The sequence below is a fragment of the Serpentinicella sp. ANB-PHB4 genome (genome assembly GCF_031432315.1).
GTDB lineage: Bacteria > Bacillota > Clostridia > Peptostreptococcales > Natronincolaceae > Serpentinicella.
Genome location: NZ_JAVKGO010000014.1, coordinates 1 through 44,893, shown reverse-complemented (window position 1 = coordinate 44,893; position 44,893 = coordinate 1). Strand labels below are relative to the sequence as shown.

At 34.1% G+C, this 44,893-nt stretch carries 44 protein-coding genes, 9 tRNA genes and 1 rRNA gene; 5 read left to right on the top strand and 49 right to left on the bottom strand.

Annotated features, from left to right (window positions below; genetic code table 11):
• Positions 1 to 89: 89 nt before the first annotated feature.
• The 9 genes from RH915_RS10210 to RH915_RS10170 form a co-directional block, all read right to left on the bottom strand.
• On the bottom strand, positions 90 to 359 hold the full coding sequence (locus RH915_RS10210) for a hypothetical protein (RefSeq protein ID WP_310479837.1): 270 nt from the start codon (positions 357 to 359) through the stop codon (positions 90 to 92).
• 44 nt (positions 360 to 403) lie between these two features.
• Positions 404 to 730 (bottom strand): hypothetical protein, encoded by a 327-nt coding sequence (locus RH915_RS10205; RefSeq protein ID WP_310479835.1) that lies wholly within the window; start codon positions 728 to 730, stop codon positions 404 to 406.
• A gap of 246 nt (positions 731 to 976) precedes the next feature.
• Positions 977 to 1,258 carry a hypothetical protein gene (locus RH915_RS10200; protein ID WP_310479834.1) on the bottom strand — a complete coding sequence of 94 codons (282 nt, stop codon included), beginning with the start codon at positions 1,256 to 1,258 and terminating at the stop codon, positions 977 to 979.
• A 100-nt stretch (positions 1,259 to 1,358) separates the two neighbouring features.
• Positions 1,359 to 3,269: a tetratricopeptide repeat protein gene (locus RH915_RS10195; protein ID WP_310479833.1), complete on the bottom strand. Its 1,911-nt coding sequence runs from the start codon at positions 3,267 to 3,269 to the stop codon at positions 1,359 to 1,361.
• 189 nt (positions 3,270 to 3,458) lie between these two features.
• Positions 3,459 to 3,806: a hypothetical protein gene (locus tag RH915_RS10190; RefSeq protein ID WP_310479832.1), complete on the bottom strand. Its 348-nt coding sequence runs from the start codon at positions 3,804 to 3,806 to the stop codon at positions 3,459 to 3,461.
• A gap of 20 nt (positions 3,807 to 3,826) precedes the next feature.
• On the bottom strand, positions 3,827 to 3,967 hold the full coding sequence (locus tag RH915_RS10185; RefSeq protein ID WP_310479830.1) for a hypothetical protein: 141 nt from the start codon (positions 3,965 to 3,967) through the stop codon (positions 3,827 to 3,829).
• A 42-nt stretch (positions 3,968 to 4,009) separates the two neighbouring features.
• Entirely contained in the window at positions 4,010 to 4,522 is a 513-nt protein-coding gene (locus tag RH915_RS10180; protein WP_310479828.1) for a hypothetical protein, read from the bottom strand.
• 402 nt (positions 4,523 to 4,924) lie between these two features.
• A complete protein-coding gene (locus tag RH915_RS10175; RefSeq protein WP_310479826.1) occupies positions 4,925 to 5,497 on the bottom strand; it encodes a phosphatase PAP2 family protein in 573 nt (190 codons plus the stop codon).
• A 28-nt stretch (positions 5,498 to 5,525) separates the two neighbouring features.
• Positions 5,526 to 6,287: an alpha/beta fold hydrolase gene (locus RH915_RS10170; RefSeq protein ID WP_310479825.1), complete on the bottom strand. Its 762-nt coding sequence runs from the start codon at positions 6,285 to 6,287 to the stop codon at positions 5,526 to 5,528.
• 449 nt (positions 6,288 to 6,736) lie between these two features.
• Here RH915_RS10170 and RH915_RS10165 point away from each other — a divergent pair, with 449 nt between their 5' ends.
• A complete protein-coding gene (locus tag RH915_RS10165; RefSeq protein WP_310479822.1) occupies positions 6,737 to 8,746 on the top strand; it encodes a methyl-accepting chemotaxis protein in 2,010 nt (669 codons plus the stop codon).
• Between the two features lie 124 nt (positions 8,747 to 8,870).
• Here the strand turns inward: RH915_RS10165 and RH915_RS10160 are convergent, their stop codons facing one another.
• The 4 genes from RH915_RS10160 to RH915_RS10145 form a co-directional block, all read right to left on the bottom strand.
• Positions 8,871 to 9,500 carry a flavodoxin family protein gene (locus RH915_RS10160; RefSeq protein WP_310479820.1) on the bottom strand — a complete coding sequence of 210 codons (630 nt, stop codon included), beginning with the start codon at positions 9,498 to 9,500 and terminating at the stop codon, positions 8,871 to 8,873.
• A gap of 43 nt (positions 9,501 to 9,543) precedes the next feature.
• On the bottom strand, positions 9,544 to 10,656 hold the full coding sequence (locus RH915_RS10155) for an RCC1 domain-containing protein (protein WP_310479818.1): 1,113 nt from the start codon (positions 10,654 to 10,656) through the stop codon (positions 9,544 to 9,546).
• A gap of 187 nt (positions 10,657 to 10,843) precedes the next feature.
• Positions 10,844 to 11,545, bottom strand: coding sequence for a phosphatase PAP2 family protein (locus RH915_RS10150; RefSeq protein WP_310479817.1), 702 nt, complete (start codon positions 11,543 to 11,545; stop codon positions 10,844 to 10,846).
• Positions 11,546 to 11,819: 274 nt separating this feature from the next.
• Entirely contained in the window at positions 11,820 to 13,430 is a 1,611-nt protein-coding gene (locus tag RH915_RS10145) for a hypothetical protein (RefSeq protein WP_310479815.1), read from the bottom strand.
• 269 nt (positions 13,431 to 13,699) lie between these two features.
• On the opposite strand from RH915_RS10145, the gene recQ reads away from it, so the two are divergent.
• The gene (recQ, locus tag RH915_RS10140; RefSeq protein ID WP_310479813.1) at positions 13,700 to 15,895 is read left to right on the top strand and encodes a DNA helicase RecQ; all 2,196 of its coding nucleotides are present in this window, start codon (positions 13,700 to 13,702) and stop codon (positions 15,893 to 15,895) included.
• Here the strand turns inward: recQ and RH915_RS10135 are convergent.
• The 4 genes from RH915_RS10135 to RH915_RS10120 form a co-directional block, all read right to left on the bottom strand.
• The gene (locus tag RH915_RS10135; RefSeq protein WP_331618391.1) at positions 15,888 to 16,535 is read right to left on the bottom strand and encodes a cyclase family protein; all 648 of its coding nucleotides are present in this window, start codon (positions 16,533 to 16,535) and stop codon (positions 15,888 to 15,890) included. The two genes, recQ and RH915_RS10135, sit on opposite strands and share 8 nt — an antisense overlap.
• 81 nt (positions 16,536 to 16,616) lie before the next feature.
• Entirely contained in the window at positions 16,617 to 16,982 is a 366-nt protein-coding gene (locus tag RH915_RS10130) for a hypothetical protein (RefSeq protein ID WP_310479809.1), read from the bottom strand.
• Between the two features lie 184 nt (positions 16,983 to 17,166).
• On the bottom strand, positions 17,167 to 17,799 hold the full coding sequence (locus RH915_RS10125) for a hypothetical protein (RefSeq protein ID WP_310479808.1): 633 nt from the start codon (positions 17,797 to 17,799) through the stop codon (positions 17,167 to 17,169).
• A gap of 44 nt (positions 17,800 to 17,843) precedes the next feature.
• Entirely contained in the window at positions 17,844 to 18,551 is a 708-nt protein-coding gene (locus RH915_RS10120) for a DUF3784 domain-containing protein (RefSeq protein WP_310479807.1), read from the bottom strand.
• A 293-nt stretch (positions 18,552 to 18,844) separates the two neighbouring features.
• Between RH915_RS10120 and deoD the strand changes: the two genes are divergently transcribed.
• Positions 18,845 to 19,558, top strand: coding sequence for a purine-nucleoside phosphorylase (gene deoD, locus RH915_RS10115; protein WP_310479806.1), 714 nt, complete (start codon positions 18,845 to 18,847; stop codon positions 19,556 to 19,558).
• Between the two features lie 125 nt (positions 19,559 to 19,683).
• On the opposite strand, the gene RH915_RS10110 is transcribed toward deoD, so the two are convergent.
• From RH915_RS10110 to RH915_RS10020, 19 genes are all read right to left on the bottom strand, one after another.
• A complete protein-coding gene (locus tag RH915_RS10110; RefSeq protein WP_310479804.1) occupies positions 19,684 to 20,634 on the bottom strand; it encodes an ABC transporter ATP-binding protein in 951 nt (316 codons plus the stop codon).
• Between the two features lie 11 nt (positions 20,635 to 20,645).
• Positions 20,646 to 21,629, bottom strand: coding sequence for an ABC transporter ATP-binding protein (locus RH915_RS10105; protein ID WP_310479802.1), 984 nt, complete (start codon positions 21,627 to 21,629; stop codon positions 20,646 to 20,648).
• Between the two features lie 21 nt (positions 21,630 to 21,650).
• Positions 21,651 to 22,559 carry an ABC transporter permease gene (locus RH915_RS10100; RefSeq protein ID WP_310479801.1) on the bottom strand — a complete coding sequence of 303 codons (909 nt, stop codon included), beginning with the start codon at positions 22,557 to 22,559 and terminating at the stop codon, positions 21,651 to 21,653.
• An 11-nt stretch (positions 22,560 to 22,570) separates the two neighbouring features.
• Positions 22,571 to 23,497, bottom strand: a complete 927-nt coding sequence (gene nikB, locus RH915_RS10095; protein ID WP_310479798.1) for a nickel ABC transporter permease — start codon at positions 23,495 to 23,497, stop codon at positions 22,571 to 22,573.
• 105 nt (positions 23,498 to 23,602) lie between these two features.
• On the bottom strand, positions 23,603 to 25,120 hold the full coding sequence (locus tag RH915_RS10090) for an ABC transporter substrate-binding protein (protein ID WP_310479797.1): 1,518 nt from the start codon (positions 25,118 to 25,120) through the stop codon (positions 23,603 to 23,605).
• Between the two features lie 419 nt (positions 25,121 to 25,539).
• Positions 25,540 to 25,767, bottom strand: coding sequence for a thioredoxin family protein (locus RH915_RS10085; protein WP_310479796.1), 228 nt, complete (start codon positions 25,765 to 25,767; stop codon positions 25,540 to 25,542).
• Positions 25,768 to 25,799: 32 nt separating this feature from the next.
• On the bottom strand, positions 25,800 to 26,816 hold the full coding sequence (locus RH915_RS10080) for a permease (RefSeq protein WP_310479794.1): 1,017 nt from the start codon (positions 26,814 to 26,816) through the stop codon (positions 25,800 to 25,802).
• A 164-nt stretch (positions 26,817 to 26,980) separates the two neighbouring features.
• Complete coding sequence (locus RH915_RS10075; protein ID WP_310479792.1) at positions 26,981 to 27,334, bottom strand: ArsR/SmtB family transcription factor; 354 nt, start codon at positions 27,332 to 27,334, stop codon at positions 26,981 to 26,983.
• A 227-nt stretch (positions 27,335 to 27,561) separates the two neighbouring features.
• On the bottom strand, positions 27,562 to 28,065 hold the full coding sequence (locus RH915_RS10070; protein ID WP_310479790.1) for a GNAT family N-acetyltransferase: 504 nt from the start codon (positions 28,063 to 28,065) through the stop codon (positions 27,562 to 27,564).
• Between the two features lie 346 nt (positions 28,066 to 28,411).
• Entirely contained in the window at positions 28,412 to 30,238 is a 1,827-nt protein-coding gene (gene glmS / locus RH915_RS10065; protein WP_310479789.1) for a glutamine--fructose-6-phosphate transaminase (isomerizing), read from the bottom strand.
• A gap of 225 nt (positions 30,239 to 30,463) precedes the next feature.
• The gene (gene nagB, locus RH915_RS10060; protein ID WP_310479787.1) at positions 30,464 to 31,189 is read right to left on the bottom strand and encodes a glucosamine-6-phosphate deaminase; all 726 of its coding nucleotides are present in this window, start codon (positions 31,187 to 31,189) and stop codon (positions 30,464 to 30,466) included.
• Positions 31,190 to 31,580: 391 nt separating this feature from the next.
• Positions 31,581 to 32,924: a phosphoglucosamine mutase gene (gene glmM / locus RH915_RS10055; protein ID WP_310479786.1), complete on the bottom strand. Its 1,344-nt coding sequence runs from the start codon at positions 32,922 to 32,924 to the stop codon at positions 31,581 to 31,583.
• Positions 32,925 to 33,162: 238 nt separating this feature from the next.
• Positions 33,163 to 33,744, bottom strand: coding sequence for a 2-oxoacid:acceptor oxidoreductase family protein (locus RH915_RS10050; protein WP_310479784.1), 582 nt, complete (start codon positions 33,742 to 33,744; stop codon positions 33,163 to 33,165).
• A gap of 1 nt (position 33,745) precedes the next feature.
• On the bottom strand, positions 33,746 to 34,492 hold the full coding sequence (locus RH915_RS10045; protein ID WP_310479782.1) for a thiamine pyrophosphate-dependent enzyme: 747 nt from the start codon (positions 34,490 to 34,492) through the stop codon (positions 33,746 to 33,748).
• A complete protein-coding gene (locus tag RH915_RS10040; protein ID WP_310479780.1) occupies positions 34,492 to 35,553 on the bottom strand; it encodes a 3-methyl-2-oxobutanoate dehydrogenase subunit VorB in 1,062 nt (353 codons plus the stop codon). Before RH915_RS10040 ends, RH915_RS10045 begins: the two co-directional genes overlap by 1 nt.
• A 27-nt stretch (positions 35,554 to 35,580) precedes the next feature.
• Positions 35,581 to 35,823, bottom strand: coding sequence for a 4Fe-4S dicluster domain-containing protein (locus RH915_RS10035; RefSeq protein ID WP_310479779.1), 243 nt, complete (start codon positions 35,821 to 35,823; stop codon positions 35,581 to 35,583).
• Between the two features lie 27 nt (positions 35,824 to 35,850).
• Positions 35,851 to 36,531 (bottom strand): nucleotide-binding protein, encoded by a 681-nt coding sequence (locus tag RH915_RS10030; protein ID WP_310479778.1) that lies wholly within the window; start codon positions 36,529 to 36,531, stop codon positions 35,851 to 35,853.
• Position 36,532: 1 nt separating this feature from the next.
• Positions 36,533 to 37,609 carry a butyrate kinase gene (gene buk, locus RH915_RS10025; RefSeq protein WP_310479776.1) on the bottom strand — a complete coding sequence of 359 codons (1,077 nt, stop codon included), beginning with the start codon at positions 37,607 to 37,609 and terminating at the stop codon, positions 36,533 to 36,535.
• A 22-nt stretch (positions 37,610 to 37,631) separates the two neighbouring features.
• Positions 37,632 to 38,531 carry a bifunctional enoyl-CoA hydratase/phosphate acetyltransferase gene (locus RH915_RS10020; protein WP_310479774.1) on the bottom strand — a complete coding sequence of 300 codons (900 nt, stop codon included), beginning with the start codon at positions 38,529 to 38,531 and terminating at the stop codon, positions 37,632 to 37,634.
• Between the two features lie 700 nt (positions 38,532 to 39,231).
• Between RH915_RS10020 and RH915_RS10015 the strand changes: the two genes are divergently transcribed.
• Positions 39,232 to 39,354 (top strand): hypothetical protein, encoded by a 123-nt coding sequence (locus RH915_RS10015; RefSeq protein ID WP_310479773.1) that lies wholly within the window; start codon positions 39,232 to 39,234, stop codon positions 39,352 to 39,354.
• 64 nt (positions 39,355 to 39,418) lie between these two features.
• Here the strand turns inward: RH915_RS10015 and RH915_RS10010 are convergent, their stop codons facing one another.
• From RH915_RS10010 to RH915_RS10000, 3 genes are all read right to left on the bottom strand, one after another.
• Positions 39,419 to 40,681 carry a CdaR family protein gene (locus RH915_RS10010; protein WP_310479772.1) on the bottom strand — a complete coding sequence of 421 codons (1,263 nt, stop codon included), beginning with the start codon at positions 40,679 to 40,681 and terminating at the stop codon, positions 39,419 to 39,421.
• Positions 40,678 to 41,505: a diadenylate cyclase CdaA gene (gene cdaA, locus RH915_RS10005; RefSeq protein WP_310479771.1), complete on the bottom strand. Its 828-nt coding sequence runs from the start codon at positions 41,503 to 41,505 to the stop codon at positions 40,678 to 40,680. Before cdaA ends, RH915_RS10010 begins: the two co-directional genes overlap by 4 nt.
• Before the next feature lie 308 nt (positions 41,506 to 41,813).
• Complete coding sequence (locus RH915_RS10000; protein WP_310479770.1) at positions 41,814 to 42,272, bottom strand: methylglyoxal synthase; 459 nt, start codon at positions 42,270 to 42,272, stop codon at positions 41,814 to 41,816.
• Positions 42,273 to 42,436: 164 nt separating this feature from the next.
• Here RH915_RS10000 and RH915_RS09995 point away from each other — a divergent pair, with 164 nt between their 5' ends.
• Positions 42,437 to 43,645, top strand: coding sequence for an argininosuccinate synthase (locus RH915_RS09995; RefSeq protein WP_331618389.1), 1,209 nt, complete (start codon positions 42,437 to 42,439; stop codon positions 43,643 to 43,645).
• A 294-nt stretch (positions 43,646 to 43,939) separates the two neighbouring features.
• Here the strand turns inward: RH915_RS09995 and RH915_RS09990 are convergent.
• The 10 genes from RH915_RS09990 to rrf all read right to left on the bottom strand — a co-directional run.
• A tRNA-Leu gene (locus tag RH915_RS09990) sits at positions 43,940 to 44,022 on the bottom strand.
• Between the two features lie 14 nt (positions 44,023 to 44,036).
• Positions 44,037 to 44,121 (bottom strand) — tRNA-Tyr (locus tag RH915_RS09985).
• A gap of 7 nt (positions 44,122 to 44,128) precedes the next feature.
• Positions 44,129 to 44,203: transfer RNA gene (locus RH915_RS09980), tRNA-Thr, on the bottom strand.
• 46 nt (positions 44,204 to 44,249) lie between these two features.
• Positions 44,250 to 44,326, bottom strand: a tRNA-Asp gene (locus tag RH915_RS09975).
• A gap of 54 nt (positions 44,327 to 44,380) precedes the next feature.
• Positions 44,381 to 44,456 (bottom strand) — tRNA-Val (locus tag RH915_RS09970).
• Between the two features lie 6 nt (positions 44,457 to 44,462).
• Positions 44,463 to 44,537 (bottom strand) — tRNA-Glu (locus RH915_RS09965).
• Positions 44,538 to 44,542: 5 nt separating this feature from the next.
• Positions 44,543 to 44,618 (bottom strand) — tRNA-Met (locus RH915_RS09960).
• A gap of 16 nt (positions 44,619 to 44,634) precedes the next feature.
• A tRNA-Leu gene (locus tag RH915_RS09955) sits at positions 44,635 to 44,723 on the bottom strand.
• A gap of 11 nt (positions 44,724 to 44,734) precedes the next feature.
• Positions 44,735 to 44,809: transfer RNA gene (locus RH915_RS09950), tRNA-Asn, on the bottom strand.
• Between the two features lie 7 nt (positions 44,810 to 44,816).
• Positions 44,817 to 44,893, bottom strand: a 5S ribosomal RNA gene (rrf, locus tag RH915_RS09945); the annotation flags it as partial.

Below are 44,893 nucleotides of genomic sequence, written 5' to 3'. Positions count from 1 at the left end.
GCCAGTGATAATTTCATTTTACTGCGAGGTTTCTTTCTTTGCAAAGTTCAAATTTAGTTAATTACAGGAATGCTCCTGTTATATAATTTTTATGAATCTTCTTTAATGCGATAACTTGCAAAGTTAGGAGCCATGTATAAAATCGGAACAATTAAAATAAAGAACACGAAAGGATTTTTTAGACCTGCACCAAGCACAACTGCACCTGCCAATAAAAGTCCCATTATAATTCTAGTCCTAAAATTAACTACGTACTCGGTATTGCAAGAACCACATTTAACCGGTTTATACCCTAATAGTAACGATTTCATTATATCTTCTCTTTTAAATTCATTTGAACATTTTTTACATTTTTTCATTCGAATTTCCTCCCTACTGTATAAAACGATCACTTAATATTAAATTACACTTTCGATTGTTCTTTGCTACTTCCACAACTAGGACACTTATGGGAATTGTAATCAAATCTATAACCACACTCAAAGCATGTAGTTTGAAGTAATTGGCTACCTACTTCGCTGGGTAGACTTACATTTAATTTCTTTTTTAAGTAATCCACATTTTGAATTGTTCTTCCTAAAATTATTAATGCTATGCCATTTACCACGCCAAAAAAGCCTCCGGTTAGGGCTTTTACTGGTTGATCTGCTACATTTATGAGTAATCCTACTATTGCAATACCAATGCCTAATTTTCCTGAGACTTTTAAAAATTGTGCCTTTCTTTCCATTAGTTTCCCTCCGTCTTACATACTCAATATTTATTACTGAGAATCACTTCTTTTTATAATCAGCGCTACTTTTCATTACATTAACTATTCTACAAAGGTATTACTAAACCTTCCAATATAATACATATATTTATTGTATTATAGAGTCTAGCTAATTAGAGAATATAAAATGTTTATGCTTAATTACTTTTGATCATTAAAAAGGACCTCTCGATTTTTGAGAGGTCCTTGTGTGGTAAATATAATTTACAGTTGAAATTGTTTTCTGGTTTTCAACTTATATATTTCTTTTTCGTTCATCTGTTCCTTATGATGTAAAAATTCTATGCCATCTTTGATTTCTTCTAGACTTTCAGTTGTGTCGGTCTTAAATTCTGTTAAATCAATAGCCTGTTCTTTTACCATTACTAACTGTTCTTCAACATTTTCTAGTCTTGTTTCTATCCGGTCTAATCTACTATTTGTTTTATCCTGCCCATCTTTTAAATCTTTTAACTGCCCTAATATTTGTTCTAATATAGCTTCCATACGCTCCCCCTTGCCCGTTACTTATGTTATTAAATTATATCATATTCTCTATATTATTACATGGGGTCATTTTCATATTTAAAGTGTACTTTTACTGACTCTAAATTTCAGATTGAAGCTTTTCAATTGCTCGTTCCCAACCTTGGTCTGCAGACTTTTTATACCATTTTTTTGCTTGTTCTTTATCCATATCTATCCCTGTGCCATATTCATAGCATTGCCCAATATTGTACTGGCCTCTTTTATTTCCAGCATTGGCTGCTTTTTCAAACCACTTAAAGGCTTCTACATAATCTTTTTCAACACCATCTCCAAATTTATAGCACAAGCCTAAGTTGTGTTGTGCATCACTGTCATTTTGATAGGCTGCTTTTTTATACCATTTTACTGCTTGTTCATAATCCCTTTCTACACCTCGCCCTAGGTCATAACAAAGTGCAAGTTCGTATTGGGCTATTACATCATCTTTATTTGCTGCTTTTTCAAAGTATTCAAAAGCTAATTTTTCATTTTTTTCTACGCCATTACCTTTTTTGTAAAATTGCCCTAATCTTCGCTCTGATTTTATATCCCCTTGTTCTGCTGCTTTTGTAAACCATTTAATTGCTGCTTGTATATCTTTTTGTACACCAGTGCCTTTTTTATAACTTAACCCTAAGTTACTTTGGGCTTTTGCCAAACCTTGTTTCGCTGCTTTTTCAAAGTATTTAAAGGATTTTACTAAATCTTTATCTGTTCCTAAACCATTGTAATAGTAATACCCTAGTGCATTTTGGGCTTGGCTATGGGCGCTTTCTGCAGCCTTTTTTATGTATATGTATGCTTCTCCATAATTTTTTAGTTGATTATAGTACATGCCTAGTTGATACTGACTTTCAGGACTTCTCTCTGATAATTCCTCTACTTTTTGTAATGCTTGCTCTTCGTTTTGATTTTCATTTTCGTATAGAATCTTTTCGTATAATAATAAAGCTTTATCTAAATCTTTTGCTGCACCTTGTCCTAATTCATAAGCTTTTGCTAAGGTATACTGGGCTTTTTTATAACCTGTTTTTGCTAAACTCTCTATTCTATTGCGGGCAAGTATGCTTCCTTGTATACTCGCTTTTTCATACCAATACAATGCTTTTTCTTTATCCTGTGGCAAGAGTTTGCCTTCCTCGTATACAATTCCTAACTTAAACTGGGCTGCGGGGTCTTCTTTAGCCGCTTTCATGCTTTGTTTTAATTGTTCTAAGGCTATTATTAATTCTGAAATAGATGTTTCTCCTTGTTCTTTTGCTCTTTCATAGCATCTGATGGACTGCTCTATGTCAGGTTTTACAAAAATGCCCATTCTGAAAAAGTCTCCCAACCGTATAGTTGAGGGGGTATGCCCTTGGGAATCTAGTTCTTTGTGAATTGCATGGGCTTCTTCTAGGTTTCCTTTTTGAACTAAATTTTCTGCTCTGTTATATTCTTGGTCAAAAATTGATATTTCTTTTTTTGTTTTTGTAGTTCCTCCTGTTTCATTTGTGGGGTTTAATATTGTTTGTTCTAAGTCTTCTAATTCTTCAAGTACATCTGATGTGAAAATATTTTCACCAAATACTTGTATAGCGTTATTCAAATCTAAAATAGTTTTACTATTTAGGGATGTTCTATGTAATGGGTTCATTTCTGTGGCATGTCCATAATCATTTCTTGCTATTCTCAGTTGATTTAATAACTTTCTTTCGTTACTGTTCAAATTTAATTTAAATTCACTCTCATACAGTAACACGCTACTGGCAAAGGTGACATCTATGTCATTCTTTGAATAATTACCATTGTTTTTATTTAAAAAGACTTTATATTTCTCATAGTTTTTATCATTGCTATTACTACTGTCTTGTACGTAAGCCTTAATAAAAGGTATTAGATTTTTTTCGAACCATTGGTTTCCATACTTTTCATTAAATTTATACGCTACAACCTCTTGAAAAAACCTATTTAATATAATTAGTATTCTTTCTTGTACTGATGGTTTCATCGTGATCATCCCTTCTACCCATGTTTGTCCTCTTATACTTTTATTTTATCAGACATTTTTAATAAATAGAACAATAATACAAAACAAAAGCACTTATTATGATACCTCCTTAAGCTGAAGTTGAAGGGACGATTAATAAGTGCATGTTATGTTGTTTAATTAATATTGTACTTTTCTTACATTGGCTTATTAAATAAATTGTTGAAGTAAGTTCAAAATCATTGAGATAATAATCCATGTAAATCCTGGTATAATAAATAAAATAAGAATCCATATTTTAATTCTTCTTTTTTTGTTATACGAAACTTCCCAGTCGCCTTTAATTTTTTCCTCAACTTCATCCTTCTCATCTATATCTGTCTCTATTTCTTCTTTATAAACCTTTATTATTTCATGTGCCTTTTCAAGCAATGCTGAAGGCACATATAAATCAATCCCTAAATTAGATCTTCCCATATATATTGACACGTACCCACCGGCACCTCTATGCTTCTTTAAAACAGGAATCTGATGTTGCTGTAGTTGTGATTCGATCATTGCGGCTTCTAAGTCACTACTTACGGATAATAAATGTGCTTCTTTTTATAAACTTTATTATTATCCATCCCCTCTAGCGAAGTAACCAATTCACTATCACACATACTACATGTGACAAATCCTTCTCTATATTCTTCTTTACATTTTGGACACCATGGCATTTTAATCCCCCTAGTACTATTTACTATTCAATTTCAGACAAGTTAAAAGCGATCTAATACAGAAATAATATTATTAAACTCCTCAATTGACAGATTTCTATTTTCTTGCCCTGTTTCTTCTGAATATAAATTTTCTTTAATATATAATATTTTTTCTTTTATTTTTATTAAATCTTCTCTAGTAGAATCTAGGTTTGCACTAAATATCATTTCATCAACTTGATAAGCACCTAGGTTTATTAAGTCAAAAAATCCATCATTTATATTATCTTTTAAAAGTCTATCTGCAGTTCTGAGTGCAACATACACTTTTTTAAACTCTCTAGATAGTTTCGCTAGTTGTTCGTTGCTAACCTCTTCTTGCTCTAACACACTTTCTAGGCGATGACTTAAACTTCTATTTATAAAATAAAATTCATTTAGAAAGCCTTCAAAACCTCTTCGATTGTGGATCTTTTCATTTACTAACATTAAAGATGTAATCGTAAGCGCAATAATTAGAACTATGCATATTATGCTTAGATTATTTTTTGTCCATTTTCTAAATTGTTTCATATTTTATCCCCCTAATATCTAACGGTAGTTATTATTTACTGTGCTGCTCTTTGTTTTATACAAAAACGTGAAAAGAACTACGCTTAATTGCTAATTAGTTCTTTTCACATATATTGTTATTTGGAATTCTATTAGCTGTCACATTATTTATTGCTTTTCATCATTATCACTATTTTCTTTATATATAAACCCCTGACCCCTACTAGTCTCTGCATTAAGTATCATAAAAGACATTATAATAACTATTCTGTGGAAAAATTACAATACCTTTCATTTTGATGTATTTTTATTATTTAAATTACAAAAGGACCAATCAATTTTGATAGATCCTTTTATTGTTTCTGCAACCTCTTTTCAACTGAGTATAAACTAAGTATGTAGTAACAAAATTTCAGTAACTTTTTAAAGAAAAATATTCACTGAAATAATTGTTGCTGTAATACCAATGAAACTTCCAATAATTAAATCGCTTAAGGTATGTCTATTTAGGGTTAATCGTGCCCAAAAAACAACGGGTAGCATGAGTAGACTTAGTAAAATTTTAGGGTTTAAAACCACTGCTAAAAAAGATAATGGTCCTGTTACTCCACAGGCATGACCGCTGGCCTTCTTTTTTACTAAAAAGTTTACTGAACTTAATAGTATGCCTGCAATAAAGTATGTCATAAAAAAAGTTCTCACTCCTAGTGGCGCGTTAAACACAAATGCACCGATTAAACCTACAACTTGACCAAGTACGCCCATTATAAAGGCAAAGTTTCGCTCTCCCTCTCGGCCGTTTTTAAATTTGTCAAATTGATTTTTCAGTCCGTAGGCACTAATTGGTATTAGTACTAAACAGAATAGGGTCCAGACTAACCAAAAACCGCCGCCAAAGAACGCTGGTTGATTCCAGTGAAGAACCAATATTGCTACTAATGCCATAATTGGAACGACGGTTAGTACACTAATTATATGGGCTATTTTTTCCTTCATATGTGTCCCCTTCCTTATATAGCTTTTATTATTTTAGAAATCGATTTAACCAGTCTAAGCTATCCTCTATCATCTTTACTGTTTTGTAGTGATCTAGATTTGGCGACTCTATCAACTGGATGTTCTCACTACTTTTATACATATCCTTAATTTCGTTGTAGAAATACCTTTGTGTATCGATAGGTACTTGTGTGTCACTGTCACCATGTAATAGAAGGATGCCCCTTTGCCTGAATGTGTCTTTTGATTTAATTGGATCATTTGCTTTTATGTATTCCATTTGTTCTCCTGTTGCAAACTCAAGATTATGTAGTTTTCTAAAGTGATATTCTGCATTTTCCCAGGCACAGGCACCGTTCATATTAACTAAGCATTTTATGTTTTCATTTTGTGCGAAGATCCCGCTACTAATAAATCCTCCCATAGAACTACCCATGACAGCAATTTTATTGTTGTCTACATCTAGTGTTTTAATCGCTTCTGTTATAAGATCTGTAAACTCATTAACTGATTGGAATACTACTCTCCAAAAATTAGCCTGCATCACCTCTATACTTTCATAGTCTAATGCGCCTCTTTCCCCATGATCAATTGAGTCTGGAATAACGACTCTATAGCCATTTTGGGCTAGTATTGTTCCAATGAATTTAAAGTTTTCTTTGTTGGATGACCATCCGTGATATAAAACCACCGTTGGTAAGTTTTCATTAATAAAGTTTGGTTTAATATGTATGCAGGGGATGCCTGCTAGTTTGATTTCATTAACATCTACTAAATGGTACTGATTCATACATAGCCTCCTTGCTTTTTCTATAATTTTTATTCAATTCTCTTTGTTACCCTCTGACTAAATTATAGTAAAACATTCTCTTTTTTTCACCATTATATAGGAGATTAAAGCTTTAGTCCATATTGGTAATGCTTTATTTATCATGATTTCATGCCTTAACATGGACCGATAAAAGATGCAATAATTCTTTGTAATATCTGTTTTTTAGTTCTCATGCTGGGTAAGAGAAAAATAGAAACACCATAAGACTTTTATTATAACAATCCAATTTTGTCAGTTGTCTACGCTTTTAAACAATTGTAATTATCATTATTTATGGAATTTTTTTATAAATTTACTTAGGATAATTTACTGTTATAATAGTCTAGCGGCTATATTATTAAGGAGCACTTGCGTATGCTTATCACTAAAGTTTTCATTAATGAAATATACAAAGGAGGAGAAAAACCATGTTAAAGAAACTTAAAAACAAAATATCACTTATTATTGGTATCATGGTTATGATTATGGTATTAATCTCTACGATCACAACCGGAATTTTAGTTTCGGACATGTTTGGTGATTACGTACAAAACGATGAAGAACAAAATGTAGTTTCAAATGCCAATTTATTAGGGACAATCTTACAAAACGAAGCAGAAAAAATTGAGATTTTTTCGGAAACAGACATGGTACAAACGATGGACTGGGATATCATGGGAGACTTTTTAGAAAGTCAACATGCTCAAAATACCGATACATATGATTTGCTATTTGTGTCAGACACAGATGGTGATTTTACAACTACTGGAGGTATTGAAGGTAATGTACGGGATCGAGACTATTTCCCCCTAGTTATGCAGGGTGAAACGGTTATTTCAGAACCAGTTGTTTCTGTATCTACTGGCGAAGTTATATCTGTTATTGCAACCCCTATTACCAACGAGTTTGGGGAAATAATTGGTTTAATGGGTGCCTCTGTTAATTTATCTTCTTTTAGTCATGTTATAGAACCTTTTAGGGTGGCCCACGAGGATTCTTACTCCTATGTTGTTTCCGGTGATGGGACGATTATCCTTCATCCTAACCCTAACCTAATTATAGATGAAAATATTTCTGTTGCATCTAATCTTATACCAGAGGAAATTACAAATGCGTCTGATACTATTTTGAATGAAGAATTTGGTCGGGAAGAATATGTATTTGAAGATACAACAACAGAAGTATACTTTAGTACTATTCCTGGTACAAATGACTGGAAGTTACTTACGAGAGTACCTGCTGAGTTTACAAGTGCTCCGGTAACTGCTGTTACATCAAGGATAAATCTTATATTATTAGTAATTGGAATTATTTTCTCCATTATTACGGGTATGGGATTAGGTACTTGGATCAGCAAACCAATAGAAGACTTATCTAATTTAATTCATAAACAAGCAAACTTTGATTTATCTTTTACGGATGAAGATAAAGCATATAAGCACTTAAAACGTAAAGATGAAATTGGCATGATAACCAAATCGATACAAAATATGAATCATAATATTGTTGGGTTAATTAAAAGCATTAGTGATATGGCAAAACAAACAACCCACTCTTCAGATCAACTATCTGAAAATAGTCAACAATCCTCTGTAGCAGCTGAAGAGGTTGCAAAAACTATCGAGGAAATTGCAAGTGGTGCATCTGGACAAGCTCAAGAAACAGAAGCTGGAGCTGGGCATATAAATGACTTAGGTGTATATATAGAAAATAATTCAAAATCCGTTATTTCTCTTAATGAAGCTACCTCTGAAGTTAGTCGCCTAAAAGACGAAGGTGTTGAAACAATTAATGATCTATTATCTAAAACAGCGGACAGCAATAAAATTACGAAGGATATTCATGATACGATTGAAAATACCAATGAAAGTGCAAAACAAATAGAAAAGGCAAGTCAGATGATTAGCAGTATTGCAGAGCAAACAAATCTCTTAGCGCTAAATGCTGCTATTGAAGCTGCACGGGCTGGGGATGCGGGCAAAGGATTTGCTGTTGTTGCTGAAGAGATCAGAACTTTAGCAGAACAATCCAATGTATTCACAGAAGAGATCAACCAAATTATTGGGGATTTAACCAATAAAACTACTTTTGCAGTGGATAAAATGGACACGATGTCTGAAGTTGTTTCTTACCAAACCCAAAGTGTAGAAGAAACTAATAATAAGTTTGAGGGTATTTCCATTGCCATTGAAAAGATCAAAAATGCTATTGCTGAAGTAAATGAATCTAAAGAAAATATGGAAAATAAGAAAGATGAGATTATTAGTATCATCGAAAATTTATCAGCAATTTCAGAGGAAAATGCTGCAGCAACGCAGGAAGCATCTGCATCTGTAGAGGAACAAACCGCTTCTATTGAAGAAATTGCTACTGCTAGTGATTCATTAGCACAATTGGCAATTGATTTACAAAAAAGTATCGATAAATTTAAATACTAATTGACTATAGGATTTTTTAAAGGCTCCATAGTATGTGTTGATTTGATACCAACGTCATAACTATGGAGCCTTGTTCATTTAATCGTAAAATTTCTGAATTATGTCTAATAGCATCTAATAAACATTATTGGATCAAGTTTACCTTTATTTTTCCTTCTTTTTCTGGTGCCTCTACATCTTTACCATTTTTCTGTAACTTTAATAACCATGCCATATTTTTACCAAGGATTCTCATGATTTGTACGCCTTCTTCATCTTTTAGCATATCTCCTGGCAGCTTACCATGAACGATATTCCAATAGTTTGAAGTTGGTGCTAGCATTTCAGAGTATGTAATATAATTGTTTAATTGTTGAAAAGTTGATATTCCACCGGAGCGTCTAAGTGCAACCACTGAGGCGCCTACTTTGTGTCTAAATAATCCACCATTTGCCCCTGCAACATAAAAAGCACGATCTAAAAAGCTTTTCATTGTACCGTTTATTCCTGAATAATAAACCGGTGAACCAAGGATCATCCCATCGGCTTCTTTCATTTTTTGAATGATTACATTTACTTCATCGTCAATAATACATTTTTCATTTTTATTTTCCTTGCATTTTTCACAGGCTATACAACCGCTAATATTATGGGACCCTACATCTATTATTTCTACTTCAATATTTTCTTTTTGTAATTCTTTCGCTACGATATTAAGTGCGTGATAGGTATTTCCATCTTTCTTTGGACTTCCGTTTAATGCAACAACTTTCATTTTCATACTCCTCCTTTTTATTTCTCTATAACTATTTACTTATTTATTTAACTTGCATTGGTATGCTTCGTTGCTCAAGAGATCGATCTGGTTGCCCTAGTTGATTTACTCCCCATGCCCATAGCGTTCTATCTTTTTTTATAACAGTAGTATATAATCGTCCCGCAGAAACTTTCAAAACGTCATCCATGAATTTTCCTGGTTTATTTCTTTCTTCTGAAGCGATCCCCTCTAATGCTACAATGTCATTACCCCAAATCCACAAGCTACCATCACTTTTTATGGCTGTTGTGTGATTTCTACCTGCAGAAACCTGAATAACATCCTCTTTTACCTTTTTTGGCGTATTGCGCCCGCCTATTGTATCGTCACCCAGTTCTCCGTGTTCGTTATAACCCCAGGTCCATAAACTCCCATCTTCTTTTATGGCTGCTGTATGACTAAACATGCCTGCTGAAACACTTTTAACATTTTCCATAATTTTAACTGGTTTGTTCGTATTTCTGTTTGTATGATCCCCTAACTGTCCAAAAAGATTGTTCCCAAGTGCCCATAGGGTTCGATCCTCTGTTATAACCATGGTGTGCTCTCCACCTAGAGAGATATCTGCTACGTTATCCATTATTTTTACTGGTGTATTTGTACTTTCTGTTATGGTTTCTCCTAGCTCTCCATAGCTATTGGTTCCCCAAGCCCATAGGCTTCCATCATTTTTAATTGCCATGGTATGATTAAACCCTGTTGAAACAGTAGTTACATCCTCCATTATTTTTACCGGTTCATTACGATGGTTATAGGTCCCATCTCCTAGTTGTCCTCCACTGTTATCTCCCCATGCCCAAAGGGTACCATCTGTTTTAATTGCCATGGTATACAGTTTTCCCGTAGATACTTTAACAACATCCTCCATTATTTTAAAGGGTTTGTTTTCATCCCCTTCTTCTCTATAAAAAGTACCTGTTCCATCTCTACCCCAAATCCACAGGCTATTGTCATCTCTAATAGCTGCGGTATGATCTAGTCCAGCAGAAACATAAATTACTTGACCATTACTTAATTTATCTTCTGGTAGCAGTCTTATTATTATTGCAGCCATCAATATGATGACTGTTGTAAATATCAATATTCTTTTATTTTGATCTCTTAGTTTTGTCACACTTTCTCCCCCTGCTTGTAGTATTATATAGCTACTTTACGTCTTTCAAATATAGTATAAACGTAGAACAAATTCTTTTTAAACATTATATATTAGATATAGATTTTCGTCTATGTTGATCCTTTTTGAACATATGAACTCAGCTTCAAATATACAAAAAACCTTGAATTAAAATTCAAGGTTGATTTTATACATTTCTTCTTATTTTACGTGGTAACTTTCTTGGAAGTTGCATCATTATATGATCCACTTTTTCTTTGTACTTACCATATAGCAATATATTTACAAATATCAAGTTTAGTCCTACTAAATAACCCGCAATGATATCTGTGAAAAAGTGTCTGCCATTTAACATTTGTCCCCCACCAACGCTGAGTACAATAATAGTCGCTATGCCGATCCAACTGGCTTTGATTCCTTTGTTTTTAATATGTAAATATACGCAACATGTTAAAAATCCAAAAAATAAGGTAGATTTCATAGCGTGACCACTTGGAAAGCTGTAAGAAATGCTATCGGCTCCTAACCCCCAAAAATCTACAAAGACTGTTGCCGCAGGTCTTGGTCGTTGAATGAATTTTTTCATTGCATAGGTAACCACAAGGCCACAACTCATAATCGATAAGTACAGCACCATTAAATCAAAACGATACTTTCTAAGTAGTACCAGTAGTGTTAGTACTGTTAAGATAAATAAGCCTTCTGTTGATCCAAGAAACACGATTTGTTCCATAAATGCATGCAGTTTCGGTGTTGACCAAGCGTTCATCCACTCAAAGAAAAATGAATCTAAAATAAGTGACTCTTTTTTTAACACTGTCACAGTTAGTATAACTACTGACAAGGTTAAGAGATAGATTGTATTTTTTATTACTTTATTATTTTTCATTTTTTAAATACCTTTCTTAGAAATTCAGATTATAACCTTCCAATTAATTTATCTAGAAATATGTGTTTCATATTGACCAAATTACATAGTACCACGTTATAAGTGTTATATTTGTCGAATACTGTCGTATTGTTTAAAAGTTTTTAACAAATTTAATATCTAATTCATTATAAGCATAGGGTCCAATAAATATTCCAAAAAAACAAAAAGCAGGTAGAAGGTTCCTCTGCTTATGAGAACTTACTCCTAACTGCTTTACTGTTTAGTTTTTATTTTAGTTCATATTTTCATTTTTAAATATTTTTATTTCATTATCTTCAGAAGGAATGTAAGCCATATCTACGTTATCCCCTGGTTGTGTAAGTACTAGGTTAACATGGTTCTTAAAGGAACCTCTGTATAGTTTATTTGAACCTTCTAATTTAATAAAATAGTATGTGTCCCCTTCTATAACGACAGGGTTTATTCGTTCTATAACGCCGGCAGCTTCTTCTAATTCTGATTCATCTACGATAAAGTCTGTATCACTTCTTAAACCTATTTCCATCATATATTCTAGTTGTGCGGTTTCTAAGCTTCTCGATACACCACTTCTCATATAGTCTTTTACACTAACAAAGGCGTACTCTGCAATATTGTTATTACTATCTTTTAAAGTAATAAAGTAGGTCGGTTCTCCTCCAACACTAATTAATATCGGGAATGATGCACTATAGCCTGCATTTTGCACTCTTCCTTCTGCAATATTCATTGCTTTGGTTTCTGTTGCACCGGATACTCTGTAAAAAGTCACTTCACCGGTTCGGCTATCCATTAACATAAACCCGTTAGTAGACTCATCAGCTCCCCAAGAGGTTATACCGGAGTAGTAGTAGGCTCTGCCATCATTGTAAACCATATTTCTACCGGATGATGGTTTTAATTGTCCTTCATTAGATGGGTTAAACCATCCATTAGGATACCTTCCCCAGTATTTTAATCGTTCTTGATAAAAAGCTTCTGGTACAATTCTATTAACCCACTCTGGAGCATTATTATCTTCGAAAAATGTTATTCCTCCATCTGTTGCGTCAACCAGCAGTATCCCTTCTTCTATTGATCCTTTTCTACCGATTTCATTATCATATACGGTAATTACATAGTATGGATGTCCTTCTGGGTCGATTTCAAAGGAAAAATCCGTATAGGCTTTGGTTCGTGAGTAGTTTTGATATACATGTCTTTTAATATCATTACTTAAGTAGGCACTTTGGGTATATTTTATATTAAAATCACGGACCAGTTCTGTTTCTCTAGTTGTGGCATTTACTTTTATGTATCCTGGGGAACCTTCTCTATTGCTTCTCCATCTAAAAAATCCCCTATGTTCTAAAGGTGCCACCCAGTAAAAGTTTTCTCCAACGGTTTGCAAAGTAAAACTGCTTTCCCTTAGCTCAAATTGGGAGCCAAGACCTGTTTCACTTCCTAGCCTGTTTTCTGCATGTCTTAATGCATCGTTAGAATCTAATATCCTAAGTCTTGAAGTATCAACTACATTCATATCTTCTTTAAAAGGTTTTTCTTCAACTTCGCCGATTAACCCATGTCTTTCATCCGCTGTAAATATACCGGAGTTTATGAAAGCATAACCAAAATTCAGTACTACTAATAATACCGGAACAACCGCTAAGTATTGTAGGTATTTAAATCTTCTTGCTGCAAAATATATTCCAATTGGTGTTGTTAATGCAATTAGATAGATCCACCATATTAACATATCAAATCTAAACATTGGTGGTAAGAACAGCCATTGCAGGAACCAACCAATTACTAATATAAACCCTATAAAGACTAAATCTAATATGTGAAATACGCCCTGGGCAAACTCACTTATTTTCGTTTTCATATATTTTCCCCCTTTTTTTTATGCACAATTTTAACGATATTTGTTTGTTAATGAATTATTTTACAACGTTCATTATAACATTTATATGCTACTAATATTATAGTTAAATTCAAAAATGATGAATTCCTCAATTATTACACATTAGTAGAACGAAAATATACGCTCTCTTATTATCATAGAAAATCATATTGTGATAAACTAAAAGTAATTTTTATTTGTAAAAAAAGTTTATAGCATAAGAATAAGGATTTAGTACAGGGGGTAATTCAATGAACGCTTATGAAGCGCTTAAAACATACTTTGGGTATGATGCATATAAAAAAGGTCAAGAAACTTTAGTTGAAGGAATTTTACAGGGTAAAGATGTTTTAGGGATCATGCCTACTGGTGGTGGTAAGTCTTTATGTTATCAGTTACCGGCCTTGGTTTTGAATGGGGTAACTATTGTCATCTCTCCTCTAATCGCTTTGATGAAGGACCAAGTAGACGCCTTAGAAGAAATGGGGATTAATGCAACGTACATTAACAGTAGTCTTTCGGAATCAGAGGCGGCACTGCGAGTTCAAGAAATAGAAAACAACACTTATAAAATCATATATGTGGCTCCTGAACGATTAAATACGATTGGTTTTAAGGAACTGGCACAGCACTTGAACATTTCATTAATTGCTGTGGATGAAGCCCACTGTATTAGCCAATGGGGACATGATTTTAGACCTAGCTATAAGGAAATTCCTCGATTTATCAATGGCCTAAAGACTAGACCTATTGTTGCAGCCTTTACTGCTACTGCAACGACGGAAGTAGTCAGTGAAATAGAAAAACTACTAGCTCTTGAGCAACCGATTACTGCAATAACTGGTTTCGATCGCCCTAATTTACTCTATAAAGTTGTAAAAGTCAGTAATAAGTTTGCCTATTTACTAGATTATTTACAGGATCATTATCCAGAAAATACGGGTATTATCTATTGTTCTACAAGAAAAACTGTGGATTCTTTAGTGAAAAAGTTAAGAGAAAAGGATATTGAGGCCGTTGGCTATCATGGTGGTATGACCCAAGACTTAAGGCAACAAAATCAAGATGCTTTTATCTTTAACAAGGCGAAAATCATTGTGGCAACCAACGCTTTTGGAATGGGTATAGATAAACCGGATGTCAGATTTGTGATTCATTATAATATGCCTCAAAACATGGAGGCTTATTATCAGGAAGCCGGCAGAGCAGGTAGAGATGGGGAGGATAGTGCGTGTATTCTTATGTATTCTCCTTCAGATATTGTAAAGCAAAAATTAATCCTACAAAACGAATTTATGTCACCTGAAAGGGAGCAGTTGTTGTACAAAAATCTTCAGTATTTGATAGACTATTGCCACACTAATGACTGTCTTAGGAGTCGTATTTTAACCTATTTTGGTGAGAAGTCTTTATCTAGTAATTGTGGAAAATGCAGTAATTGTTTAGAAAGTGCCGAAATGGTAGACATTACTTTAGAGGCTCAGAAAATTTTTTCATGTATTTATAGAGCAAAAGCCCGATATGGTGTTGCTATAATCACACAAATTTTAAAGGGTTCTAAAAATAAAAAAATACAAACCTTAGGATTAGATCGCTTATCCACCTATGGCATTATGAAAGAATATAGTACAGATGTGATCCGTGAGATTACGATGACCTTAGCCGCTAAAGGATATATTCATGTGACTACGGATCAGTTTCCGGTTTTAAAGTTAACGGAAAGGTGTCGTAATGTTTTTAGTGGAGAAGAGAAGGTTTATCATAAAAAGAATTTGGTTGAGAAGAAGGAATCCTTAGAAAATAATAGCCGTAATAAATCTAAAAAGTTGATAGAGAAGTTTGAAGAAGCACTCTTTAATCAACTTAAGGAACTGCGTATGCAGTTATCCCAAGAAAAACAAGTGCCTACTTTTGTAATTTTCCATGATGCTGCACTAAAGGAAATGGCGGCTGCTTTTCCTCAAAATAAAGTTGAATTTCTTTCTATCAATGGTGTTGGTATGAAAAAGTATGAAACCTATGGAGAAGCTTTTATTTCAGTAATTAAGTCTTATTGTGAAAAAAACAATATCGTTGTAGCTGAATCAATAAAAGAAAATATTAAGGAAGTAAAGGTAGCCCAGCAGGATAAAGAGCAAGGCTTGGATCGTTATGTCCTTACCTATAACTGCTACGAGGAAGGACTCCCTTTAGAAGCTATTTCAACAAAAAGAGAAATGACAACCAGTACGATTTTGCAACATTTAAAGAAATGTGAAGAAAAGGGAAAAAGTATCGATTGGGAAAGATTTTTAAATGATCCTTCTAAGGAAACAAAAATATTAAAAGCCATTGAAACAGTAGGTTTTGAAAAATTAAAACCTATTAAAGAAGCGTTGACGGAAGAAATAACCTATGATGACATTCGTATCATTATCTATAAAAACAAACTAAGTAAAGTTAATTAAGGCATACTGTCCCCACAGCACGAATTGGGGACCCATCGGCATTTTCTATTTTCATTGGTAGACAGGAAAATAGAAATGATTTGTTAATCAATGGTTCTAAATTTGTTAAGTTTTCAATTATAACTATATTATTTTTTAAAAATATATGGTGATTTGTTAACATCCTATCCCCTTCTTTATCTATAGATATTGCATCTATCCCTATGCCTTTTAAATTAGTAAAGTTCGCTAGCCATGTAGCCGCTTCTGGACTTAGTACAGGGTACTGGGAAAAATACTGATCATTCCCCCAGTATTGATCCCAGCCTGTTTTTAAAATAATAAAATCTATAATTTTTATTCTGTTTTCAAATGTAGAAATATAATCTAGGTCTATTGTGGCTCTCCTTGTATTGTCCACTTCTAAAACCATACCTTCTCCAAGGAACTGACTTACGTCAAATTGGTCTAAAGTTTTACCTTCTTTAATAATATGGGCTGGGGCATCCATATGGGTACCGGTATGTGAAAAGAAGGTAATCTTTTTTTCTATAAATCCATCTTGCTCTAAAGTGTTTGCTTGCTCAAATATAGGTGCTTCTGTACCCGGATAAACTGGCATACCAGGATATATGTATTGACTTAAATCGATTGTTTTCAAGGAATTCACTCCTTTTAATAATCCTATCAAAATTTTGGGAAAACAAAACCTTAGCGGCTATCTAAGGTTTTGTTTGCTAAACTATTTAATTAAGAAACCTTTGTGATGTGTAAACTTCTCATCATTAAAATCATACATCTCTTTTATATGCTGTATGCTTAGGGCTTCAATATCTACACTTTTAGGTACAGTCTCTTGTTGATCGTCTAACCATATGTTCCAAAGTTCTAAATTGTAACCCCTCTTTAAATTGTTTTTTATATATTGTATAAGCTCCTGAGCCCTTGATTCCGTGTACTTTAAATTTACCTGATAAATGAAGGGCTTATCTGTATAAAACAATGGGTCACCAATAGGCATATCCTCTAAAATTGTCAGTTCATATAAGTCTTCTTCACTTTCTGCAACCAACACTTTTTCATTTGGGTCCATCTTATCCCAGGGCATCAACTCATTGGCCTGTATCCCTAGTTTAATAGCTTATTTTACAGTGATATATTTTTCTTTTTCATTATGCTTCTCCGGTAATTTATATTCTGAGGCTAAAAACGAATATGCACTCATGTTATCCCATCCTTATGTTGGTTTTCAACGAAATGTGTAATTAAACTGTCTTGAATAAATGGTATGGTTACATTTTTCTTTCTTCTACTCTCATCTTAAGCAAAAGGACAGTCCTATGCTCTTCAATCATTTTGTTAATTTCCTCTTGGTCTTGATAGTCATGTATTATTCTCATTGACCCATCTGCTTGACCGTATACTGCTAAAATTATTTCTTTCCCTGATTCCAATCCAACAAACTCGCTATCGATGGCATAACCCCAACTACTGCTTCCGTGGTTCACAAAAAAGTCTTTCTCAATAAGTCTTGGATTCATTCTAACATTATCTGAATATAAGAAAAGTTGAGCCTGATCGCTACCAGGACTAATAATACCTAAACCCATTTTTCCTTTTATTTCTTCATTAGGATGTGAATGGTAGGTTAGTTGTCTGAGGGGGTATGGTTCTACAATTTCACCATCCTTATATCCCTCAACCCATATATTAACTTCACTTTGATTTGCTTTTGGTAGCTTAAAGTTAAAGTCAAATAGTACCCCGATGTTTAGTTCTTTAAATGTATTTTCGTATTCTGAATCGGCATTTGCAGAAACATATGCAATGTAATCCACCCCATCATTACTACTTTTAGTAGTACAACCTACACTTAACAACAATGTTATAACAACTAGCAATATTAAATATTTGTATTTGGTCAAAGCACTTCCTCCTTAGTTCTACTGTCTTCGGCTAAAAATCTTTATTATAACTGTTCATTCAATTCTTGATATACTGATTTGGTTTGCTCTGGATCCCTAAAATTTAAAATAAAATACTGATTTTCTGTATGTATAATAATATAAGGGGAAAGGTTAGAATGGATAAACAACCTACCTCTACCCATATCTTCAAGTTGGAAGTTTCCTCTTAGATTATACCCCACATCCATACCGCCTATTTTTCTCTCAATCTTTGGAATTTCTTCTACTAACTCGACATTTTCAATATGATCATATTGAATATCTCTACCGTAGATACCACCAATAGAAATTCTGTCTTCCGTGAAGGAAACCTGTGCTTCCCGAGTCCCTACAAAAAATAATGCTCCTAAAAGCAAACCGACGGGTATCAAAATAATTAAAGCTATTCTAGTTTCTAATTTTTTATTTCTCGGATTATGGTCAAATCGCTGGACATAAAATAAGATGAAAACTGTCAACGGAAAAATAGTTAGATAACCTAACAATGCCAGAAGACGATAGCCATAAGTTGTAGCAATACCTGATATCATCATTAGTCCACCTATTGCAAGGCAAAAATTACCCATTGCTCTAGTTAGACCCACTCGATCTACATTTTTCTTTTTTTCTTGGCTCATGGTATTAAAGCCGGCGATTAGAAAATCCCACTTAAATACCCTTAAACAAACGCCTAAAATAATAAATAACCCAGCAATTAAATACGAGATCATAACGTTCCCCCCATAAAGTACATTTCTTTACATTATATATTACGCTTCTGCTATAAATTTTCCTCTTTTCAAAGTAAATAAGTCGACAATTTTTTATAATATTTTCACAACTTTCATTTTTGGGTTTACCACTTTTATGTTTTCTTCATTCACGTATTATAAGTTCAATAAATGGGTAATAATTTATAAGAAAGGTATTGAACAAAGTATTGTGTAAAGATATAATGAATATTCAATTGTATAAGGTATAATAATATCCTATACTATAAACAAACTTAAAAGGAGGGTACACTATGATACCAACACCCCATATTGAAGTAAAAGAAAATGATGTTATCGCTAAAACAGTTTTAATGCCTGGGGATCCATTAAGAGCGAAATTTATTGCAGATGAGTTTTTAGAAGACGTTGTACACTTTAATAGTGTAAGAAATGTTTTTGGTTATACTGGTACATATAAAGGAAGAAGAATTTCAGTTATGGCTAGCGGCATGGGTATGCCTAGTATTGGAATTTACTCATATGAATTGTATAAATTTTATAATGTTGAAAATATTATTCGTATAGGATCCTGCGGAGCTTATACTAAAGATTTAAATCTGTATGATGTAATTCTTGCTAAGGATGTGTGGAGTGAGTCAACTTTTGCAAAAGTGCAAAGTGGTTATGATGACTCGGTTATTGAAGGATCTGATGAATTAAATCAAAAACTAATTGATATTGCGAAATCTTTAGATATTCCGTTACATATTGATAGAGTTCACTCTTCTGATGTATTTTACAGAGAAAACTTCGAAGCATACAAAGATATCTATAAAAATCATGGCTGTGTAGCAGTAGAAATGGAAGCTTTTGCACTGTTCCACAATGCTAAGGTTCTTGGTAAAAAAGCAGCTTGTCTTTTAACTGTATCTGACAATTTAGAAACCCATGAGTTAACTACCTCAGAAGAAAGACAATTGGCTTTTACTAATATGATGAAAATTGCCCTTGAATTAGCCGAGTAAAACCGTGTATTATTGACTCTAATTTTAACACTATTATGGTAAGAATACTTAGAGTTTCACGTACAAAAAGCGTATTGTCTTATTGACAATACGCTTTTTATTATAATCCATATGGGGAGGATTTTTTATTTATTGACTAGATGACATGCTACGGAATGATCACTACCTAAGTCAATTAATTCTGGATCTTGTTGACGGCATTTATCCATAACATATGGGCATCTACCGGCAAATCTACAACCTTTTGGAGGATTGATAGGACTTGGTACATCTCCCTTTAGTATGATTCTTTCTCTCTTTTGCCCAATTTTAGGAATTGGTATTGCTGATAATAAAGCCTTTGTATACGGGTGTAATGGGTTTTTAAATACTTCCGATGATGTTGTTATTTCAACAACCTTCCCTAAATACATAACCGCTATTCTATTACTAATGTGTTTTACTACACTTAAATCATGGGATATAAACATATAAGTTAACCCTAATCTTTCTTGTAGATCTTGCATCAGATTTAGAATTTGCGCTTGGATAGATACGTCCAGGGCTGATACTGGTTCATCACAAACAATAAACTTTGGATTTAGTGCTAAGGCTCTTGCTATTCCAACTCTTTGTCTTCTTCCTCCATCTAATTCATGGGGATAGGCATTTATAAGTCTCTGACTTAAACCTACTAATTCCATTAGTTCAATTACTTTTTCTTCTCTTTCCTTTGGTTTATACATGTTAAAAATCTCAAAGGGTTCTCCGATTATTTCTGATAAACTTAATCTTGGATTTAAAGATGCGAAGGGATCTTGAAATACTATTTGCATTTCCTTCCTAACATCTCTTAATTGTTTATTATTAAATTGTCTGATATCTGTACCTTCAAATAATATTTCACCTTCTGTAGCTTCAAGTAACCTTAATACAACTCTACCAGTAGTAGACTTACCACAACCACTTTCTCCTACGATCCCTAATGTTTCACCTTTTTTTATTTCAAAGTTTACCCCATCTACAGCATGTAATAAACCTTTATTTGTTTGAAAATGTTTTTTTAGATTTTTTACTTCTAATAAAGTCTCTTTCATCATTTAACCCCCTATTTCCCATCAGATACAAGACCTTGATATATTAAGCAAGACACTTTTGTGCCATCCTCTAGCTCAGTTATATCTGGTTCTTGCACTTTACAAATTTCTTGTGCATAAGGGCATCTCGGGTGAAAGGAACAACCCCTTGGTAAATTGGTAGGATCAGGCATAGTACCTTTAATCGGCTTTAACCGATCTACCTCTTCATCTAAGCTTGGTATTGAGTTGAATAACCCTTTTGTATATGGATGCTTTGGCTTGGTGAACAGTGTGTGTACATCTGCAAATTCAACAACTTTACCTGCATACATAATTGCTACTTTGTCACATACTTCTGCAACAACACCTAAATCATGAGTAATTAATAGCATTGATGTTTTAAACTGTTCTTTTAATTTTTTCATTAGCTCTAGTACTTGGGCTTGAATGGTAACGTCTAGGGCAGTAGTTGGTTCATCTGAAATCAGAAGTTCAGGGTTACATGAAAGGGCCATTGCAATTCCTACTCTTTGTCTCATGCCTCCACTAAACTGATGGGGATATTCCCCAGCTCTATTTTTAGGGATACCAACTAAATCAAGCATTTCTTCTGCTTTTTCTGCCGCTCGTTTCTTACTGAATTTTTGATGAAGCATAATCGTCTCTGCTATTTGAGAACCCACTGTCATTACTGGGTTAAGAGATGTCATAGGGTCTTGGAATATCATTGATATTTTATTCCCTCTTATTTTTCTCATTTCATCATTCTTTTGATTTAATAAATTTATTCCATTAAAATAGATTTCTCCATCTACAATTTTTCCAGGCGGATTAGGCACTAACTGCATAATGGATAAAGCAGTTGTGGTTTTACCCGCTCCTGTTTCTCCAACTAATCCTAAGGTTTCACCCTTGTTAAGGCTAAAGGAAAGATTATCAACAGCTTTCACAGAACCTTCCTGGGTATTGTACTCAACCTTAAGACTTTTTATATTTAAAATTGTCTCTGACACAATTTTTCACTCCAATCCCTATTATTGTTTTAGTCTAGGATCTAACGCATCTCTCAATCCATCTCCTAAAAGGTTCAATGAGAAGATCGTAATCATTATGGCAACCCCAGGGAAGGTTGCTACATGAGGTGCTGTTCTTATAATATGTCGTCCGTTTGAAAGCATCGCTCCCCATTCAGGTGTTGGAGGCTCAATCCCTAAACCGATAAAGCTTAAACCAGCGGCAGATAAAATTGCCCCTGCAACCCCTAAGGTTCCTTGAACAATGATTGGCGCCATTGAATTAGGTATAATATGCTTTGATATTATTCTAAAGTCATTTGCACCGATTGCTCTAGCTGCTTCGATAAATTCTTGTTCCTTGATAGTAATAACTGACGCCCTAACAATACGGGCATAGGTTGGAATAGAACTAATACCTACCGCTATCATCACTTTAAAAAGTCCACCACCAAAGGCACTAACTATGGCAATAGCAAGCAGTATTTGAGGAATAGCTAAAAATACATCCATAATTCTCATAATTATATTATCTAGCTTACCGCCATAATAACCAGCGATAGCACCTAAACTTCCTCCCGCAATAATAGAGATACCTACTGCAACTAATCCAACCTGTAATGATACACGGGATCCATAAATAATTCTACTAAAAACATCTCTACCTAAATCATCTGTACCAAGGATGTGTTCAGCACTTGGTGGTTGATTTATGTTTCTAAGGTTTTGCTCTCTATAACTATGTGGTGCTATAAAGTCAGCAAAAATTGCTGTTAGTATAATGACAATTAATATTACTAAGCCAAACATCGCCATTTTATTTCTTTTAAGACGTCTCCAAACTTCTGCCCATTGACTCCTCTTTTTTGGTTTTTGAGGGGCCTTAGCATCATTGATTGTTTTCACTTGTTGTTCTGCTGTTGTTTTCATAGTACCCCTCCTTATTTATATTGCGCCTTTATTCTTGGGTCTAGAAATGCATATAGAATGTCAACACCTAGATTGACAAGACTGAACATTAAAGCAATCAATAAAACGCCACCCTGTACAACAAAGTAATCTTTTTGTCTTATGGCTTCAACCATTAAACGCCCAACCCCTGGCCACGCGAATATGGTTTCAGTTAAAACAGCTCCTCCTAGAAGATAACCAAACTGTAATCCGATTACAGTAACAACTGGAATAAGCGCATTTTTTAGAGCATGTCTATTGATTACCAGATTTTCTTTTAAACCTTTTGCTCTTGCTGTTCTTATATAGTCTTGTCTAACTACTTCTAACATACTTGATCGTGTCATACGAGTTATAATCGCTGCGGAACTTGTGCCTATTGTTATTGCTGGTAGTATTAAATGGCTAAAAGTTCCATATCCACTTGAGGGTAGCCAACCCAGGGTAACAGAAAACAAGAGTACCATCATCAACCCTTGCCAAAAATTAGGCATAGAAACTCCTATAAGTGCAAAAATCATACTAACCATGTCAAATAATGAATATTGTTTTGTAGCGGATATAATTCCGACTGGTATTCCTATTAATATGGATATTAATACTGCAGCACCGGCTAATTTTAATGTAGCTGGAAATCTTGAAATCAACTCAGTAGCGACTGGTTGCTTCGTTACTAAAGATCTCCCTAAGTCTCCTCTTACTGCATTACTTATAAAACTAATATATTGTTTATGAAATGGTTCATTTAAACCCATTTGCTCTCTTAGTGCTTCAACTTCAGCTTGAGGTGCTCTTTCTCCTAACATGACCTTTGCAGGATCACCTGGAGTAAAGTACATAATTGTAAACACCACTAACGAGACGCCTAGCATAACAGGTATTAACATTAATAGACGTTTTAAAATATACCTATACATACAATTACCTCCAAATCCACTATTAATTGAAAATTGGGCCATTATATTAAATGGCCCAACTTTATAATTTAGTTATACAAGTTCATACTCATTGTTTATATATTATTATTGTTTGTTATTGAAAACTCTGTATAGGCTATGGTGCCCTGCCATATGCGGGTTAAATCCTTCTACATGATCTCTATGAGCATTAAGCTCGTCTCTGAAAGCAAGGAATACCCATGGTGCTTCTTCAAAAATAATTTGTTGTACTTCGTAATAAGCTGCTGCTCTATCTTCTTCAAGAGGTGATGTTTTACCGATATCTAATAATTCATCTACTCTTGGGTTCGCATAGAATGTTCTGTTTCCAGCATCACCAAATTCATCTGAGTGGAACAGTGAGTATAATCCATAGTCTGCATCCCCTGTTACTGCAACCCATCCAAGCATAAACATATCATGCTCTCCTAGGGCTGTTCTATCTAGGTATGGTGCAAATTCCATAGTCTCTATTGATACTTCAATACCAACTTGAGCTAATTGCTCTTGAAATATTGCAGCGTATCTTTCTCTAACTGGGTTGTCATTTGTCCAAATACTTGTTGAGAATCCATCCTCAAAACCTGCTTCAGCCAATAATCTCTTTGCTTCTTCTATGTCATGTCCATAACCTTCTATATCATTGTTAGCAAATTGTACATTTGGTGACAAAGGTCCTTTTGCGGTATTTGCATATCCTTGAAAAGCAACTTCTGTAGCTAAATCAACATCTAAAGCTAAATTGATTGCTTGTCTTACTCTTACATCATTAAATGGTTCCTTTTCTACGTTAAAGCCTAAGTAGAAAGTAGTTAACCCATCAGTTTGAAGTCCTACAATACCATCACGCTGAGCTAAATTTCCAAAGTCTTCTGGTCCTACATCATAAATTACGTCTACCTCATTATTTTCTAGTGCAATGGCTCTTGGTGTATTTTCTGATATAAATCTAAATAATACATATTTTGATGCTGCTGGTCCTTCGTAGTAAGCATCAAATCTTTCTAGTTTTATTGAATCTCCAGAATTCCATTCTACAAATTTGAATGGTCCTGTTCCTACTGGATTTCTTCCAAAGTCTTCACCAGCTTCTAACACTGCTTTTTCATTTACAATTGCTGTTGCAGTATGGGATAAATGTGTGATAAATGGTCCAAATGGAAATTTAAGATGAATTGTAAAGTTATAGTCATCTTCAATCTCAACTCTGTCAATTGGATCAATTAAAAATGCAGCAGGTGAAATCTCTTTCATTCTTTCAAAGGTAAATTTAACATCATTAGAAGTTAACTCTTCACCATTATGGAATAAAACCCCTTGATGAAGTTCGAATCTGTACTCAGTTTCACTTACCATTTCATAATCTTTTGCTAATCCAAAATCAACTTCTAGATCATCTTGTTGTTCCATTAATGTGTTGTAGATTTGTTTCATTACTCTTGATGAAGCATTGTCATTTGTTCCGTGGGGATCTAATGATCTCGCATCAGACATTGAAGCTACTACTAATGTTTCTAAATCTCTTTCATTTCTGCCACACCCAGTTGCAAAGATCGTTACAACTAATGTTAATGCCAGTAGCAGGGTAACTGTTTTTTTCATGTCATTTTCCTCCTTGGTCACTTTAATCCTTGCAAAGAAATTAGAGTGCTTAAAATTATTTAGTAATTTTTTTATTAAGATAAGAATAAATATATCGAAATTTGTCGAAATTGTCAATATATTTTTAACTAATATTTTTTATTATTTAGTATTTTCTAAAAATTCAATGTATGTAATAATTTTATTTACTCACAAAGTCCCCTTAACACTTTAGCATGACTCACTTTACCTCGGGTTCATATTTGTGAAATTGTTCATTTGTTGGATTTGTTTTGTTTAGGAAAATCTAACATATAATTTTATTTATGTATAAAATTTTTATATTGAGTATTTATTGTTATTTATCTACTTTATATTTTTTACACAACAAAAAATCCCTTATCCGTTAGGATAAAGAGATTTTTTGTTGTCATGCAAAACTATAAAAGCTTTTTTATATCGTCAGGGGATGCTACTCTACCGGCGATTTTAACTTTTTCATCTACCACTAAAGCGGGTGTTTTCATAACTCCGTATTTCATAATTTCCTTTATATCCGTTACTTTTTCAATTGTTACATCAACACCTTTTTCTTCTACAGCTTTTTTTGTGTTTTTTTCTAGCTTATCGCAATTCGCACAACCAGTTCCTAGTACTTTTATTACCATAATATAATCACTCCTTTTAAATTATTAAAATTCTATACAAATAAATAAGCTATTGCGTTAAATGTATATCCTATAATAATAATGCCTATTGAAACAATTCCAATAAATATTCCTAAAAGTTTAGGTTTTACGACTTTACTTAGCATAATCATAGATGGCACAGAAAGCGCTGTTACTGCCATCATAAATGATAGTACGGTTCCGACGCCAACTCCTTTGAAGAATAAAGCCTGCGCAATTGGCAAAGTTCCAAATATATCTGCATACATTGGTATGCCGACTATTGCTGCTAGTAATACTGCAAAGGGATTATTTTTACCGATGACATTTTCTATTATAGGTTGAGGTATCCAGTTATGGATTGTTGCACCTATTCCAATACCAATCAAAACATAAATCCAGACTCTGTTAATCACTTCTTTAACTTGATCTTTTGCATAAGATATTCTTTCTCTTCGTGTCATTTCAGGAATTTCTGTATCAACATCATCTATCTCTCTAACATAACCTTCTACCTGATTTTCTAACCCTAATTTATCAATAATGGTACCACCGATTATTGCTAAAATTAATCCAACTACTACATAGGCTACTCCTATTCTTATACCAAAAAAAGAGATTAGAAGAAGTAGTGATGCTAAGTCCACAAGAGGCGAGGATATTAAAAATGAAAATGTAACGCCTACAGGTAACCCAGCTGAAGTAAATCCTATAAAAATAGGTATGCTAGAACAACTGCAAAACGGTGTAATGGTTCCTAGTACTGCTCCCAGTACGTTTCCTTTTATTCCTTTTATGCCCCCAAGAATCTTTTTTGTTCTCTCAGGAGGAAAATAACTTTGTATATAAGATATTGCAAAAATGAGTACGGATAACAGTATAAAAATTTTGATAGTATCATAAATAAAAAAATGAATACTTCCACCAAGTCTTTCGTCAATTGGTAGCCCAAATACTTTTTCAACTAGTAGTCTTGCAAGTTCAAATAACCATGTCATTCTTAAAAACTGATCACTAAAAAAGTTAAATATTTGTGTTATTACATCCATATTTTTCACCACCTATACATATTCAAATATATTACATAATTCAAAACACAGCTTCTCAACTTCGTATTTACCACTTGTTTTGAGACTTAAATTCAGTGCTTTAAGTCAATAAATAATGAACTACCACATATAATTTTGTTTATTGATTCTGCAAAAACTTAAGTTCATTTTGTTTTTTTCTGCTTTTGTGCATTGATAAATGTATCTGATAAGCCTAGTCTATCTACATCATTCTTTAATACTGGATTATCTTGTATGCTTAGGATGATATTTTCTAGAAGTTCTTGAATAAATTTATTTTCTTTATTTAAATAATAAAAAATAAATTGCTCTTGCCGTGTATCTTTAACAAATCCTTTATCTTTCAGCTTGCTTAGATGTTTAGAAATTTTGGGTTGCGGTGCTTCTAATATCCCCTGTAATTGACATACACATAGTTCCTTGTGATATAGTAGAACAAGAATTCGCATCCGTGTTTCATCGGATAAAGTTTTAAATAAATGAGTTAATTCATCCATATTTTCACATCCTGTTATTTAATTTAATATTTATTATATTCCCATATGGGTATATGTGTATGTTATCCTTTTAAGTTTTATTTGTCAAATTTTTATTTTGTTATTTTTTTCTTTTGAAATTTAAAAAGTCTTAAGTGTATTACCAAAATATAATTTTGATAATACACTTAAGACGCTTATCGTTATATTCTATTTTTTTAGCCATGTTTTACTATCATTAATTATCGTTAACTAACTTGATATACCTCTGTATACAGTATATCTTTTATAGCTTCAAAATCTTTTTCTTCAAGTTTAACTGGACTAGACATTAGCCTTAGTGGTATTGACTTGCCTTCTTTTTTTAGTGGTGGTTGGATATAATCAAAATTATTGTAATAAAATCCTGCTTTTTCGTAAAAGTCAATGCGCCTAATTGCCATAGTTTCATTAGGCAATTCCACTTCTAATACCAAATTATCACCGTAATGCTTCTTAACATCTTCTAAAATTTTTCTGCCATACCCCGAGCCTCTAAGTGCTTCCTTTATGGCAAAATGCTCTATAAATGTAAATGTATCAAAGTGCCAAAAAGTAATAAACCCAACCATATCCCCTTTTTCGCAATAAGTTTTTATACTGTATCTTTTATTTTTCATTAGTTTTCTTTGATCTGATTCCCTACGTTTCTCTGCTTCTGGAAATGAATACTCATAAATCTCCCAGAATTGTCTAAACTCTTTTTCAGTCAACATGTTCCCTCCAAAATATATATCGCCATTTACTATGGATTTAGTTGCTTTGTCTTCAAATACCAAAAATTTCCTTATGCCCTAATAAATGTCCAAAGTATGTAAAGCACCAATGAATCCTTTTATACCTTTTGAAACCTTGTTTTTATAATGTAATCCACTCTATGATTTTAAATGACTTTTAATAATATGTTAACACTTTTAAATTTGTTTAACCAATAAAAATGCCCGGAGAGTGCACTATAATATGACTTCATTACATTACACTCTCTAGGCTACTTTATCCACCATTTATTTTCTTCAATTAATTTTTACATTCAACAACAATTATTTCCCCGGAAATATATTATTCGACGGTAACTGACTTTGCTAAATTTCTCGGTTTGTCAACGTCACAACCTCTACTAACTGCAATATAGTAAGCTAAAAGTTGCAGTGGTATTACAGATAAAATTGGCGTTAGTTCGTCAAATGTATCTGGGATGTACATCACTCTATCTGCTGCCTCTTCAATCTCTGTATTTGTTTCTTTTGCTACAGCGATTACATAAGCCCCTCTTGCTTTTACTTCTTTTATATTTGAAAGCATTTTTTCAAATAAACGATCTTGAGTAGCTAAGGCAATCACTAAAGTACCTTCTTCAATTAGTGCTATTGTTCCATGCTTTAGTTCCCCTGCTGCAATTGCTTCTGAGTGAATATAGGAGATTTCTTTAAGCTTTAATGACCCTTCTTTCCCTACATGATCATCAAGGCCTCTACCTATATAAAATACATTTTGTTTATTGAATTTGCGTTGTGATAGTTCTTGTATTTTTTGTTTCTGATTTACGAGTTGTTCTACTTGTTCTGGGAAAGTTTTTAATTCATCTAATATTTCATTATATTTTGTTTCTTTAACCGTTCCTTTTTTAAGTCCTATATCTAGGGCAATCAGGTACATTGCTACTAACTGAGTTGTGTAAGCTTTTGTTGAAGCAACTGCAATTTCCGGTCCTGCCCATGTATAGAATACGTCATCTGCTTCTCTTGAAATCCTACTTCCTACTACATTGGTTACGGCTAGTATTCTGGCACCTTTTCTCTTGGCCTCTCTAAGTGCGGCTAAAGTATCTGCGGTTTCTCCTGACTGACTTACTGCAATAAATAAAGTTTTATCATCTACAAAAGGATCTCTGTATCGAAATTCTGAGGCAACATCTGTTTCTACAGGTATATTCGCAAATTTTTCTATTGCGTAACGACCTACAAGCCCAGCGTGATATGCTGTTCCACATGCTACGATTACGACTTTATTAATTTTTTCTAAGTCTGATTTTGTTAGCTTTATATCGTCTAATTTAATTTGATTATTTTCATCTAATCTTGGAGATAAAGTTTCTTTAATTGCCTTCGGCTGTTCATATATCTCTTTAATCATAAAATGTTCATAGCCGCCTTTTTCAGCTGACTCTACATCCCAAGTCACTTCGAAAACTTCTTTTTTCACTTTTTGACCAAATTCATTATATATTTTTATTTTATCATTACTTAAAACAGCCATTTCACCATCTTCTAGGAAATACACATTTCTCGTATATTTTAATAGGGCTGGAATATCTGATGCAATGAAGTTTTCTCCTTCTCCAACACCTACAACTAGAGGACTATCTTTTCTAACTGCAACTAATTTTTTAGGATTTTTTTTACTTATGGCCCCAATAGCGTAAGCACCTTCCATACGATGAGTCGCCATTCGTACTGCTTCTGCTAAGTCGCCTTCGTAGTAGAAGTCTATTAGATGGGCGATTACTTCTGTATCTGTTTCGGATACAAAAACCTTTCCTTCTTTAATTAACCAATCTTTAAGTTTTACGTAATTTTCTATAATTCCATTGTGAACAACGGCAATGTCTCCTTGTACATTTGTATGGGGGTGGGCATTTACATCGTTAGGCTCCCCATGGGTTGCCCATCTAGTATGACCTATACCCAAAGTCCCTGGAACTGCATTTTCATTTAAGTTTTCTTCTAAAACTTTTAGCCGTCCTTTAAATTTTCTAACGTTAACCTCTTCATTATCTAAAATAGCAACGCCTGCTGAATCATATCCTCTATATTCTAATTTACTTAAACCTTCAACTAAAATAGGTGCTGCTTCATTTTTACCTATATATCCAACGATACCACACATATATTTTCCCCTCTCCTATTCAAAGTGCTTATTAATATTTTTTGCAAAACTACGATAATTATCCATAATAGTAAACGTTTGCACCGGCTCTGTACTAAACAAATGCTGTTTATGGAGAAGGTTAAATTAAAATTAATATATAAAAATGCTATGTGTTTTTATAGTTTGAAATTTTTTAGTGATTAAAAATAAGGTGCGAAGCACCTTATTATGTTATTACATAAGCTATAATAATGATGCCGCTGCCTCATCCATAATTACAACAACATCATGGTGTAGTTGTAGTGCTGATGCAGGTAGTTTTGGTGTAACCTTTCCTTTAATCATTTTATACATCGCTTCTGCTTTATTTTCTCCACTTGCTAAAAGTAATATTTTTCTTGAGCTCAATATTGTTTTAACGCCCATACTAATTGCTTGTGTCGGCACTTCCTCTATTGAATCAAAAAATCTAGCATTGGCTTTTATTGTATCTGAATCTAAATTTACTAGATGTGTTAATGGCTCAAAGTTTTCATTTGGTTCGTTAAAACCTATATGTCCATTTTGGCCTATGCCTAGTAGTTGAAGATCAATTCCACCAGCTTCTTTTATTCTATTTTCATATCTCGTACATTCTGCCCCCACATCTGATGCTTTACCATTAGGGATATGGATGTTTTCTTTTTTTATGTCTATAGCATTAAAAAGATTTTCGTTCATAAAATAATGGTAACTCTGATCATCATCTGCACCCAAACCGTAGTATTCGTCTAGGTTAAAGCTTGTTATATTTGAGAAACTTATTAGTCCTTCTTTATTCATACGAATTAATTCTTTATAGGTTCCTACAGGAGTAGAGCCTGTTGCTAGCCCTATAACACCTTGTGGCTTTAAAACAATTTGACTTGCTATTATATTTGCGGCTTTTTTACTTAAGGCTTCATAATCTTTCACGATCTCTATCTGCATTTGTTCCACTCCTTATATATAATATCTCATATTAGATTTTTGTAATTTTATTTTGAATTCCGTTTTAGAACTTATTTTTTAACAACATTTATTTAGTACAGAGCCAAAAAAACATGCAAAACTAAGCCTCTGAAAGCTTCACAGACTTTTTCACTTGAATCATTTTGTACTATTAATCACTTAATAGTTTTGTAGATTCGTTATCGGTTGTGATTCACCGCAGGGCATCCGCCGAAGATTCGATAAACCCTGTTCCTCGTCAACTTAAGCATTTTCCGTTCTGCTTAAGTCCAGGCGCTTTAGAATTTAATTTTACATTAACTTTTTATCTCCCCCTTTAATCCTTTATTTTAAGTGGGGTCTTTTTCACTAAAAACCCCACTTGTTTTATCTATCCTAATCGTTCTTCTATCATTTTTGCTAGTGATTGGGCCAATTCATTTAACTGATCTTGGTCTTTTCCTTCTAACATAACCCTTACTAGAGGCTCTGTTCCTGAAGGTCTTATAAGTACTCTTCCTTGACCGGCCATAAGATCTTCTATTTTTTTGATCTCTGACATGATCACTTCATCTTTTAAGTAAGCTTCTTTATTATCTTTTTGTACCTTTGCATTTACAAGTACTTGTGGGTATGAAGTCATCATTGCTGCAAGATCTGATAAAGGCTTATTTTCTGATTTCACTGTTGTGATTAACTGTATTGCTGTTAATAGTCCATCACCAGTGGTATTGTAGTCTAAGAAAATGATGTGACCTGATTGTTCTCCTCCTAAAGAATATCCTTTTTGAACCATTTCTTCAAGTACATATCGGTCACCAACTTTTGTTTTTACTACTTGGCAATTTTCTTCTTTCATTGCCATATCTAGTCCAATATTGCTCATAACTGTAGCTACTACAGTATTTTTCTTTAATTTCCCTTGGTTTTTAAGAAAAGTACCGCATATAGCTAGTATATGGTCTCCATCTACAATTTGACACTGATCATCCACAGCAATTAAACGATCTGCATCCCCATCGAAGGCTAATCCGATATCTGCTCCCGTTTCTTTTACTAATTGTTGAACTTTCTCTGGATGCGTAGAACCACAGTGATCATTGATATTAATGCCGTCAGGGTTTTCATTAATGATAAAAACCTCTGCTCCTAATTCTTTTAAGAGCTTAGGTGCAACTTGATAAGCGGCTCCATTTCCTGGGTCTACCGCAATCTTTAATCCATTAAAATCTCCCTGTATCGTTGTCTTTAAGTAATCTGCATATTCAGTGATAGCATCAAGTTTTGAATAGGTTCCTACTTGATCTCCTGTAGGCCTAAGTTCAATTTCTTCATCATTTAATATGTATTTTTCCATTTCTTCTTCTACTTGATCTGGTAACTTATAACCTTCACTTGTAAAGAATTTAATACCATTGTACTCCGCTGGATTATGAGATGCTGAAATCATAACTCCGGCATCGGCTTTCAAAGCTCTCGTTAAATAGGATACAGCTGGTGTTGGTATAACATCTAAGCTAACTACATCTACACCCATGGATAAAAACCCAGCTGTCATGGCTGCTTCTAATAAATCTCCAGATATTCTTGTATCTTTTCCGATTACAACTTTTGTATTTTTCTTATTCTTCAATAGAACATGCGCACCAACCCTTCCTAATTGATAGGCAAGTTCTGGTGTTAAATCTTCGTTTGCAATACCTCTAACACCATCTGTTCCAAATAATTTTCCCATTGTCAATTCTCCTTTCTAGCTACACTTAAAAAGTATTAATTTTTAGATAATTCAATAGTGAAAAGATTCTATGCTTTCTTCTTTGAGTTTCTTTGGAATTAAATATACCTTATTTAGTCAGTATTTTTACCTTTTGGTTTATCTTATAATTAACTAGTTCTTTGCATTTACAGAACAAAGGAAGGATGATTTCATCCTTCCTTAACTATATATTATAACATAAAATGTAAATTGCTGTTTACATTTTTTTGATGCCTTTAAATTTTTTTGCAATTTGCTTTTGTTTTTTTATTGCTTCTGCCCCTTTTTCCAAGGCTTTTACATTTAATGGGACCAGTTCCTCTTTTCCAGCATAAACTTTCTTTAGGGCTTTTCCAACAGTGTCCACTGCAAGGATTTTTGTCAACTCTAAAAATGCCCCTAACATTACTATATTTGCAACTCTACTATTCCCTAGCTCATTTGCAAGATCATTGGCTGATATATAATATGCATCTACATCTTCTCTTGATGTTTTTTCTTCAATTAACGAGTCATTTATTATGATTTTCCCACCAGACTTTAAGTTTTGTTCAAACTTAAGTAAAGAAGGTAGGTTCATTACAATAACTGTTGAAGCATCTCCTGTTATAATTGGAGACCCAACTGGTAAATCCGACACTACCACATTACAGTTGGCTGTTCCACCTCTCATTTCTGGCCCATAGGATGGCAACCATGAAACGTTTTTATTTTCCATCATACCTGAATAGGCCATCAGTTGCCCCATGGACATAACTCCTTGACCGCCAAAACCTGCTATAATTACTTTTTCTGTCATATTATTTCCCCTCCTCTGGTTTACGGAAGTTACCTAAAGGATAGTACGGAATCATATTTTCTTCTAACCATTTCAATGAATCTGTTGGTGGAATACCCCAATTTGTCGGACATGTAGATAAAACCTCTACTATCCCAAAACCTTTCCCTTCTAGCTGTATTTCAAAGGCCTTTTTGATCGCTTTTTTTGCTTTTCGTATATGGGGTACGTTATGAACAGACACACGTTCTACAAACACTGCCCCATCTATTGTTGCCATCATTTCTGACACTTTTAAGGGTTTTCCTGTTGTTACAGCATCCCTTCCTAAAGGTGCTGTTGTTGTTTTTTGTCCAATTAGCGTTGTTGGTGCCATTTGTCCACCAGTCATTCCGTATATGGCATTATTAACAAATATGGTTGTAAATTTTTCAGATCGATGGGCAGCATGAACAATTTCAGCTGTTCCTATAGAAGCTAGGTCTCCATCTCCTTGATAGGTGAATACAACGTTATCCGGTAGCACTCGTTTAATTCCTGTAGCAACAGCCGGTGCACGACCATGGGCTGCTTGATGCATATCACAGTTAAAATAGTCATAGGCAAGAACGGAGCAGCCAACTGGCGCTACACCAACTGATTTGCCTACAACGCCTAATTCTTCTAAAACTTCTCCAACGATTCGATGTATAACACCGTGGGTACATCCTGGACAATAATGGAACTGCTTGTCAGTTAGGGCTTTTGTTCTTTCAAATACAACAGTCATTATTTAGCACCCCCTAAAATTTCTTTCGCTTTTTCTATAATAGCCTCTGGCGTAGGGATCATTCCACCGGCTCTTCCATAAAAGTGAACTGGTAATCTACCTTCGTTAGCAATTTTTACATCATCAATCATCTGACCCATACTCATTTCTACTGTTAGTAGTGCTTTTGTTGAGGATGGTAATTCAGTAAATTCTCTGTTAGGGAATGGCCATAGGGTAATTGGTCTTAATAACCCCACTTTTATATTTTCTTCTCTTAAGGCGTCTATAGCATTTTTAACAATTCTAGATGTTGTTCCATAGGCTACCATAACAAGCTCTGCATCTTCCATTTTATACATCTCACAGCGAACTTCTTTTTCTTCTATTGCTTTATACTTTTTATCTAGTTTAAAGTTATGCTGTTCTAATTCTACAGGATCTAAGAAAAGAGAATTAATGATATTTGGATCTCTTTTTTCTTCCGTTCCTGTTGCTGCCCAATCCTTTGCTGGCATATCTCTTTTTGTTGTTTCTTTAAACTCTACAGGTTCCATCATTTGTCCTGTCATACCATCAGCAAGAATAATGACTGGATTTCTATAATAATCTGCAATATCGAAAGCTTCCATGGTTAGATCAACTGCTTCCTGAAGGGTTGCTGGTGCATATACGACGTGTCTATAATCGCCATTTCCGCCGCCTCTAGTACACATATAATAGTCAGCTTGTGATGGTTGTATGCCTCCAAGTCCCGGGCCACCACGACTGATGTTTACAATTACACATGGCAGTTCTGCTCCTGCAATATAAGAAATCCCTTCTTGTTTTAGGGCTAACCCTGGGGAAGAGGAAGATGTCATTGTTCTGACTCCAGAACCCGCAGCGCCATAAATCATATTTATGGCCGAAACCTCTGATTCGGCTTGTACAAAAACACCGCCTAATTTAGGTAGCTCTCTTGACATAAATTCTGGCAATTCATTTTGGGGTGTAATGGGATAACCAAAAAAGTATTTACATCCTGCCTTTATTGCTGCTGCACCAATGGCTTCATTACCTTTCATTAATATTTTTCCCATAATTGTTCCCTCCTTCTGTAGTAGTTATTATTTTTTGTCAGTCTTCTTATCAGTATCTTTCTCTACAGTAATCACCACATCGGGGCAAATCGTCGCGCAGTTTGCACAACCGATACATTTCTCCATTTCATCAACTGTCGCTGGGTGATAACCCTTCACATTGATTTGTTTTTTATCCATAACAACAATATTTACAGGGCAAACCGTGGTACATAGTTCACAGCCTTTACAACGTTTTTCATCAAAGGTTACGCTACCTTTCTTCGCCATATTTATTCCTCCCATATTATTAATTGTCTACATCCAGTCTTCTCTCATTAACATTTTTAGTGGAAATAGCCGGTCCTTTATATCCCGGGGAAGCGCCTTAGCTACTATCTCCATTACACTTATATATTTAATTGGAATGTCTTTTTCTTTTGATAAAACTGAACATAACGCTTGTCCTCGTTGTATATCCTCTATAGTCGTGTCTCTTAATAGATGGGTGTTATTAATCAATCCAGTAATTTTCTTATCTATAACCCTTTCAATATCATTTATGTGTTCAAGGGCACCTTCAGGTGTTTGTGTTTCTCTTCTATTTGCGTTTAGAACAAAGAATATGTCACATTGTTCATCCTTAATCTTATTCATATACCTAGCAAGGGCTCTAGCGCCTACGGAGTCCCCACCAACATCAAGGATCACTTCGTAGGTTTCATCCTGCAAAGGTCCCATAATAGCAGAAGACACTGCAGGCAAGTCGGAATTCAATCCCTTAACATTGCTAGAAATAACTTCTATTCCCTTTTCTTCTAATAAGCTTGATTTTTCTCTACTTCTAAAATAGGGGTTTACTATATCTAAGTCAGCTAAAGCAACTTTTTTATTGTGCTGAGCTAAATAGAGGGCATAATTCACGGCAAATTCTGTTTTTCCGCTTCCATAATGACCAACAATAATGCGCACTCGTTTATCTTGCAAGGGTAGATTCATTTTATTGATAAACCTTTGCCTCCTCTTCTCCTCTAAGCACCCGTAGTCCCCCTTCGGTTAGAGCAATCATTTCATCTTCTCCAGCATAAACCATAAACTTGGCTATAAAGTTAACTTTTTCTTTAATCCATTCTGTAAATTGGGTGTCATAGGCGATGCCACCGGTTAGCACTACTGCATCTACTTTTCCCTTTAAAACCACTGCCATACTACCAATTTCCTTCGCAATTTGGTATGCCATTGCTTTGTAAACCAACGCTGCCTTTTTGTCTCCCTTTTCAATCATTTGACCTACTTCTCTACCGTCATTTGTTCCTAGATAGGCAACAAGCCCACCTTTACCGGTAATCTTTTTCTTTAATTCAGCTTGTGTGCACTTTTCTGAAAAACATAGTTTAGCTAAATCCCCTACAGGTAATCCACCTGTTCTCTCTGGTGAAAAGGGGCCGTCTCCATCTAAGGCGTTATTAACGTCAATCACGCTGCCATTCTTATGTGCGCCTACGGATATACCACCTCCAAGATGAGCAACAACTAAATTAACTTCTTCATAAGGTTTACCCAAATCCTTAGCGGCCTTTCTCGCAATGGCTTTTTGATTTAAGGCGTGAAAAATACTTTTTCTTTCTATTACAGGCATACCGGATATCCTTGCAATATCCTCCATTTCATCAACAACAACGGGATCTACAATAAATGATGGTACTTTTAACTCTGATGCGATTTCATAAGCTAATACCCCGCCTAAATTAGAAGCATGCTCTCCTAGTACACCTGTTTTAAGATCTTCTAACATTTTATCATTTACTTTGTATGTGCCCCCTGGAATTGGTTTTAATAGCCCTCCTCTTCCTACAACCACAGATAAGCTTTGTAGCTGGATGTTTTCTTCCCCTATTGCTTTAAGAATAACTTCCTTTCTAAAAGCATACTGATCAAAAATGGTTGAATACTTTCCTATTTCCTCTGAGGAATGTCTTAATACTTTTTCAAATAAGGGTTTATCATTATCAAATACTGCAATTTTTGTTGAAGTCGAACCTGGATTTATGGCTAATGTTCTATAAACTTGACTCATAATTATAACCTCCCCATATTACTTATTCTGATAACAATGTCGCTAAAGCAATTGAGTATAGCTTTGTATCCCAACTATCTGCTCTAGAAGTTAAAACTAATGGTACTTCTGCTCCTAATATAATCCCTGCTGTTTTCGCCTTTGCAAAATAAATCATAGATTTATACAGTATGCTTCCAGCCTCTACGTCGGGTACTAACAACACATCTGCTCTTCCTGCCACTGGATCTTCTATTTTTTTCACTTCTGCAGCTTTTATAGATATGGCATTGTCTAATGCAAAGGGTCCACCTACCATACAGCCCTTTATTTCTCCTGCTTTGTAACTATCAACAAGTTCCTTTGCCTCTAATGTTTCTGGCATTTTATCACTGACAATCTCTTTTGCACAAACAATACCGACCCTTGGTGTATTTATACCCAATTTGGTTGTCACTTCTAATACGTTATTGATAATTTCTTTTTTTGTATTCACATCAGGGTCTATGTTCATGGCTGTATCCGTTGCTAAAATCAATTTGTCAAACCCAGCAATTTCAAATACACCTACATGACTCAATACTTTCTTTTTTCTTATACCCTTTTCTTTGTTTAGGGCTGCTTTAAGAATAATTGCATTATCCACTAGCCCTTTCATTAGTATATCTGCTTTTTTAGTTTTTACTAATTCTACTGCCTTTTCTGAGGCTTCTTTTAAATCTTTCACATGGATTTTTTTAAAATCTGCTATATCTATATTGTTTTCTTGTGCAACGCTATTTATAACCTCTACATCTCCGATTAAGATGGATTCTGCTATTTTAAGCGCTTTTGCTTTTTTTACAGACATTAAAACATCTCTGTCATGTGCCCCTGATACTGCGATAATTTTAGGACTATTTTGTTGTCCTCTTTCTATAATCTCCCCAAAATTTTTAATCATCCCATTTACCCCTCTCCTATATGTTTTGCTCTTTCATACGCTGCATCGATTATTACGGGTGATATAAAACTTACCATACCTGTAATATATGTAGTCAAGATCGTTGAATGAATATGCTAACTCACCCGTTAATAAAATTGCATCCGTATTTCCTATCATATTGCTATTACACCTAATTCTTTAGCAATTTAATTATATTCTATAACTTTAAATAAGATTTAATTCTTGATCACATATTAAGTTATTATTGTTCGGTAATTTCATCCCATTAATTTAGTTTTTTATAGAATGCCTGATTTTTTCATGTGCATTTTTATCCGTCATACTATGCAATTTTTGTTGATGTAACCCTGGATTAATTGCTAATACAAAGTTATCACTTATATCCCCTTTTGTTTTGAAATTAAACATTGCCTCTTGTATTTCTATTATAACAATAATATGCATTGTCTGACTATATTACATTTCATATTAATTTATATTTTAATAAACTTTTTTTGTATTTATTCGATGCATTGTTCGTTATTTTTGTTGAAATTCTAAGCTAATACTTATTTGTTTAATAACATATTATTTACATAATTAGGAAATGCTTTCTTTACTTATAATTTAGGAAATTATATAATTAGGATTGTTAGGATTTAAGTCTTTACAATTACTGGATAAGCATGAGTTGTTCTTAGAAAGGAGGATTATTACTTTGGAATTTACACTTATTTTTTTACCAATTTTATTTTTAATCCCTGCATTTATTACCTATTTTATAATTAAACTTGCAGTTAAAAGTGCTATTAAAGAGCTAAAGGATGAGAAAGTCCTTTAATAATTACAATATATTATGAATTGCTTTGAATAAAAAATTGCACATTGGACAATGTGCAATTTTTTTATTCCTCTTCTTCTTCATTATTTTCTTCTTCATCATCCGTTTCACTTATAAGTACAATATCTATGCTTTCGGGCAAAATCGTTATTTCATTAACTTGATCTTCAATACTTCCCCTAAATTCAACAATAAGTGGTGTACTATGTGATCCCTCTTGAAGTCCTTCCAAGTCAACAAACATTTCATAATCCCGCATTACTTCTAGTTCTTGAATGATATTTTCTGCTCCTACAAATCTGATATCTACACTCTGTGGTAATGAATCTGGGTCTACAGTTAGCCCATTTCCTAAGTTTCTTATTATGATATCTTCACCAGATATCTCATAGTTTTCTTCAATAATTTCATCAACGAGAATAATAAACAATATTTCGTCGGTTTCAAAAGCTTGTACCCCGTCTGGTAATTCCAGCGGTACGGTAACTTCCTTATTTTCCGATACGTTATCTATCACTCTGTTCTCTGTAGTAACCTGTGTTATATCTTCTATTTTATCCTGTTGACCTCGAATAGATATAGTTTCTGGTATTAATGAAACACTTCTTATTTCATATCCAGGGGCTGGATTAACCGTTATTTGAGATTCAATGTCCACAATTTTTATTTGGTCAATTGGTAATAAAATGTCTACAAAAGATGTATCTAATTCAACATTTTCTACAACTTCACCAGCACTATTCACAGGATTTAAGGCTAAACTCCGAACAACATTCGTGGTTTCATTGGTTAAATCCAATCTAGCCTCCACTTTTTGAACTTGGTTAACAATACTTTCTGGTCCTTCAACCCACACTAATGTTGGTGAATAATCTAACTCTCCAAGGACATACCCACTTTCTGGACTTCCTTCAATAACAACATCTACTGTTTTTTGTCGCCTTACAATTTCTTCTATTTCTATTGCTATAAATTTAGGCGTATAATCAACATCCACCTGGCCTTCTGCCACAACGTCTACTGGAATATTATTCACTCCTGCAGAAGCTCCTCTTAAGTCGACACGGGCAAATATTTGATCCCGGGTTAATCGCTGAACTTCATCTCTCCGGCCTGATAGTCTTACTCTAATCGTATGTTCTTCTTCTCCAACGACCACAAGGTCCTGCTCCCTAAGCTCATCCGCATTTATTAGTTGAACAGGCACATTGGATATATCTCTTGTAATCCGAGGGTTTATTTCACTCATAACATATAACCATAGTAAGGATGCAAAAATAATAGCAATAATTTTAGGGGTTAGATTGTTTTTATAAAATCTTGTCATTCTTTATTCCCCCTTTTGAATTTTAAAAACTGCCACTGTTTTTTATTCTCAGTAGTTATAAAACTGTTAATCAAGCGTACACGCAGAGTTTTTATATCAAGAAATCTTGTTAATTTTCCATTTTCTGCGACAGAAATAGCCCCTGTTTCTTCTGATACGATAATAACGATAGAATCAGATCTTTCTGTAATCCCTAACCCTGCTCTATGTCTTGTACCTAAATCTTTGCTCAGATTCGTATTTTCAGTTAAAGGTAAAAAACATCCCGCCGCTAACACTTGTGATTTTCTAATAACTAATGCACCATCATGTAGTGGTGTGTTGGGCATAAATATATTAATTAATAGTGCTCGAGATACCTTGCCATCAATTACTGTTCCTGTCTCAATAACCTCATTTAAACCAGTTTCTTTTTCTAAAACAATTAGTCCACCAATTTTTTGTCTTGATAATGAAGCCATTGCTTCGCAAATTTCATCCACTACTGTATTAAGTTCTTCATGTTCTATATCGACAATAGATTTTGTAAGAAATTTTGTTCTCCCTATGTATTCTAGTGCTCTTCTTAGTTCAGGTTGAAATACAATTAGTAACGCAATTAACCCAACAGTCATTGTATTGATTAGAATCCAGTTTATTACATGGAGCTGTAGCCATTGACTTAACTGAGTTGCAAGTAACAATACAAAAATACCCTTGATAAGCTGTTCTGCTCGGGTTTCTCTTATAAGCATATATAATTTGTAAAATACAAAAGCAACTATTGCTATGTCAGCAACATCTCTTATTCTTATGTTTAGAATTATTCCGATTAGTTCGTCCACCTAAATACACCTCTAGTTAATTTTAATATAAATGTCTCTCTATACTTATATTTCAATATAGTTTACTGAAATACCTTCTCATTATAAATTCTAAATATAAAACTATCTATACTATTTAGTATAAACTATTTTAGTAAATTATAGCAATGTATTTTCCTATGACTTTAGTCTATATTATGATCAATTTCTTTTAAATACTAGAACAATCTTTTTTTTATGACATACTATTTGATTATTATTTATTTATAGGAGCAAGTATAGTATCTTTATTTAATTTGTATTGTGTCATTTAGCAGAATTATATAATTTTAATTTTTCATTACTCTTTTTGAATAGTCAATCATTTTTCTTTCATATTCCCTTTCTATTAAAGGCGATGTTAGTAAAAAATCTGCTGTGGCTTCATTTGTCGCAATTGGTATATTATATAAAACTGCTATTCTCAGCAAAGCTTTTACATCAGGGTCATGGGGTTGAGAGGCTAAAGGATCCCAGAAAAATATAATAAAGTTAATCTCACCTTCAACAATTCTTGCTCCAATCTGTTGATCTCCTCCTAAAGGCCCGCTTTTATAGGCAACAACTTTTAAGTTTGTTGTCTCGATGAGTCTTTTGGCCGTTGTTCCTGTACCGCATAGTCTATGATCTTTTAATTTATTTATATTGTTTTTAGCCCAATTAATCAGGTCCTTCTTTCTATTGTCGTGAGCAATTAAAGCAATGTTTTTCTCTTTTGGCATAGTTATAAACTCAAAATCCTTTTCCATCAATAACACATCCTCTTCACTTTCTACTTGTAATTACTTAATCCTTATTTAATATACCCAGCTTTATTTTTTATAATTTTATTAAACAATTGAATAATTATTCATTTTAATGTATGATTTTATATATTAATTAATTTATAATTTACTTCCCGGAGGGCATAAAAATGAAAAAAGAAAAAGTTGTATTAGCATACTCTGGAGGATTAGATACCTCTGTTATATTAAAGTGGTTAGAAAATACTTATCAATATGAGGTTATTGCAGTTTGTGTTGATGTAGGTCAAAACGATGATTATTCCACTGTAAAGAAAAAGGCACTTAAAACAGGTGCTATAAAAGCCTATGTTGTTGATGCTAAAGAAGAATTTATAACTGATTTTATATTTCCTACGCTAAAAGCAAGTGCAATTTACGAAGATGATTACTTACTAGGAACTTCTTTTGCGCGTCCATTAATTTCACAAAAACTTGTTGAAATTGCCGAAAAAGAAGGTGCAGTAGCGATTGCTCACGGTGCTACTGGTAAAGGAAATGATCAAGTACGATTTGAAACTACAATTAAAGCATTGAATCCAAGTTTGAAAATTATTGCCCCTTGGAGAACTTGGAACTTAAAATCTAGAGAAGACTGTATTGACTATGCCGAGAAAAACAATATACCGATTACTGTAACAAAAGAAAAAATATATAGTAGAGATGAAAACATTTGGCATATAAGTCATGAGGGGGGTAACTTAGAGGATCCATGGAATGAGCATGATAGTCAAATTTATATGCTAACAGTTCCACCAGAAAAAGCCCCTGATACTCCAAGTTATGTTGAAATTGAGTTTGTTGAAGGCACACCAGTTGCTATAGATGGGAAAAAACTTTCAGCGGTAGAAATTATGGAAACATTAAATAAAGTTGCTGGAGCAAATGGTATTGGTGTCATTGACATAGTTGAAAATAGACTTGTTGGAATGAAATCTAGAGGCGTTTACGAAACACCGGGTGGTACCGTTTTATATGAAGCACATAAAGCTTTAGAAAAACTTACACTAGATCGGATGACAATAAATTTTAAAAAGATGGTTTCAGAAAAATATGGTCAACTTGTTTATGATGGCTTGTGGTTTACTCCATTAAGAGAAGCTTTAGATCAATTTATTAATAGTATACAGAAAACCGTTACAGGAAAAGTAAAAGTAAAGTTATATAAAGGAAACTGTAAATCAGTTGCTTCAAATTCTCCTTATTCTTTATACAATGAAGAATTTGTTACTTTTGGTGCTGATGAAGTATATAATCAACAGGATGCAGAAGGATTTATTAACTTATTTGCGCTTCCCTTGACAATACGCGCTATAATGAATAATAAAAACAAAAAATAACTTTAAATTATATTTTAAAGTGATGATAGAGAAAAGTAAGTAATAAAGCACTACTTATATTTAGAGTAAATAAAACTGTAGTTGCTGTAGAGTACTTATTTAAAAAAGATATTAAGTTAATGACAGACAGGAAAAGAAATCTTAAGTGATTAAAATAAGGACCATAAAATATGGTCCTTATTTTAATCGCTACGTTATTTTTTTATTGATGCATACTTGTTATAACTACTAGTCAAAGTAATAAACAAAAAAATAAAAAAACCATAAATACAATAATTTATGGTTTTCGATTTGTGGTGCGGGTGGAGGGACTTGAACCCCCACGGTCGCCCGCTAGATCCTAAGTCTAGTGCGTCTGCCAATTCCGCCACACCCGCGCGTTTTATTTAAATGGTGGAGGGAGAAGGATTCGAACCTTCGAAGTCGTAGACAACAGATTTACAGTCTGCCCCCTTTGGCCACTCGGGAACCCCTCCGTTAATATGGAGCTGGCGATAGGAATCGAACCTACAACCTGCTGATTACAAGTCAGCTGCTCTACCGTTGAGCCACGCCAGCATTGTTATAAATATTTAAAAGTTCTGCACCATTTTTATTTAAAATATGGCGATCCGGAAGGGACTCGAACCCTCGACCTCCAGCGTGACAGGCTGGCATTCTAACCAACTGAACTACCGGACCGCAATTATATTGCTAACTCAAAAGTTCATAATCAATCTTTCGGTTATCGTATTATGGTGGGCGCAACAGGGCTCGAACCTGTGACCCCCTGCTTGTAAGGCAGGTGCTCTCCCAGCTGAGCTATGCGCCCATAAAATGGTGACCCCTAGGGGAATCGAACCCCTGTTACCGCCGTGAAAGGGCGGTGTCTTAACCGCTTGACCAAGGGGCCAAAATTGGTTGCGGGGGCAGGACTTGAACCTACGACCTTCGGGTTATGAGCCCGACGAGCTGCCAACTGCTCCACCCCGCGATGTTTATAGTGTTAATGGTGCCGAGGACCGGAATCGAACCGGTACGGTCTTGAAGGACCGCAGGATTTTAAGTCCTGTGCGTCTGCCAGTTCCGCCACCTCGGCAATCATTTAAATGGCTCCAGAGAGAGGACTCGAACCTCCAACCTACCGGTTAACAGCCGGGTGCTCCACCATTGAGCTACTCTGGATCATTTCGTATCGCAACGACCTACTCTCCCAGGCGATCTCTCACCAAGTACCATCGGCGCTGAAGGGCTTAACTGCTGTGTTCG

Excerpts from the sequence above, each read along its gene's own strand:
- RH915_RS10210 (WP_310479837.1), bottom strand. The coding sequence starts at position 359 with ATGAAAAAATGTAAAAAATGTTCAAATGAATTTAAAAGAGAAGATATA.
- RH915_RS10205 (WP_310479835.1), bottom strand. The coding sequence starts at position 730 with ATGGAAAGAAAGGCACAATTTTTAAAAGTCTCAGGAAAATTAGGCATT.
- RH915_RS10200 (WP_310479834.1), bottom strand. The coding sequence starts at position 1,258 with ATGGAAGCTATATTAGAACAAATATTAGGGCAGTTAAAAGATTTAAAA.
- RH915_RS10195 (WP_310479833.1), bottom strand. The coding sequence starts at position 3,269 with ATGAAACCATCAGTACAAGAAAGAATACTAATTATATTAAATAGGTTT.
- RH915_RS10190 (WP_310479832.1), bottom strand. The coding sequence starts at position 3,806 with ATGATCGAATCACAACTACAGCAACATCAGATTCCTGTTTTAAAGAAG.
- RH915_RS10185 (WP_310479830.1), bottom strand. The coding sequence starts at position 3,967 with ATGCCATGGTGTCCAAAATGTAAAGAAGAATATAGAGAAGGATTTGTC.
- RH915_RS10180 (WP_310479828.1), bottom strand. The coding sequence starts at position 4,522 with ATGAAACAATTTAGAAAATGGACAAAAAATAATCTAAGCATAATATGC.
- RH915_RS10175 (WP_310479826.1), bottom strand. The coding sequence starts at position 5,497 with ATGAAGGAAAAAATAGCCCATATAATTAGTGTACTAACCGTCGTTCCA.
- RH915_RS10170 (WP_310479825.1), bottom strand. The coding sequence starts at position 6,287 with ATGAATCAGTACCATTTAGTAGATGTTAATGAAATCAAACTAGCAGGC.
- RH915_RS10165 (WP_310479822.1), top strand. The coding sequence starts at position 6,737 with ATGTTAAAGAAACTTAAAAACAAAATATCACTTATTATTGGTATCATG.
- RH915_RS10160 (WP_310479820.1), bottom strand. The coding sequence starts at position 9,500 with ATGAAAGTTGTTGCATTAAACGGAAGTCCAAAGAAAGATGGAAATACC.
- RH915_RS10150 (WP_310479817.1), bottom strand. The coding sequence starts at position 11,545 with ATGAAAAATAATAAAGTAATAAAAAATACAATCTATCTCTTAACCTTG.
- RH915_RS10145 (WP_310479815.1), bottom strand. The coding sequence starts at position 13,430 with ATGAAAACGAAAATAAGTGAGTTTGCCCAGGGCGTATTTCACATATTA.
- recQ (WP_310479813.1), top strand. The coding sequence starts at position 13,700 with ATGAACGCTTATGAAGCGCTTAAAACATACTTTGGGTATGATGCATAT.
- RH915_RS10130 (WP_310479809.1), bottom strand. The coding sequence starts at position 16,982 with ATGCCCTGGGATAAGATGGACCCAAATGAAAAAGTGTTGGTTGCAGAA.
- RH915_RS10120 (WP_310479807.1), bottom strand. The coding sequence starts at position 18,551 with ATGATCTCGTATTTAATTGCTGGGTTATTTATTATTTTAGGCGTTTGT.
- deoD (WP_310479806.1), top strand. The coding sequence starts at position 18,845 with ATGATACCAACACCCCATATTGAAGTAAAAGAAAATGATGTTATCGCT.
- RH915_RS10110 (WP_310479804.1), bottom strand. The coding sequence starts at position 20,634 with ATGAAAGAGACTTTATTAGAAGTAAAAAATCTAAAAAAACATTTTCAA.
- RH915_RS10100 (WP_310479801.1), bottom strand. The coding sequence starts at position 22,559 with ATGAAAACAACAGCAGAACAACAAGTGAAAACAATCAATGATGCTAAG.
- nikB (WP_310479798.1), bottom strand. The coding sequence starts at position 23,497 with ATGTATAGGTATATTTTAAAACGTCTATTAATGTTAATACCTGTTATG.
- RH915_RS10090 (WP_310479797.1), bottom strand. The coding sequence starts at position 25,120 with ATGAAAAAAACAGTTACCCTGCTACTGGCATTAACATTAGTTGTAACG.
- RH915_RS10085 (WP_310479796.1), bottom strand. The coding sequence starts at position 25,767 with ATGGTAATAAAAGTACTAGGAACTGGTTGTGCGAATTGCGATAAGCTA.
- RH915_RS10080 (WP_310479794.1), bottom strand. The coding sequence starts at position 26,816 with ATGGATGTAATAACACAAATATTTAACTTTTTTAGTGATCAGTTTTTA.
- RH915_RS10075 (WP_310479792.1), bottom strand. The coding sequence starts at position 27,334 with ATGGATGAATTAACTCATTTATTTAAAACTTTATCCGATGAAACACGG.
- glmS (WP_310479789.1), bottom strand. The coding sequence starts at position 30,238 with ATGTGTGGTATCGTTGGATATATAGGTAAAAATGAAGCAGCACCTATT.
- nagB (WP_310479787.1), bottom strand. The coding sequence starts at position 31,189 with ATGCAGATAGAGATCGTGAAAGATTATGAAGCCTTAAGTAAAAAAGCC.
- glmM (WP_310479786.1), bottom strand. The coding sequence starts at position 32,924 with ATGGGAAAATTATTTGGAACAGATGGTGTTAGAGGTATTGCAAACGAA.
- RH915_RS10050 (WP_310479784.1), bottom strand. The coding sequence starts at position 33,744 with ATGACAGAAAAAGTAATTATAGCAGGTTTTGGCGGTCAAGGAGTTATG.
- RH915_RS10045 (WP_310479782.1), bottom strand. The coding sequence starts at position 34,492 with ATGACTGTTGTATTTGAAAGAACAAAAGCCCTAACTGACAAGCAGTTC.
- RH915_RS10040 (WP_310479780.1), bottom strand. The coding sequence starts at position 35,553 with ATGGGAAAAATATTAATGAAAGGTAATGAAGCCATTGGTGCAGCAGCA.
- RH915_RS10035 (WP_310479779.1), bottom strand. The coding sequence starts at position 35,823 with ATGGCGAAGAAAGGTAGCGTAACCTTTGATGAAAAACGTTGTAAAGGC.
- RH915_RS10030 (WP_310479778.1), bottom strand. The coding sequence starts at position 36,531 with ATGAATCTACCCTTGCAAGATAAACGAGTGCGCATTATTGTTGGTCAT.
- buk (WP_310479776.1), bottom strand. The coding sequence starts at position 37,609 with ATGAGTCAAGTTTATAGAACATTAGCCATAAATCCAGGTTCGACTTCA.
- RH915_RS10020 (WP_310479774.1), bottom strand. The coding sequence starts at position 38,531 with ATGATTAAAAATTTTGGGGAGATTATAGAAAGAGGACAACAAAATAGT.
- RH915_RS10010 (WP_310479772.1), bottom strand. The coding sequence starts at position 40,681 with ATGACAAGATTTTATAAAAACAATCTAACCCCTAAAATTATTGCTATT.
- RH915_RS10000 (WP_310479770.1), bottom strand. The coding sequence starts at position 42,272 with ATGGAAAAGGATTTTGAGTTTATAACTATGCCAAAAGAGAAAAACATT.
- RH915_RS09995 (WP_331618389.1), top strand. The coding sequence starts at position 42,437 with ATGAAAAAAGAAAAAGTTGTATTAGCATACTCTGGAGGATTAGATACC.